The 41,742-nt window shown below is 47.1% G+C and carries 26 protein-coding genes and 5 pseudogenes; 7 read left to right on the top strand and 24 right to left on the bottom strand.

Going from position 1 to position 41,742, the window contains the following annotated elements; translation table 11 throughout:
* Positions 1 to 335 (top strand): annotated as a pseudogene (locus tag B5D35_RS13910) (transposase); the annotation flags it as partial.
* Here B5D35_RS13910 and B5D35_RS13905 read toward each other — a convergent pair.
* The 13 genes and pseudogenes from B5D35_RS13905 to B5D35_RS13845 form a co-directional block, all read right to left on the bottom strand.
* A pseudogene (locus B5D35_RS13905) lies at positions 300 to 971 on the bottom strand (GH92 family glycosyl hydrolase); the annotation flags it as partial. The pseudogenes B5D35_RS13910 and B5D35_RS13905 overlap by 36 nt on opposite strands.
* 72 nt (positions 972 to 1,043) lie before the next feature.
* A complete protein-coding gene (locus tag B5D35_RS13900) occupies positions 1,044 to 3,752 on the bottom strand; it encodes a GH92 family glycosyl hydrolase (RefSeq protein WP_078753160.1) in 2,709 nt (902 codons plus the stop codon).
* A 252-nt stretch (positions 3,753 to 4,004) separates the two neighbouring features.
* Positions 4,005 to 6,461: a GH92 family glycosyl hydrolase gene (locus B5D35_RS13895; protein WP_078753159.1), complete on the bottom strand. Its 2,457-nt coding sequence runs from the start codon at positions 6,459 to 6,461 to the stop codon at positions 4,005 to 4,007.
* Positions 6,462 to 6,530: 69 nt separating this feature from the next.
* Positions 6,531 to 9,011: a phosphoenolpyruvate--protein phosphotransferase gene (ptsP, locus tag B5D35_RS13890; protein ID WP_078753158.1), complete on the bottom strand. Its 2,481-nt coding sequence runs from the start codon at positions 9,009 to 9,011 to the stop codon at positions 6,531 to 6,533.
* 5 nt (positions 9,012 to 9,016) lie between these two features.
* Complete coding sequence (locus B5D35_RS13885) at positions 9,017 to 9,313, bottom strand: PTS fructose transporter subunit IIB (protein WP_078753157.1); 297 nt, start codon at positions 9,311 to 9,313, stop codon at positions 9,017 to 9,019.
* 240 nt (positions 9,314 to 9,553) lie between these two features.
* Positions 9,554 to 10,165 (bottom strand): CDP-alcohol phosphatidyltransferase family protein, encoded by a 612-nt coding sequence (locus B5D35_RS13880; RefSeq protein WP_078753156.1) that lies wholly within the window; start codon positions 10,163 to 10,165, stop codon positions 9,554 to 9,556.
* Positions 10,158 to 10,820 (bottom strand): ATP-binding cassette domain-containing protein, encoded by a 663-nt coding sequence (locus B5D35_RS13875; protein WP_078753155.1) that lies wholly within the window; start codon positions 10,818 to 10,820, stop codon positions 10,158 to 10,160. The genes B5D35_RS13880 and B5D35_RS13875 overlap by 8 nt, the downstream gene beginning before the upstream one ends.
* Entirely contained in the window at positions 10,786 to 12,495 is a 1,710-nt protein-coding gene (locus B5D35_RS13870; protein ID WP_078753162.1) for an ABC transporter permease, read from the bottom strand. The genes B5D35_RS13875 and B5D35_RS13870 overlap by 35 nt, the downstream gene beginning before the upstream one ends.
* A 6-nt stretch (positions 12,496 to 12,501) precedes the next feature.
* Entirely contained in the window at positions 12,502 to 13,650 is a 1,149-nt protein-coding gene (locus tag B5D35_RS13865; RefSeq protein ID WP_078753154.1) for an ABC transporter substrate-binding protein, read from the bottom strand.
* Between the two features lie 146 nt (positions 13,651 to 13,796).
* A complete protein-coding gene (locus B5D35_RS13860) occupies positions 13,797 to 14,474 on the bottom strand; it encodes a TVP38/TMEM64 family protein (protein ID WP_078753153.1) in 678 nt (225 codons plus the stop codon).
* 147 nt (positions 14,475 to 14,621) lie between these two features.
* Positions 14,622 to 15,392: a heterodisulfide reductase-related iron-sulfur binding cluster gene (locus B5D35_RS13855; RefSeq protein WP_078753152.1), complete on the bottom strand. Its 771-nt coding sequence runs from the start codon at positions 15,390 to 15,392 to the stop codon at positions 14,622 to 14,624.
* The gene (locus tag B5D35_RS13850; protein ID WP_078753151.1) at positions 15,389 to 17,182 is read right to left on the bottom strand and encodes an FAD-dependent oxidoreductase; all 1,794 of its coding nucleotides are present in this window, start codon (positions 17,180 to 17,182) and stop codon (positions 15,389 to 15,391) included. The genes B5D35_RS13855 and B5D35_RS13850 overlap by 4 nt, the downstream gene beginning before the upstream one ends.
* A gap of 117 nt (positions 17,183 to 17,299) precedes the next feature.
* Positions 17,300 to 18,286, bottom strand: a complete 987-nt coding sequence (locus tag B5D35_RS13845; RefSeq protein ID WP_078753150.1) for a sulfurtransferase — start codon at positions 18,284 to 18,286, stop codon at positions 17,300 to 17,302.
* A gap of 292 nt (positions 18,287 to 18,578) precedes the next feature.
* Between B5D35_RS13845 and B5D35_RS13840 the strand changes: the two genes are divergently transcribed.
* Positions 18,579 to 20,393 (top strand): sensor histidine kinase, encoded by a 1,815-nt coding sequence (locus B5D35_RS13840; RefSeq protein ID WP_244556606.1) that lies wholly within the window; start codon positions 18,579 to 18,581, stop codon positions 20,391 to 20,393.
* Positions 20,390 to 21,001 carry a response regulator transcription factor gene (locus B5D35_RS13835; RefSeq protein WP_078753148.1) on the top strand — a complete coding sequence of 204 codons (612 nt, stop codon included), beginning with the start codon at positions 20,390 to 20,392 and terminating at the stop codon, positions 20,999 to 21,001. Before B5D35_RS13840 ends, B5D35_RS13835 begins: the two co-directional genes overlap by 4 nt.
* A 106-nt stretch (positions 21,002 to 21,107) precedes the next feature.
* Here the strand turns inward: B5D35_RS13835 and B5D35_RS13830 are convergent, their stop codons facing one another.
* A complete protein-coding gene (locus tag B5D35_RS13830; RefSeq protein ID WP_078753147.1) occupies positions 21,108 to 22,664 on the bottom strand; it encodes an MFS transporter in 1,557 nt (518 codons plus the stop codon).
* Between the two features lie 177 nt (positions 22,665 to 22,841).
* Between B5D35_RS13830 and B5D35_RS13825 the strand changes: the two genes are divergently transcribed.
* Entirely contained in the window at positions 22,842 to 23,702 is an 861-nt protein-coding gene (locus B5D35_RS13825; RefSeq protein ID WP_078753146.1) for a LysR family transcriptional regulator, read from the top strand.
* A gap of 354 nt (positions 23,703 to 24,056) precedes the next feature.
* Positions 24,057 to 26,159: a TonB-dependent hemoglobin/transferrin/lactoferrin family receptor gene (locus tag B5D35_RS13820; protein ID WP_078753145.1), complete on the top strand. Its 2,103-nt coding sequence runs from the start codon at positions 24,057 to 24,059 to the stop codon at positions 26,157 to 26,159.
* A 49-nt stretch (positions 26,160 to 26,208) separates the two neighbouring features.
* Here B5D35_RS13820 and B5D35_RS13815 read toward each other — a convergent pair whose 3' ends face one another.
* From B5D35_RS13815 to B5D35_RS13800, 4 genes are all read right to left on the bottom strand, one after another.
* Positions 26,209 to 26,520, bottom strand: coding sequence for an antibiotic biosynthesis monooxygenase family protein (locus B5D35_RS13815; RefSeq protein ID WP_078753144.1), 312 nt, complete (start codon positions 26,518 to 26,520; stop codon positions 26,209 to 26,211).
* 92 nt (positions 26,521 to 26,612) lie between these two features.
* A complete protein-coding gene (locus B5D35_RS13810; protein WP_078753143.1) occupies positions 26,613 to 26,903 on the bottom strand; it encodes a hypothetical protein in 291 nt (96 codons plus the stop codon).
* 260 nt (positions 26,904 to 27,163) lie between these two features.
* A complete protein-coding gene (locus B5D35_RS13805; protein ID WP_170915181.1) occupies positions 27,164 to 28,324 on the bottom strand; it encodes an N-acetylneuraminate epimerase in 1,161 nt (386 codons plus the stop codon).
* 254 nt (positions 28,325 to 28,578) lie between these two features.
* Positions 28,579 to 30,912 carry an exo-alpha-sialidase gene (locus B5D35_RS13800; protein ID WP_078753142.1) on the bottom strand — a complete coding sequence of 778 codons (2,334 nt, stop codon included), beginning with the start codon at positions 30,910 to 30,912 and terminating at the stop codon, positions 28,579 to 28,581.
* Positions 30,913 to 31,567: 655 nt separating this feature from the next.
* Between B5D35_RS13800 and B5D35_RS13795 the strand changes: the two genes are divergently transcribed.
* Positions 31,568 to 32,566, top strand: a complete 999-nt coding sequence (locus B5D35_RS13795) for a substrate-binding domain-containing protein (protein ID WP_078753141.1) — start codon at positions 31,568 to 31,570, stop codon at positions 32,564 to 32,566.
* A 79-nt stretch (positions 32,567 to 32,645) separates the two neighbouring features.
* Here B5D35_RS13795 and B5D35_RS24065 read toward each other — a convergent pair.
* The 4 genes and pseudogenes from B5D35_RS24065 to B5D35_RS13780 all read right to left on the bottom strand — a co-directional run.
* Positions 32,646 to 32,765: pseudogene (locus B5D35_RS24065) on the bottom strand (IS6 family transposase); the annotation flags it as partial.
* A gap of 357 nt (positions 32,766 to 33,122) precedes the next feature.
* A complete protein-coding gene (locus tag B5D35_RS13790; RefSeq protein ID WP_078753140.1) occupies positions 33,123 to 34,553 on the bottom strand; it encodes a hypothetical protein in 1,431 nt (476 codons plus the stop codon).
* Between the two features lie 363 nt (positions 34,554 to 34,916).
* The gene (locus B5D35_RS13785) at positions 34,917 to 35,249 is read right to left on the bottom strand and encodes a hypothetical protein (RefSeq protein ID WP_078753139.1); all 333 of its coding nucleotides are present in this window, start codon (positions 35,247 to 35,249) and stop codon (positions 34,917 to 34,919) included.
* Positions 35,250 to 35,534: 285 nt separating this feature from the next.
* Complete coding sequence (locus B5D35_RS13780; protein WP_078753138.1) at positions 35,535 to 36,590, bottom strand: aspartate/glutamate racemase family protein; 1,056 nt, start codon at positions 36,588 to 36,590, stop codon at positions 35,535 to 35,537.
* Positions 36,591 to 37,405: 815 nt separating this feature from the next.
* Between B5D35_RS13780 and B5D35_RS13775 the strand changes: the two genes are divergently transcribed.
* Positions 37,406 to 40,945, top strand: coding sequence for a calcium-binding protein (locus B5D35_RS13775; RefSeq protein ID WP_078753137.1), 3,540 nt, complete (start codon positions 37,406 to 37,408; stop codon positions 40,943 to 40,945).
* A gap of 110 nt (positions 40,946 to 41,055) precedes the next feature.
* Here B5D35_RS13775 and B5D35_RS13770 read toward each other — a convergent pair.
* Positions 41,056 to 41,406, bottom strand: a pseudogene (locus tag B5D35_RS13770) (GNAT family N-acetyltransferase); the annotation flags it as partial.
* Positions 41,407 to 41,461: 55 nt separating this feature from the next.
* Positions 41,462 to 41,742 (bottom strand): annotated as a pseudogene (locus B5D35_RS13765) (IS5/IS1182 family transposase); the annotation flags it as partial.

Genomic DNA, 41,742 nt, shown 5'->3' with positions numbered 1-41,742 from the left:
TTTCATTTAAAACCAAAACCAGAGGAGCAATACAACACCTGGCAATTGATGCCACTGGCCTCAAGGTTTATGGCGAGGGTGAATGGAAGGTCAAGAAGCATGGTACTGATGGGAAGCGCAGAGTCTGGCGTAAACTGCATATTGCAGTAGATACAAGCACTCACGAAATAGTCGCAGCAGAGCTGAGTTTATCTGACGTAACTGGTGCCGAAGTGCTCCCCAACTTACTCAAGCAGACGCGTCGTAAAATCATTGAAATATCAGGTGATGGTGCTTATGACACAAGGAATTGTCATGATGCGATACGGATTAAGCGAGCGGTTGCGCTTATCCCACTCAAAGTGAGATTCAGCGGTGTAGTCCCAGTTAATGGTGAAGCCAAGGTTGACAATAATTTCAGATTTTTCGTCTTGCGGGAATGAATAGCGGTGAACGCCCACGCGATCAGAGGCGGTTAATTCCGCTTTGATGTCATAGTCGTCGAGGAAAACCGAATAGTAACCTGCTGTTGCTTGCTCGTTTTTATGTTTAAAGCGCGAGCCTTCCACATGCAAACGCGATGAACCTTCATTGAGCATGTAGTCTGAGCGGCTGTTAATAGGCATAACCAGAATGTCATTCAGGTCACCTGCGCCAGCACCAGAAAGGTGGGTGTGGGAAAAGCCGACGGTACGGTTGTCGTTGTAGTAATACCCCGAGGTATATTCCCAACCGTTAGAGCCATTATTTGGAGAAAGCTGCACCATGCCGTGTGGCGTTGTAGCACCCGGGTAGGTATTGCCTAGGTTACCGGTGCCGATAAACGGGTTAACGTAACGGGTCACGTCCATGTCATCAAACATGACAGGAACATTTAAACCCATTTCAATCATCGGCTGATCGGTTAAAGAAGCGGTCTGCGTTGTACAACCCACAGTCCCTAATATGCCTGAAATAACTGCTACATAAATCAAACTCTTTCTGAATTTCATGTTACACCTTCATTTCACTAAAAATACGAATAGAGAAACCCTATAAAAAGGGTTTCTCGTGTTTTTTTATTTTTACTTTAATGCGTCTTCTTTATTTCCGGTCATGACGAAATGTAGTTGTCCGCCCGGCTTAAGATCTGAGTGTTTAAATGAGAAGTTCTTATTTAGTGGCTGACCATTAATTGCCACGGATTTAACGTAAATATTTTCTTCGCTGTTATTTTCCGTCGTAATGGTGAATGAACCACCGTCGACAGGAATTTCAGCTTTGTCGAAAATTGGACGCGTAATGGTGTACGACGGATCAGCAGGTGTTACCTGATAGAAGCCCAGCGCGTTCATCACATACCATGCCGACATTTGGCCGACATCTTCGTTGCCAATCAGGCCTTCCAACGTTGGGTGGTAGAACTCATTCATTGCGCGATCAACGATTTCTTGGGTCTTCCAAGGCTCTGCCGTCCAGTTGTAAATCATCGGCACGTGGTGATCAGGCTCGTTACCCATCACGAACTGACCAATGTATCCCGACATATCGTGAGACTGGCTGGTGTCTGCGTTTGAGTTCGCATTGAACAAGGCATTAAGGTTCGCCAACAGTGCCGCTTTACCTGTCGCTGACATCGCTTCCGGCATGTCAAAGTCGGTACGCACATTGAATTCGCCACCCATGATATTTGCCAAACCGCTAATGCTGTGCGGGGCAAACCATGTCCACTGCCAGGTGTTACCTTCGGTAAAGTCTTCGCCGCGGTGCTCAGCACGGTATGGCCAGAACACATCGTTTTCTGTCAGGGTCTTACGGTCTTTACAGCCGTTGTAATCCAAGCCGTTAGGGATAGACAGTGCCAGGTTTGCGTCTACACAATCCGCTTTCAGGTTGTTAGCAAAAGTTTTGGTGCCATTCAGGTTGTACACAGGACGCATAAATCCTGTCGCACCCAGCGAGTTGCCTTTGCTGTCCAGCAGTTTTCCGTAGAAATCAGGGTTGTAGTCGAAGTAGTTCTTGAACGACTCTGAACGTGCCATGTAGCGTTCAAACGCAACGTCATCACCCGCTAACTTGGCAATCTGAGCCACGGTCCAGTCGTAGTAGGCATTCTCCAAACCGTAAGAGACAGACTCATTCACCAGTTCGTCGTACTTGTCGTTTTTCAGGCCGTTTACATAAGCAGGTTTGTCACCCGAGTCATCAGCCCATTTGGTGTTAGCAGGAATGTAACCGAGATCTTCTTGGTACGTATTGTGACGGGTCATGACCGTAAAGCGCTTGTCACCAGACCATGCATCACGATAAGGCACCCAGCTGTCGGTTTTCATCAGGTCAAAATCAAGCGTGTCATTAGCAGCCTGAATCGCAAGTTCAAAGTGTTCTTGCGTGAACGCTTCTGGGTGTTTCACCATGATATCTGCAATTACAGAAACGGCTGGGTGACCCACCATTTCACCGGTGTAATCAGAGTGAAGCTCCCATTTCGGCAGCACGCCACCGGTTTTGTATTTGTTCAGTAAGTCATGTGCATATTCAATGGCACGAGGCTTATCAATGATGGTTTTCAGCGGGTGGGCAGCACGGAAGGTATCCCACATAGAGTAAACCGAGTAGTTAACCAATCCGTCTTCTGCTTGGTGAACTTTGCCGTCCATGCCACGATATTTGCCGTCAACATCTTGGTAGACAAATGGCGCAATGTAGGTGCGATACAGCGAGGTAAAGAACATGGTCTTATCTGCTTCTTTACCGCCTTCCAGTTTGAATTTACCCAGCACGGTCGCCCATGCAGTGCGGTTTTTCTCAACCACTGCGTCGAAGTCGAAGCCGTTTGTATCCGCGTTTAGGTTGTTAATCGCGCCGTCGATGCTGGTGCCAGAAATGGCCACTTTCACCGTGATTGGGGCATCACCTTTACCAAAATTAAGGTGCGTCATCACGTCATTTGCACGTTGTGCCAGACGGTCAGCATCCGGATCTGGCTCGCCTGGCATCGGTTGATGTTCTGCGTAGCCGCGGTAATCAGCAAGGCCAATTTCCGTTGCATCGACCGGTCGTAACTGGCTTTCAGACGCCAGTTTGGCGTATAGGTTTTCTTCAACGATTGATTCAGAGAATTCAGCGACAAAGAAGACGGTTTGCCACTGTCCCCATTCGTTTGAGGTACGCGCGCCCACCACGGTGGTGTCATTCGAGCGCTTGTAGTAAATATTGCGCGAGTGGTTACCGTAGACTTCGAGCAGCTCGTGCTGAAGGTCGATACGTACTTTACGGTCTTCCCCGTCTTTGAAGTTGTAACGTTGAAACGCCACGCGGTCCGTTGCTGTCAGTTCTGCTCTAACGCCCGTTTCAACCAGATCAACCGCGTAGTAACCCACTTCTGCGGTTTCAGTCTTTTTGTTGATGGTTGGCGCATCGGTGTTAAAGCCCGTGTATGGCAGGAAGGCGAAATCATTTAAATCACCTTTACCTGCACCTGAAATGTGGGTCATGGTGAAGCCAGACAGAAGTGCATTTGAAGGGTCATACTCAGACGGAGAGCCCTTGCCGTTCCAGCCATTAGGATCAAAGTTATCAGGAGAAGGCTGGATCATGCCTTCTGGCATCACTGGCGACGGGTTTACGTTACCCAAACCCTTGGTGCCAATCATGGTATCGACGTGATTCAGTACAGACAGATCAGGTTGTGGCAAGGTACCCGTCAGATCGTCAGATTCATTTGAATCAGAGTGACACCCCGCCAACGCAAAAAAGATGGCCATAGCAAGTACAGACTTTTTGTTTATCATTTTCGACCTTAATGTATTAACGTTATTTGGAAATTTGGCGTGAGCGATCCCCTGCTGAATTCAGCATGTATATTCATTCCCCATATAAATAACTGCTTATATAAAGGGATTCATATAAGGTTCGACTGCCAATTATTTTATTGTTTTAAATATTTCAAAAAAACCGCCCAACACTTAAACATTCAATCTTTGCTTAAATAATTTGGGCGGTTCTCCTTTTCATTTAGTGAGATGTATTTATTTGTTCATCACTTACAGATTTGCTTTCATTGCCTCAGACTTGTCGGCAGTCATCTCAAATCGCAATTCGCCACCGGCTTTAAACTCTTCATGCTTGAAGGTATTAAACTGGTCCAGTGGCTTACCGTTGATGGTGACCGACTTCACGTACATATTGTCTGGGCCATTGTTCTCAGCGATGACTTTGAACGTACCTTCACCGATCGACATGGTCACTTCATCAAAAATCGGGCGACCGATACTGTACGTCGGATCGGTAGGTGCAATTTGGTAGAAACCAAGTGCAGACATCAAATACCAAGCGGACATCTGACCTACGTCTTCATTACCGATGATGCCGTCTGGCGTAGGCTTGTAGAAGTTATCGTAAACCTGATCCAAGTATTCCTGCGCCTTGTAAGACTCTTCAGTACGGTTGTACAAGTAAATCACGTGGTGTGAAGGCTCGTTACCGTGAATGTACTGACCAATGTAACCCGTCATGTCTTGGTGCTGGTCGCCTTGGTTTGAATCCGCATTGAACAGGTTATTGAGTTTCTGGTTCAGGCCGGCTGTGCCACCCATGATTTCGGTCAGCTTGTCCAAGTCTTGCATAAACGTCCACTGCCACTGCCATGCGTTACCTTCGGTGAATGCGCATGGGTTAGCGACATATGGGCTAAAACCATTCGGATACAGATCTTGTTCCCATGACGTGCCTGAACCCTCTAGCGGGGCACACTTATTGTCGCCCACTTGAACGGTTGGTACAAAGAAGCCTGATTCTTCATCCCAATGCGTTAACGAGTTATAAGAGCGTGCTTTAAACTCCTTATATGTACGCTTATCTCCAGCGGCCTTCGCCATTTCAGCGATGGTCCAATCGTAGAACGAGAATTCAAGTGAGTAAGATACTGAGTTCCAGTTTGGAACGCGCACACATTTCTCATTGATGTGGTAATTCAATTGACCCGCCATCAATGATGTCAAAATACCATCGTTGATTTGTGGGAAGTCATGCGGACGGTAATGTGCTGATTTAACAGACGCTTCTAGCGCTTCTTCTGCATCAATTAAACCTTTAGTCACCGCATCACCAAGAATTGCGGTTGATGGGTAGCCAATCATGGTGCCCGTTTCAGAGCCGTGACCTTCCCATTTGGGCAGCATGCCGAACTCGTCGTTTGATTTACGGATCAAATCTTCGGCGTAAAGGGTAGCTTGCTTCGGATCGATGATGGTCCAGAATGGGTGAACAGCACGAAACGTATCCCACGTTGAGTAGATGGAATAGTTTGGGATGTCGTCGTCTTCAAGAGTACGAATTGTGCCGAGCATGTCCACGTAGCGACCATCGACGTCATAGAACTCGATTGGCGCAATCATCATGTGATACATACCGGTGTAGAAGTTGGTTTTCTCTGCTCTCGTACCGCCTTTAACTTTTACTTTCGCCAGTTTTTTAGCCCATGCCTTCTCAGCGTTCTTCTTCACTTTATTGAAATTGAACTTAGGTGCTTCTGCTTCCAAGTTCTTCTGCGCACCGTGCCAGTTTACGGGAGAGATACCCACGCGAATTTCGATGTTTTCTTTTCCCTTACCAAAATTCAGGTATGCGGTGAGATCATCGCCCTGATATACCGCGTTGTGGCGCATTTCACGGGTCGGTTCGCTATCAGACTCACCTAGCAGTGCTTGCAATACTGGCTGATTGAATTTGGCATAGAAGAAGATGTCATGACCTTGATGGTCTTGCCCTTGGAACCAACCCGTCGAAGACTTGCGACCGCGAATGGTGTACTCATCGACCACTTCAATCTTGTTCTGAAGCGATTCACCATTGTTATTCAACAAAGTATGGCCCAAGTCGAATTTCACATTGCGGTCTGCACCTTTTTCAAAGGTGTATTTGTGCAAACCAACGCGTTTTGTTGTTGTCAATTCTACGTCGATATTGCCGTTGTTAAGCTTGGTTCTGTAATAGCCTGCAGTTGCTACTTCATTATCTTTGTCAAATGAGTTAATTAATTTGTCATTGAGATCTGTGTATGGCAGAACAAGAACATCACCTAGGTCTGTCGCACCCGTACCTGACAAATGGGTATGAGAAAAACCATAAAGAGGCACATCAGTAGCTACTATTTCACCCGTTTCATAGTTGGACGAATCCCAGTAACCCGATGCAGAGTGCCATGGATTTTGACCAGATTCGTGCTCAATGCTAGATCCAATGAACGTATCTGGGGACAGCTGAACCATGCCCGCAGGTACAACCGCACCCGGGAATGTGTGGCCCGATGCAGCGGTACCAATCATTGGGTCAACGTATTTCAATACCTTGGTATCAACCTGCTTTCGCTCTTCTATTTCACCAGCAAAGGTTGATTTATTCGAAGCAACTACCTGTGTCGAATTAGAATCTGAATTACAGCCAACAATAGACAAAGCGAGGGCTACAGCTAGTGCACAAGGCGCTATCTTGATGTTCATCTTATTTACCTTTAGGAAAAAGGGTGCCGCAGGGGGATGCAGCACCATGTTTTTATAATTTTTATTAAGTTAGAGAGACAGTTCTGACTTCAAGAAGGCGATAACTTCGTCTTCAGTAGGCATGCTCTTTAGGGTGTTTCTGAAGTTTTCGTGGATCAGTTTTCTTGCTAGACCAGAGAAGATGCGCATGTGCTGATCGCCCTGATCTTTGTTAAGGGTCAGCATGATAACGAACTCTGCATCACCATCTTCGTCTTCGCTCCAACGCACCGGTTTTTTCAGACGCGCGATAGAGATTGATGAGTGCGCGATGTTGTCTGATTTAGTGTGTGGGATGGCAAAGCCGTTACCCAAGCCCGTTGAGAACACAGCTTCACGCGCCCAAATGTCCGCTTCCAGCTCGCTCACTAAGTGAGTACGGCCGCGAATACCCAAGTTACCTACCAGTGTTTGAATCGCTTCTTCTTTGCTGTTGAATTCACAATCCAGCAGCACACATTCGGTTGCCAAAAATGGCTTGTCTTCTTGTGCTTTGCTGAACGCATCAAGCAGAGCTTCTACGTCGGCGATAGTCGCGCAATCGCACGCCTGTGCAAACAAGTCACGGCATTGCTCGCTGTCAAATTGACGCAACGCTGCTTTAGTAGGAGCAATGCTTGGTGCTGCCATGCTCAACTCGTCCAGACCTGCGCCAACTAGCAGTGGCAAGACTTTCTTATTTGCACCCAGTTCGCCACATAGGCCAACCCACTTACCGTGTTCATGTGCCCCCTCTACCACTGCCTTCAACAAGCGAAGGAAAGATGGCGCAAGGCTATTGTAAAGCTTGGCAACGTTGTCGTTGTCGCGGTCTACAGCCAGCAGGTATTGGGTCATGTCGTTCGAACCAATACTGAAGAAGTCTACTTCTTTGCAGAACTGATCCATGATGAATGCAACCGATGGGATTTCCACCATGATGCCCAGTTCGATGTCGCCGTAAGCAACGCCTTCGCTGTCCATCACTGCTTTTACTGTCGCGATTTGTTCTTTCACCCAGCGGATCTCTTCGATGCTTTGGATCATCGGGATCATCACTTTTGTGTGACCGAACGGTGCAGCACGCAAGATGGCACGAATTTGCGTGTGGAACAGCGCAATAAACTGCGGGTAAATACGTACCGCACGGTAACCCAAGAATGGGTTGTGCTCGTGTGGCAGGTTCAGGTAATCAATAGGTTTGTCACCGCCGATATCCATGGTGCGGATAATCACCGCCTTGCCTTCTGCTGCTTCCAATACCGCTTTATACGCATTGAACTGCTCGTCTTCATCCGGTGCAGTCGCGCGGTCCATGAACAGCATCTCAGTGCGGAAAAGGCCTACGCCTTCTGCACCTTTCGCAAACGCTGGCTCGGCTTCTACCGTACACGCAATGTTTGCAGCGATTTCAATGTGCTTGCCGTCTTTGGTTTGTGCTGCGTCGTTCACGAACTCGCTTTCTACTTGGGTTTTTTGCTCTGCCAACCAAATAGCGCGTTCGAAGTACGTGGCCACGTCTTGTGACGCTTCCAGTGCAACAACACCCAAACCGCCATCGACATAAACCAGCTCACCTTCTTGTGATGCACACTGGTCGATAGACACACCAGAAACCGCCGGAATGTTGAATGCACGCGCCAGAATCACGGTGTGCGAGGTTGAGCCCGCTTGTGTCAGGATCAAGCCTTGCAGGTGTGAACGATCCAAACCCAAGAATTGGCTTGGCGTCAGATCATTGGCGATCACGACTGATGGCTCAGTCAGTGTAAACTCGGTCGACACGTTCATGTGCGGGTGCGCAGTGATCAGCAACTGAAGCGCGATGTCTTTGATGTCCAGTACGCGCTCTTTCAAGTAGTCAGACGAAGACTGCAACAAGGTTTCAGTAATGCTTGCTACTGCAGTCAAAATGCCGCGTGCCAGCGTTTTACCCTGAGATACCTCGTCCATGACTTGGCTGTTCAACGCCTCGTCTTTCAAAATGCCCAAATGTGCATTAATGATTTCTTTTTCCTGGCCGTTAGCCGTTTCAGCCTGTGCCAAAAGCGTCTCAGTGACTGTCTGTTTTGCTTGCGCAAATGACATGTCTGATTCGGCGTCGTTGAACAGTGAAAGCTCAACCTCGGTGTAACGTACCAATTTGCCTTTTGCGATACCCGCAGACAAACGTTTTGCGTGTACCAGATTTGGGTTGTGATGCATCAGCGATTGAGGAAGAAGAACATCACCTTGCTCCATCACCTCTAATGCTTCGTCACAATGCGGAAACTCTTCCTGAATATATTTCGCGAGGGTTTCAAATGCGCTTTCTGCATCGTCACCTTCGATGATCAGTGAACACGGGTCATTCAACAACGTATCCGTACCAACCAGCGAAAGAACGCTTTTCGCAGAGCCTTGGTTTCCGTTACGCAGGTTTTTCAGCGTAATGTCACTGTTGAATTTGCTGCATACTGCTTCCAGATGGTTCGCAGGGCGAGCGTGAATACCGTTTGGCAATTCACAGGTAAATGCGACTTCTTTTTTCATTGTGTTCACTTAAATTTTTTTAATAATGCGATAGGTTGATTGAGTGCGTCTTGTACGGAGACGATTGTCAGGTTTTTACCTTCGTAACGGTCGCTCTCAGAGGGCGTGATTTCGGTTGCTAACAAGATGTGGTCTGCTTCATCAAACTCTTTTTTAGAGATTTTGTTTTCAATGCCCATGGCACCCTGCGTTTCTACTTTTATTTGAATAGAAAGCGCTTGCGCTGCTTCGACGAGGCGATCGGCGGCCATGTAGCAATGAGCGATACCAGTGTGGCAAGCGGTGATAGCAACAACTTTCATAAACACGACTTTTGTATGACTTGGATGGCCTTATGCTATTGCTTTCACAGCCTTTCAAACAGATGAAATAACTAGCATTTACTGGACAAAAGTCGCATACAAATCAATGTGTGAATTGGGTCACCGGAAATAAGGAGGGGAGTGGATAATTCTGTGACATTGCAGCAAAAAAAGAAAAAACCCGCATAAATAGCGGGTTTCAACTGGATTAATTTACAATTTGAGGCGGAATTTGAGCAGTTAACATCTCGCGAGCGTTTGAAACCCATTGTAAATTCGTGACGAGGTGGTAAACCAACACATCGCACCAAATACACAGGCAATCTCTACGAAATACTGAGGGAAAACGCACATAACAATAAAGCACAGAATGGTCTCCGAGCCTTCCGTCAATCCCGTCATGTAGTACAGCGACTTGTTTTTATAGACAGGGTCATCAATGCCCTGCTTACCCGCCATAATGGCAAATGCCAGAAAACTGCTTCCCGTACCGATAAACGCGAAGATCAGAAATGCACCCGCCACTGCATTCTGCTCAGGATTTGCAAGAATAAAACCGAACGGCACCAGCGAATAGAAAAGAAAGTCCAAACTGATATCAAGAAAACCGCCCGCGTCTGTCACGCCCTGAATACGGGCCAATGCACCGTCTAGGCCATCCAACATGCGGTTGAACAAAATGAACACTAATGCGAGTTCATATTGCTGGAAAATCAGTGACGGTAATGCCAGACAACCAATCAAGAAACCTGCCACGGTCGTTTGGTTAGCCGTCACGCCAAAACTGTCCACCAGTTTTGCCGTTTGTGACAGCGGCCAACGCACCACCTTTATTCCAAAACTATCAAGCATGAGTAACTTCCTCACGTACCGTATTCCACGGCCAGCTTAAAAGCTGACTGCCTGGGGGAATATCTTCCATATCGTGTGTGACCATCAACGCTGGGATATTCGCTTCTTTTAGCTGCTCTACCACCCAGTCACGAAATTGCGTGCGCAGGGTTTTATCCAGCTTGCTGAAAGGCTCGTCCAGCAACGCAACTTTCGGCTTTGCCAACAACATGCGAGTCAAGCTGATACGGGCGCGCTGCCCGCCCGAAATCTGATCGGGATACGACTCCGCCAACGAGGACAATGCGATGTTTTTCAACGCCTGCATCGCGCGGTCACGACGCTCTTCGCCTTTAATGTGGTTAGGTAAGGCAAATGCCAGGTTCTCCCAAACGCACAAGTGCGGAAACAAAAGGTCGTCTTGAAACAGAATGCCGACTTCACGCTTATGCGGCGGCACGCCATCCAATAGCACCTCATTCAAGCGAATACGCCCCGTGTAGGCAAATTCGCCAGATAAGTGCCCTGCCACTGCATCCAGCAATGTGGACTTTCCGCATCCGCTTGGTCCCATCAAGCAAAGAATTTTGCCTTTTTCAACACGCATATTGAAGGATGAAAAAAGCTCCTCTCCGGTTGATTTACGAATGGCGAGGTTTTCGAGACATAAGCTCATTGCGAATATTTCTCCGGGAAGAAAGCCGACGATATTTCAGCTGGATACGACTGGTTAATATCGCCAAAGAGAAGAACATAAATGGCAGAAGTGCCTGCCAAATGGCATAAATTGCCGTCACGCGACGGTCAAAGCCGCTCGACAGTGCGACCGCTTCCGTTGTGATGGTGCTAATGCGTCCCGCGCCCAATATCAGGGTTGGCAGGTATTGCGCCAAACTCACGCTGATACCAATTGCCCACGCAAACGCAATCGCAGGTAACAGAATGGGCATTTTCACACTAAACCAGACGCGAAGTGGGGACTTACCTAAGCTCAATGCCGCACGGGTTAAGCGTTCGTCATAACTGCGCCATGGGCCATCTAACGAAAGATACACATACGGAAAGGCGAAAAACACATGCGCCCAACACACCCAAAGATGGTGCGCGTCCGCATTCACGTACAAGGTCGCGACTTGCATTCCAAACAACACGGAAAGTTGTGGGATAAGCATAGGTACCGCAATGACGTACCCCGGGACTTGCAAGCGATAGCGAATACGGTATTCATGGGCGAGCAACGCCATAATTAGCGCGAGTGAAGCACAAAAGATCGCGATCGCGAGGCTTTGTTCAACGGTATTGAGAATAGAGGTCCACTCGTATTCCCAGAAACGCAAACTATAACGGCTGGGCAGCAAATCTGGGAAGCGCCAACGCTGTGCGACACTCCAGATAAACATGATGGGGACCATCAGAACCGAAAGCACCGCCAAGGTTGTAAAAACCGATTTACCGGGAAGCGCAACACTACAGCGGCCCGAGAACTGCCAACTTCGTGCGCCTTTAGTAATGCCCCATTCAACAAAACGCGCGACACCAATCAACAGCAGCGAAATCGCAAACAAGACAACCGCACCCGCCGCAGCTCGTGGCAATAGTGACAAGTCAGGATCGTTAAACCACTGCCAAACCAGTACAGCAAACGTCGGCGGATTCGTCGGTCCAATGATCAGTGCAACATCGACCACTGACAGGCCATACGCCATGACGGCCAACATTGGGAAACGCAGCTTTGCCAGCCATTGGGGGAATACGCACTTCCACCATGCTTGTGCACGGCTGTAGCCAAGGGACGCACTCACCTTTTCAATCTGGTTGACCTTTACCTGCTGCAGCACGGAAATGCTCATCAGCAACAGGAAAGGCACTTCTTTGAGCGCAAGCATCAAAATCATACCGAGTGCGTAGGGGTCTTTCACCAGCAAGGCAAGATCTTCAACGCCTTGGGCGGACGCATCATAACCCAGCGTCGAACTTAATAGCCGCGCACCGATGCCAGTCGGCGCGAACAGAAAAGCAAAACCAATCGCAAACGCGACATGAGGAACAGCCAACAGCGGCGACAATGCGACTTCAATATTGCGCCAGAAACGCGTTCCCCAGCTTGCCTGCAGAATCGCGAATGTGATCAAACAGGCAAGGTAGGTACTGGCTATCGCCGAACACACAGTCATACCGATGGATTGCCACACGCCTTCCCATGAAAAAACCATGGCAAAGCCACCTAGCGTCAGCGTGTGCATGTCGAGTGGGGGAATGTAGCCCAGCGACGACACAACCACACCCGTCAAACCAAACGCCGTCGGCAATACGCAGCAAAGAATAATGACGAAATAAAGCGCACGTAACATCAGCAATTAGCTTCCATAACGTTGCAGCCATTCTTTCTCAATGGCGCTCTGCCAACTTGGGTGCGTTTCCTGTACCGATTTAAACGGTTTATTTTCTTTCGCTGAACCTGAAAGGTGATCAGATTTCAACACGGAAGGATCACCCCAAATGTCGATATTGCCCTTGCGCGACTGTGCTTCCGGACTCAACAAAAAGTTAGCCGCAACCAATGCGCCTGCTTTTGCATTGGCATTCCAAGGCACTGCAAGGTAGTGGATGTTGGACAGCGCACCGGAGTCCATTGCATAAGCAACGGTAGATTCGGCTAAATTGCCTGAGGCATGAGCGGCATACACAGCGTTCGGGTTAAAGGTAATGGCTAAGTCGATTTGGCCATCATCCAACAATTGCAACGTTTCTGCTGTGCCGGATGGGAATTGTTTTCCACCACGCCATGCAACGGTGTGGAATTCATTCAGGTAATCCCAAAGCGGCTTGGTCAGCACTGCATAGTCAGCGTCTGATACAGGTTGTTGCAGACGTGGATCGTTTTGAGACAGTTCAATCAACAGCGATTTAAGGAAACTGGTGCCATGAAATTCCGGCGGACGCGGGTACGTCAGACGGTTTGGGTTCACTTTGGCATAGTTAAGCATGTCAGCATAACTGCGTGGTGGATTTGGCAACACGTCGGTGTCATGGATAAACACAAGTTGGCTCATGCCCCACGGTGCTTCTAAGCCATCTGTTGGCTCGGAAAAGTCGACCGTTACAGGTAAGTTAGTGTCCACAAACTGCCAGTTAGGTAGCGACTCAGCAAACGGGCCAAACAGCATCTTATTGTCTTTCAACGATTTAAAGTTTTCGCCGTTTACCCAAATCAGATCAACACTGCCACCCTCTTCTTTTCCTGCTGCTTTTTCTGCAATCAGTCGCGTGGTGGTTTCTGAAATGTCGGTGACTTTAACGTGATGAAGCGTGACATCGTAACGACGATGCAGTTCTTTCTTCGCCCAGTGGATGTAGCGGTTAATTTCCTGACTACCGCCCCAAGCATGAAAATAGACATGTTGACCTTCGGCATCGGCTTCAACCTGCTGCCATTGCGTTGGGTCCATTGCGAGTGCAGAAAACGATGCCAAGAGCATAGCAATTGCAGAAATCAGTTTTTTCATAGCGCGTTATTCTTCTGTTATCTCTACCAAGTCCATAACGGACTTACTGACTGATAGAACACATTTTTAAGTGCTCTGAAACGCGAAAATCGCCCCTTGCTTTCGGCAAGGAGCGATACAATATTCACTTCTGAAGCCAGCGCAAGTTATTTCGCCAGGTCGTCCATGTTGATGCCTTTTTTCTTGGCGATGTATTTCGGGATCAAAGACATGCCAAACAGCACCAGACCTGCACCTGCGAATTTCACCAGCAGCATTGCAGACACACCATTCGTTGCAATATCACCCGCCATGTAAGCGAAGATAAACGCACCTGGCGCCATGGTGACCAGAGAAACCAGCGCGTAAGTACCCAGGTTCAGACTGGTCAAACCGTACGCGTAGTTTTGCAAGCTGAATGGAAACACAGGAACCAGACGGGTCAGGATCAAGAAGCTAGTACCGTTTTGCGCTACACCGTCATCAATTTTCTTAAAGATTGGGTTGTCACCAAACTTCTTCATGATGGTATTGCGCAGCAGGAAGCGAGCGATCACGAATGCAACAACTGCGCCCAGAGTCGCTGAAAGCAGTGCAAGGATACCGCCTTTGATTGGGCCGAACACAATACCCGCCACAATGGTGAACGCACTGCCAGGCAGCAGGAACACACATGCAAACACGAATGCCGCAACGAAAACAACATAACCTAGTGCGCCGAAGCTTGCGATCCACTCTTGCAGGCTCTTGATGTCGGTGATGATTTCAAGAATACCCGTTTGCTTTGCCGCGAAAAGTGCTAACGCTACGACCAGCAGCGCGATACCGATTTTTAGAAATTTCATGATGATTTACCTGAAAATATTTTGAAACTCTTTATGCCCAAAGGTGTTATCCAAAGGGGGAAAGAAGCGCGCTGAGGAAGAGCCGAGGGAGACAACCTCGACCCTGTCATAGTGCGTATGAGTTTTCTGCTCAGCGACTTCTTTAAATCACACTGACATGCACTTAATCAGGCCAGCTTTTGACTTGTAGCGGTTGAACCACGCTTTCGCAGGGCTTGCCAGCACGTTCACTGGTGGCTCGCTGTTTTGCATAACAACTGGGCCGAAAACCAGATCCAGGATGTGCCAAGACTTGGTGCCAACACCCATCATTGACGCGCGACATGCAGAGCAGTAAACAACAACAAAGTCAGTTTCAAACTCATCGACGCGACGTTGAACAACGCGGGTTGCGACGCCTGGGTTAGCAGGAACAACCATGCCGCCGAAGCCACAACAACGCGTGTTTTCACGCGTGTGCTCAGGCTCAGCTGTTTTGTAGCCCAGTTCGTTCAGGATCCAACGGATACCGTCTTGCAGTTCGCGCTCGTAGCGGGTTGAGCAAGAGTCGTGAATGGTGAATACCACGTCACTGTCTTTTGCTTTGCCAACCAATTCTGGTGGAAGACCGATTTCTGGCAGCAGTTTCCACAGAGAAACAGGCTTTTGCGTACCGCCAGATTTCTTGATCATGCCGTAGCAGCTCTGACATGCCACGATCACTTCTTCAGCTTCCAGCTTGTCAAAGTCCGCTTGCAGCTGACCGTAACGCTCTTTAAATTTTTCGTATTGGCCTACTGCTGCCGTTGGTTTACCACAGCACTTTTGAACCGCACCCATTTCTGGAAATACGTTTTTCAGGTGCTGTGCAATCGCCGCTACACCCTCTGGCGAATAAGACGGCAGGCTACAGCCTGGCATAAATACTTTGCTCATTATTTGGTTACCGCGCGTTTAGCCATAGTGAAGAGTTTCGAGAAGCCCAGTTTCTGGTGCATATTGATTGCCTTGTGGCCTTTCATCGGTGATTCACCGTTGTTAGCGTTAACAAAGTCAATACGCGCACCCAGGAAGATTTCCTTCATCGGGTAATCTTTCGGACAAACGATGGTGCACTGGTCACAGGCATTACAGGAGTAAGCCAACAATGGATCCATCTCTTTCTTAGTGACGAAATCACCGAACAGAGTCTTCGGACAGTCGCCGAAGTCGTTCATCATGATGCACTCGCTCATACACAGCTTGCAGGTACACTGCAGGCAGCGCGCTGATTCTTGCTTGATTTGTTCTTGGGTAAAGCCAAGGTCTACCTGAGCGAAGTCACGCTTGCGTACTTCTGCGTCACGCAGTTCGCCGTGTAGACGAGGTACATCGGTCGTGCCTTTTGGCAATGGGATGTCTAGGCGAGACTTGTAGCTGTATTCTTCAACGAAGTCGCGACCTTCATCCAGAGGACGGCCTGCGAATTGACGTTCAATGCTCATCGCTGCTTTACGGCCAAGTGCCATTGCTTCGATAACAATGTTACCGCCTGCAGCATCACCAGCCACATAAACACCTTCCATCGATGTCGCTAGGGTATTTTTATCAACCACGTAACGACCACCACGTGCTTGCTCTAACGCGCCACCTGTGATGTCTGCCACGATCTGGCCGGTTGCGAACAGAACAGTGTCGACTTCGATAGTACGAGTTTCATCGCTGTAGCTTGGTGCGAAGTTTCCTTGCTCATCGAAAATAGACAGAACGCGCTTCAGGGTGATAGACACCACTTTGCCGTCTTGCTCTTCGATAGACACAGGGCCCCAACCCGCATTGAAAATAACGCCTTCTTCCAGCGATTCCTCAATTTCAATGTGGCTTGCTGGCAGTGCGTCCATCGCTTCCAGTGAACACTGGTAAACTTCGTCGCAACCGATACGCCAAGAAGAACGCGCACAGTCCATTGCAACGTCACCGCCGCCGATAACCATGACACGCTTACCAGAACGTGGGAATGCGCGAGTTTCAGACACTTCTTTCAGGTACTCAACCGCAGAGAAAACGCCTTCTGCTTTGTGACCTGGAAGTGGAATGATTGAACCTACGTGAGCACCGTGTGCAAGCACAACTGCATCGTGCGTGTTACGCAGTTCTTCGAAGCTAATGTCTTTGCCGATTTCAACGCCAAACTTGGTTTCAATACCCAGCAGGTTCAAGTAGCTGTATTCGAAATCGATAACATTGCGTGGCAGACGGTATTCAGGGATACCCACACGCATCATGCCGCCGTAAACGTCCAGTTTTTCGAAGATAGTGACTTCGTGGCCTTTACGACGCAATTCGATTGCTGCTTGTGCACCCGCAGGGCCAGCACCAACAATCGCAATTTTCTTACCGGTAGGGTTCAAGATAGCCAGATCCCAGTTTTCCTGGTTGTCCATCTTCTCAGCAACAAAACGTTTGATACCCGCTACGCTGATTGCTTGACCGTATTCTGTTTGACGACGACACGCCGCTTCACAAGGGTGCGCACAAATGCGGCCCAGTGTTTGAGGGAGGAAAAGTCGGCCGCGGATAACGTCCAACGCTTCCTGATATTTACCTTCACCAGCCAGACGCACGTACTGTTTAACATCAGTGTGCATTGGACAAGCTGTTTGACACGCCGGATCGGCATCGCCCATACAGCCATCGACAACGTTCTGCGCCGCGTCGTATAGCTTTTGGCTAAAAATGACATTGTTCATTATTTTTATAGTTCCAGTTTTTATAATTCTGTTGTGCGGGGCTTTATTTGCCCTCTTGAATAACCGAGCCCATTAATGTCGCAGTCATTGTTGCTGCGACATTAAATGAGGGGGTTATTAGCCTTTCGCGCCGTTCTGAACGTTTACGTCTTCGCGTTTTTGCTCGTAGTGCGCATAGCTATATTCAATCCAAGAACCGTCATAGTTGTAGACGTCTTGTGCACCCAGAACTTCTTCCAGAACCATCATGGTATGTGCAGAGCGAACGCCTGACTGACAGTAAGCAATGACTTTTTTGTCTTTGATTACATCGCCGTACAGGGCTTTAAGTTCTTCTGCTGATTTCAGCGTGGTGTCGGCGTTCAGTGCCTTCGTCCAGTTGATGTGAACGCTACCAGGAATGGTACCCGGGCCAAATGCGCCGCCCACGGTAGTGGTACCGTCAAACTCTTCCTGACCACGGGTATCGATGATGACCCAGTCTTGTGCGTTTTGCGCAGCCAGAACCATGTCCAGTGTTGCCAGAGTAGACGCTTCAACTTGCGGTGCTGGCGCATCGTAATCGGTTGCAGCAACTGTCGGATTCGCTTCACCAGTAGGGTAACCCGCGCCAATCCACGCATTCAGACCACCATCTAGGTAACGAACGTTGTCATGACCAAGGTTTTTAATTTGCCAGAACAGGCGAGCAGCATCGTGGTGCGCATTTGCAGCGTACACAACGATGGTGGTGTCGGTGTTTGCGCCAAACTTGCTCAGCAGTGCTTCCATGTCTTCCACAGAATTGCGCATACCGTCGTAAGCGTATTCGCCTTCTGCTGCAGAGTAATCACCACGCCACATAGAGAATGAACCCGAGATAGGTGCGTCTGGTTTCACTGGGTTCAGCGCACCGATCACAACCACGTTCTCGCCCTTGTCCATCAGGCTTTTCAGTTCTTGCGCAGACACAAAAGCTTCTGGGTTTGAGTATTCTGCGAATTTTTGGTCTAACGCTTCAGCACTTATTTGTACGGCTTCTGCACCAAACATTGTGTTGTAGGCAACATAGCCACTCGCCAACACAGCCGCAACCACACCGATTGCAACAGTCGATTTCTTCATTACTAACATCCAATTTTGTGTAAAATTTGCGCCATCAATAGGCAATTTGAAATCGGGGTGTGAGGTCGGCGTGTCGGCTTTATTGTTTATAGTTGGTGCCAGCGAAACATCACACTAAAACTCGCTATTAGGCTGCTCTGAGCCTGTGGCACGGATTGTGTGACAAGAGAAAAAGTGGGGATATTGTGGTTTACCACAATAAGTTCAAAAGTTTGATCTAAAGCACCATATTAATTATAGGTTTATCAGGTATTATGCGCGCCTGTCAGTTTCAGATGTTTAGCAGCCTCCTTTGTTTCAGTATTTCATGCGCCTTACCCCACTCGTTGCCATTAAAGGGGTGTTTTTATCCATCATCACGCTTTGTTGTATCTGCGTGTGCCCAGCACAAGCGGGCGCAATGCAGCACTACGATGTTGGTGTATTGGCATTACGTGGCGACGAACACGCAAAAAAAGCGTGGCAACCCACATTGGATTGGCTATCAACACAAATTCCTGATGTGTATTTTGACCTACACGCCTACGACTTTGACGAACTCGACGATGCATTCAAGCACAATCAACTCGACTTTCTGCTAACCAGTCCCGGACAGGCAACCCGCATTGCGCGCGAATATCAGCTCAATTGGCTGGCGACGCAACGGACGCCATACAGCTCTAACGCAACCCATTCCATTGCGTCCGTGGTGGTTGTGCACAAAGACTCACCGTATTTTTATTTGCGTGATATTAAACACGCGAAAATCGCCGCCGTTTCTGAAAAAGCGTTTGGCGGTTTCCTTGCCTTTCGTTACGAACTTGATAAGCGGCGCTATTTCAACGCTGATTTCTACGAGAACATCCAATTTACGGGGCCACCGACAGATAAGCTGCTTCATGATGTGGTCAGTGGCGAGCTCGATGTCGCCATTGTGCCGGCATGTACGCTAGAGAATATGACCAAAGAAGGGCTCATCAATCGCACAGATGTTCGCGTGCTAGAAAGACGAAACCCGTACGATTCTGTCTGTGATGTATCGACCGGGGTCTATCCAAACTGGACCTTTGCCAAAACAGAACGCGCCGCAAATGAGATAGGGAAAAAAGTCACACAAGCCTTACTCGCCATGCCTTCCGATTCTGCCGCTGCTTTCGCCGCGGGCAATGTGGGTTGGACGCTGCCAGCGAGCCCAGTCTCAGTTGACAAGGTATTCAAACATCTGGATATCCACCCGCTTCAAAAAAGCAAGCAAGAGATGATTTATCAGTGGTTAGAAAACAACAAGCTCATCGCATGTGCCAGCATATTGATACTGCTCTTGATGAGCATGTATCACATCTGGGTTGAGTACCATTTCAATCGAAGCAAACGTCAGCTTGAGCGCACCTTATTTGAGCTGAAAGAAAGAAACTCGATGTTGGAGCATGCCCAACGCACCATGATTGTTAGTGAACTGGGTAGCAGCATTGCACACGAAATCAATCAGCCACTTTCTACCATAAAGAACTATTCCGAAGGTGTGATTCGTCGCTTAGACCAAGGCATGAGCCCGGATGAACTCGCCCCTGTGTTAGGCAAAATTCAACATCAGGTCACCGTTGCCAGCGGCATCATTCAACGATTGCGTGGTTTGATAAAACAGACCCCGACGGACTATGTCACGTGTGACCCTGCTGATTTTGTGCGTGAGTCTATCGCGCTTATCGAATACGACTTCAAAGCGAAAAACATCAATCTAGAGTTATCTATCGACGGTGTTCCTCAGCAAGGACAGTTCGACATGATTGGCATGCAGCAGGTGATATTGAACTTACTGCGAAACGCTAAAGACGCGTGCCTCGAAAATGCGGGTCGTGACAACTCACCGACGGTGAACGTTGAACTGCTCTACGGACTCAATGAAGTGGTTATCCGCGTTCAAGACAATGGCGTGGGTTTGGCAGCAAGCGTCGCCGAAGTTAAGCGACCTTTCTATACCACGAAAGATGACGGATTAGGCTTAGGTCTGCCAATATGCCGAGAAGTCATAGAAGCCCATAAAGGGCACCTGATCATGCAGCCAATAAAACCACATGGCTGCGAAGTAACGGTTATCATACCTATTCACCGAGAAGAACAAGAATGAGCAACACGAACGGTTTGGTATACATCGTCGATGATGAAGATTCAGTGCGCGAGTCATTGGTATTTATGTTGGAAAGCTATAGCCTGAATATCAAAGATTTTGCATCAGCGACCTCCTTTCTTGAACATGTCGACACCACGCAACCCGGTTGTATTGTGCTTGATAGCCGTATGCCTGAGATGCGCGGTCAGGAACTGCAAGCGGTACTGAACGAAACGCGGAGTCCCCTTTCCATTATTTTTCTGACCGGACATGGTGATGTTCCGATGGCAGTCGATGCGCTGAAAGACGGGGCGGTCGATTTTTTTCAAAAACCCGTCGACGGTGATCAGCTGGTCAAAGCGATTGAAAAAGCGCTCACTTATTCATTTCAACGCGCAAACCATGTGGGCGTCGAAAACAAGTTTTATAGCCTGACAGAGCGTGAAAAGTCGGTTTTGAAAGAAATGCTGAAAGGCCAAACTAACCAACAAATGGCTAAAACCCTGTGCGTTTCACTGCGTACCATCGAAGTGCATCGCGCCAACATGATGAAGAAATTTGAGGCAACAAACGTAGCAGATTTAGTTTTACGTTTAAGCCATCTTATTCAACAAAATAAACTTTGAGTGTTTTCTATCCTGTAGCGCGATAGAAAACACTTTGGCCCTATAATTAATTGATTGAGTAATTTATTGATTGATAGGGCCAATGTTATTTTATGGCAAAGTATGATTAAACCGTTGTATAAGCATCTTTATTGCAGGGAGTATTATTTCCACAACTGTTTTCAGATGTTGTGTGTTTTTCGGACACGACCGCACAAATCCAACCAAGCATAAGAGGCGCAATGGCAGCGTAAAGCACAACCCAGCTAAATCCGCTAATTAAAGCGCTATGTGCTGCAGTTGATGTAATTCCGTAATACTCCCCAGACAACAAATTTCCAGCGGAAATCTCGTTAACAATTCTGCTTAATTCGAATAGTGGCACACTTTCTTTTATAACGTCAGATAATGCAATTTCCACACTTTTCGTCAACACATAGCCCATGATGGCAATATTCACAGCAAGTGAAATCATTCTCGCACTAAAATCCATACCTGAAGCCATTCCAACTCTTTCAGGAGGTAAAGATCCCGTTGCCGTATTTGTCACGGGTGTGTTTGTCAAACCTAGTCCCGTCCCCGCCAAAACACATCCTGGAATGAGCGTGATCCAACTTGCATATTCTGTTACCACGACTAACCAGATCAAAGCAAAACCTAGCGCTATTGTAAAAAGACCCGCAGGTATAACAAAACTGGGGCCGCGTTTAACAAGTAGCTTTTCTGCATGCGGTGGGACCACAATCGTTGGGAGAGTCAAAGCCAGTACGGTCAACCCAGTTGTAATGCTGTCATAACCCAGAACAGATTGCAGATATATCGGGAAATAAATAACGAATGGCCAGAAGCTAAAGTTCATTCCACATGCACCTATAAGTGCTGCAGAGAAATTTCGAATTTTAAAGGCATTGAAATCAAACATCGGGCGTTTAACGTTCTTTTCTATAAACACAAATAGACTAAAGCTCACTAAACCAACACCGATGAGTAGTAAGCCAGTTGTACTGGTCAAGCCATACTCATATCCTTGTGTGATCATATAGACCAAGATAAAGACAGATACTGATAGGGTAACCATTCCCCAAAAATCAATTTTCCCTGCATTTGGGTCTGATGACTCTTCGACACCAAATTTTGCAAGCATCACGGTGATACCTGAAATGAGCACGTGGATCAAGAATATCCACTCCCAACTCAGTACCAATAAAATTGCTCCCCCAACGATGGGCCCAAATCCTAACCCCAATCCAAAGATGACTCCCCACCAAGCGAAAGCCACTCCTCGCTCAGCACCTGACCTAAATTGCTGAGAAAGAATGGCGACTTGGCAAGAGAGCATTGCCGCTGCGCTTAAGCCTTGTAAAACACGCGCGGCAATGAGTACAGCTGCACTGGTTGCCAATCCGCAAATGAGTGAAGCGATACCAAAAACAATCACCCCAACAACAAAAACTCTCTTTCGCCCAAAGCGGTCAGCCAACGCCCCCATAGCCACTAACACTGTACACATCGCGATCGTATATGCGTTCATTATCCACTGTAGTTGTTTGAAATCTGCAGGAAGGACATTTTTAAGCGTCGGGAGTATCGATGGAACACTTGTTATTTCAAGCCCTAGCATTACTGCAGATAAACAAACAGTAGCGAGTGCTATTTTATTTTTAAATGAAATGGCCACATCCATTACGTATTAACCTCGTTTAAAGATTTTGACAGTTATATAACTAACCTAGCGCCTATAAATATCTCAATATTCACTCTCGTGAGATATCTATCCAACTTTCACATCAAGCAACGCTAACATTTCTTTAACCGAGCAAAAATATCGACTCTAATATATCTGCCATAACAAAAGGAAATAGTGACTGTGTTCGTATTGGATATTCAAACTGTAAAAGCCTTCATTTTAATCAGTGAATTAAAAAACTTTACCAAAGCAGCGGAAAAATTAGGAACGACTCAAGCAACGCTTAGCGTAAAGCTAAAACGCCTGGAGGATAGACTGGGACAGCGCTTAATCGAAAGGACGCCAAGGCAAGTCAAGCTTTCTGCACAAGGTGAACAGTTTATTCAGTCAGCGAGACATTTTGTCGAAGCTCACGATAAAGCCATCTTAAATTTGTCCGAGACAAAGCAAAAACTGAGGCTGGGAATTGCGTGTCATATCATGGGTGCTGATATCACTCGGCTTTTATACACGTTGAGCGTTAAACACAGTGATTTATCTTTGGAAGTTAGTCTGGATACATCAGAGGCATTGAAGAATTCACTGAATGACGGCTTATTGGATGCCATTATAATCCGAGGGGAGGATAAAGGTTATGCAGGAACTTTTCTTTGTGCGGAAAGAATGGGCTGGTATGCATCGAATCATTTCAAATATGATGTTGATTCTCCGCTTCCCATTGCAAATTTAAGCCCTCACTGTGGCGTACATAATTATGCCGAAGAAGCGTTACACAACTCATCAATAAAGTGGAAAGAAACCTTCATTGGTGGTGGTGTAGCCGCCGTGTCAGCAGCTATTTCAGCGGGAATAGCCATTGGCGTATACTCCGAACGCACCGCACCTCCTAACTTAGTGAACGTGGACAACGTTTTTGATCTACCACCTCTACCTGTCACCTGTCTAACGCTATATGTGTCGGATAGGAATCGTATTTTCAGCAATGAAATCAAAACCATCGAGGATAATTTCCTTGGAGTGGAAACCGATAATTGAAAGTACCCATCGGCATATGGATCAGGTTCAAACCAGATCTAAGACATCAACGTTTTCCCCTATTCGATTTTACTCCTCACCTTTTCACATACTGCATTAATGGGAGATTGTTCGCCTTTTCCGGCGATCAACTTGCCATCTATATGTGATAAGAATCACAAACCAGTAATGAAAACCCACCTACCCTTCGCAGATAAGACCTTTAACCTTTTGTAATAAAAGACATTTAAAAATAACACTGTCTATTGCCGGCTTTAATCACAATTGCGCACGATAATGATTGCGATTATCATTCGCAACTCTTGATGTAACATCCGTTTGATTACTTAACATGGATTAAAGGCGGTAAATTCAATGTGTAAAAAGTCTCTTCTCTCGGCATCCATTCTGTTAGCCCTTTCTTCGGGAGTAAACGCCGAAGAGTCAATCATTTTTGACGAAGTCGTTGTCTCAGCCACGCGCACCAACACTCAAATCCAGGACACTGCAGCGTCTGTGGCGGTGATTGGTGAACAACAAATTGAAGACGAAATGATCACGGGTTTGGAGGATCTCTTCAAATACACACCAGGGGTAACAGTTGAAACCAACTCGCGCCAAGGCGTGCAAAGTATCAACATTCGTGGCATCGAAGGTAACCGAATCAAAGTACTGGTTGATGGCGTTGCGCTGGGTAACCAGTTTGAATCTGGTAATAGTTTTATTAACTCCGCACGTGTTGACGTTGACACTGACCTGCTGAAAGCGGTCGAAGTCGTTAAAGGTGCAGCGTCTTCTTTGCACGGTTCTGACGCGATCGGCGGTATCGTTGCCTTCGAAACAAAAGACCCTGCAGATTTTCTTAAAGACGGTGATTTTGGTGGACACACCAAGTTCAACTATTCCTCTTCGGATGAGACCTTTAGCGAGTCTGTCGCCCTTGCCAATCGTACTGGTGATTTAGAATCCTTGGTGGCCTACACCCGTCGTGATGGCAAAGAGGTAGAAAATTTTGGCGAACCCGACCAGCAGGATAACAACGCAGACAATCTTCTGGTTAAATTGCAGTACCAACTTAACGATGCGCACCGCCTTGAATTTAACGGCAGCTATATCAACAAAAATAACGATATACAGTTACCCGACACCGTCATTCGTGGTCAACGATACGCCGATGTGATCGGCAGTGATGATACAAAGCAGTATCAACTCGGTATTAAGCACATCTGGGACGTGAACGTTGCTGCCGTCGACACGCTCACTTGGCAATTTGATTGGCTGAGTAAAGACGAAAACAGCATTACCAACCGAAACAACACCGCGACTGGCAACCAACAACGCAAAGACTACATCTATTCCGACGAGGGCTACCAGTTCGACCTTCAATTGGACAAATTCCTCACCATTGGCAGCGTTGAGCACTATATCGTGTACGGTGCATCCCTTACGGACAAAGACATTAAGAACACCAACAGTGAATACAACTCTGTGGGTTCTGATAAGGAGATTTTCTACATCCCATCAGCGACAGAACGCCGTTATGGCTTCTTTATTCAAGACGAAATGTCGTTTGGGAAATGGACGGTTACACCGGGCATTCGCTATGACAACTTCAAAACAAGCCCTGGCTCAACATCTGACAACCCAAGCCAGAATCCAGAAGATGAATACAGCGATTTTTCTGATTCAGCGTTTACGGCAAGGCTGGGCACAGTCTATGCGCTAAACGAAGAACACCGCCTCTTTGCGCAAGTAAGTCAGGGCTTCCGTGCGCCTGATTTCCAAGAGTTGTATTACTCTTTCGGTAATCCAACGCATGGTTACGTCAATAAGCCGAACCCGGAACTGGAAGCAGAAAAAAGTATTTCTTATGAGCTAGGCTGGCGTCACAACAACCGCACAGCAAGCAGCGAAGTGGCCATCTTCTACAGCGACTACGATAACTTCATTGAAAGACAGCAAGTATCGGGTAGCTTTATTCCTGTTGTTAACCCTGCAGTCTTCAAGTCCGTGAATATTGGTAAAGCGACAATCAAAGGTATTGAAGCGTCGAGCAGTCTGTCGTGGAATGGCTTTATGCCGGTGAAAGGCTTTAGCTCGCGCCTTGCTGCTGCTTACACCGAAGGTGAAGATGGCGAAGGTAACCCACTAAACAGTGTGAACCCATGGAACATTGTCGCTGGCGTAAGCTACGACTCTGAAAAGCACTGGGGCTCGACACTGAATGTCAGTTACACCGCCGCCAAATCAGGCAGCAAAATCAACGGTGACGACATTCTTCCCCTATCAAGCGCAACCGTGGTTGATCTAACGGCTTACTACAAGCCAATTGAAGATCTTACGCTTCGCGCTGGTATCTTTAACCTCACCGACGAAGAGTACTACCACTGGAACGATGTTCGCGGTGCCACCAGCGAGAACACTGACCTGACCCAGCCGAAGCGTAATTGGGCCGTTACGGCCAAGTACGACTTCTAAACGTAAAAGCCCAGCTTCATAGCTGGGCTTTTGGTTTTATCCGTAACAATTAAACCCAGCGGTTTTCTACAACTTCGTAATGGTTCACAAACCTGTCTGGGTCCAGTTCGTACTTGTCATCTTCCGGATATAGCTTTGCAACACCAATATCTTCCCCTGCGAACGCTTGAATACATTCAAGGGTTTTCCAATAGGAAATGAGGGTGATCTCAGCGTGACCATCAACATCTCGATTGAATATTTGCGCCCCGATAAATCCCTCTGTTTTTGAGGTTTCCTTAACGCCCGTCTTATAGAGATAGTCGATAAAACCTTGTTCATGTTGTTTGGGACAACGGGCCTTCCATTCCCTTGCAATCATGTGAATTCCTTTTCATCTAGATATAAACGTATTCAGGCCCTAATCAACCTGAATAGCGTCAATTTAACGTATCAAACTAAATATCGGATGGGTTAAGACATAAGGGAGTTGTCGCGATAAAGCACTTTCTTGCAAGAAACACAGATATGTTTAAAGCGCGGGTCTGACGCCACACCCGTCAAGGTTTGGAAGACGATCTTCTCCGAACCACAATGACGACATTTCGCCAACTGAGGGTCCTCTACCCTGCACTCTGGATTCGCCACTAAATACTCTTCCAATGTCGGGAGTTTCTTCCAGTCCTCATCCTGAGGCTTCGAATACAACACAAAGTAGTAAAACAGCGCACCACCACCGAGTAGCAATAAAGCCCAAATTTCCATATTTTCTTCGATCCCTTTGCTATTAAAACGGTGCTTGCGCGAAAAGGTAATAGCAAGCTCCCACCGTAGCAATGGAGACTCAAACAATAAAATCAAAAAGAGGAATTTGAGTTTCGCTCTGCAATTTAACGTGAACTAAATGCAAAACTATCAATTAAACATCAATCGCTTGACCCTTAACTTAGGTTCATAGAAAAAGCTCGGACATCCAGTGTCCGAGCTTTTGACGTGAAGAAGAAATTTATCCGTTAAAAAGCGTGTTAGTCCTGTTGCTCCACATGTTTACCATTCCACGCCAGTTTGGTGACTTTAGGACTCGCGGTACTGTCTGGGTTTTCGCCGCCAACCATTAGAATCCCATCATCAATGGAGAAAGACACACCATACGCCAATGGCTCTTTGAGGTTGACGTCTTGCTTCCACGCACCGTCTGCAAACACGTAGGTTTCTGCGTTAAAGGCTTTTGGTAGACCGCTATGCGCAAACATATTGCCCTTATCAAACGCAAGTTTTGCGCCATGGAAATTCGCACCGCCCGCAACAAATACAACCCCGTTACTGAAGCCAGCAAAGGCGCCTGCCACCCCTTCTTGCTGTGGCTGTGAGCTTGGCGTTGGCAATGGATGTTCGCTTAGCCAAGGTTGTGCTTCACCGAAATGATAAGATTTCACTTCCGCTGTGCGCAAACCGGGCTTAATTTCACCGCTGATCAATAACGCGTTTTCATCGTCAACGACTAATGCGGCACCGCAGTTTGGTAAGTACGGCGAAGAACCCAAATCTTGCCACTGGTTTGTTGAAGGGGTGTAACTGAGTACCTGACGGTTCCATTGGTAATCCGTCGGTTTCATACCCATGAAATCACTAACAATTTTCTGCCACTTTTCAGGCTCTGCTTTTGAGTCGGTCGTCAGTACGTCATGAAGGTATTGGTCAAACTTTCCTTTGTTGTAGCCGCCAAAAAAGAGAATTTGTTCGTTATCCGGAGAATAAGATGCCGCACCTAATAAACCTACAGGGGCTTTGGTCGCTACCTCAGACCATGAATTTGAATCTGCATCGAAGCGGTACACGCTATCAAACACGATCGGTGACTTGGCGTTACTGTCTGCTTTTCCAGACCCACCAAAAATGTAAATGTCATCGCCAATCACACTAGCGGTTGCACCATCGCGGGCTGGGCCAGAAAAGTCCGCTTGTTTTTGCCAGCCTTTATCAAGCTGTTCCAAATCAAGCATATAAAATTGTTTGCCCATTGAGCCGAGACCGACGTAAACTTTCGATTCTATTTGTGCGCCTACACCATTTTTTACGCCGTCAGGCAAGTCAGGCCACGCTTGGTTGGCGTATGCAGAAACCGAAAAAGCAGCAAGAAAAGGAAGCGTTAGAAGAGCAGAAGTTAATGGATTCACTTTATTCATTTCTATATTCCTTACTAAAAACAGATATTCCAACAAAATTAATGCCGTAATTGGCACCAGCAATAAAACGTATTACAACCACGCGCCAACAAGATTTACATTTTCTAATTATTAAAATGGTTATTTATAACGCGACTTTTCAACACCTATTCTCAACACGTATTGATGACATTGCTTTTTGACATGAAACGTACGTTCATAATTATCCCCACTCGCTGCCAAGTGGGGATAGGTGCCTAACTGTCGTTGTTATATTAATTAGGTTTGAAGAGTTGTTTTAGCTTGGTGACTGGAACCGTCAAGGTGCGAATTTCCGGACCGTTGTCTTCAACAATCACCATCGCATTTTCACTGTCTAACTGATAAATGTCAGAATAAGCAGAACCACCATTTACCAACTGAACAGGGCCTTGCCATGTAGCGCCTTCATCAAAGCTGAACCACAGACCGAGATTGTGGCGTCCGGTATTACCCGGAATTGACCCTATCGGGTTGGTGAAAAGTAGATAGCTGGTGTCATCATCTTCAACGAATCGCGTGATAGACGCATCCACGGCATCGTTACTGATATTTGAGAACTGAGATACACCGTAGTTTTCCGGCATATTCCACGTCATACCGCCGTCTTTACTGATAAATTGATGACGAGGGCCATAATTAACGCCATCGACCACGCGGTTCATATCAAGACGAGATGTCAGCAGTAGATCGCCATTAGTCAGTTCGACAATATCGGCTTCGCTCGGCTCTAGCGTTTCAAGGTAAGTTGGCATCCAGCGGTGAGGGATTGGCAAATACGCACCGGTTTCCCACGTTACGCCGTCATCATCAGAAAACACCGACGAGACGTTCAGGAAATACTTATCAAGCGTGATAGCGGGATAAATCAGGCGGTCGTTATTGTCACCCGTTTCATCGGTCTGATGCTCCAGTTGAATACCATGACCCGGGCCTGGGTTAACGCTCGCAACACCATAGAAATTGTAGGCACGTCCCGTGTGATGTTTCGCCCAGCCTATCGCCTCTGGCAAAGTGTTCTGCTCGGCGGGGTTAATCAGCGACAGTGCCTTCGCGTCAAAATCAATCACGGTTTCACCATTGCTGATGAAGGTAATATTGGAAACGTGCATACGCCCGTTAACGTCATGATCTGTTTGACCAAATAGCACCTGAGTTGTTGATGCAGCCGTGCCTGTCACTCCGGCGGTAAAGTCATCGTCGATATACAAGTTTGCATGCTTGCTTTCTGGATCGTAACGAAGCGAGACATCAATAAATCCAGAGACATTATCCGCCTTTTCACGCACAACAATCGGCGTATCGGAACCGTCTACAAAGGCGACAAGGTGGTTCTCTGCGTTGATAGCGAAAGACACCTTAAACAGTTTTTCACCGTTCGACACAGAGAGGTCATTCGCACTGCCGCCATGAATCCGTAACTGGGTGTTCAGGTCCCATTGGTCAGCCGCTGAGACGTTTACGTCCTGCGTGTAATATTCGCTACCAGACCAACCAATGATTTGGAATGTTCTCTCTTTTATTTCCTCAGTAACATCAAATGGGGCACTCCACTCACCATCTTCAACATCATACGTACTGTAGAAAACGCCACTGTCCATCCAGTACTTAATTTTGTCACCGTTTTGGGCAGCATCGGTCGGCCATCGCACGTACGAAAGAACGATTTCATCTTCATCAGGCAAATAGATAGGGCGAGGATCAGAGAAGTCATAATCATCATTTAGGTTGATTTGCTCAGTGAGGTTGAGCTCCTCACTCCACGTCTGACCATAGTCGAGGGATGTTCGCGTAATAATGTCATTCGTATTGTAAATCGAACCCGGATCGCTGCCCCCTTCGCGCTTCTCCGCGAAGATAACAACGGTTCCCGGCGTTTCTGAACTCACAACGAGAGAAGGAATGCGGTCTGGGCTTGAAAAGACGGAGTCGCCACTGATCGTGAAGTTCACAGAACGGTAGTAGGCTTCACCATCAACATGGCTCGACCCATTGCCCCACGTCACCATGTTCTGTGTAGAAGGTGTTGGTTCCCAGTTGGCCTTTATCAGCTGACCGTCAAAGAAAAAACTCGCAGTCGGATTGACCCCTGGGTGAAAGACGATGTCGTAGCTGTGGTATTTCCGCGCTTCACGGCCAGTTGCCAGTACTGTTTTCTCTTCTGAACCTTCAAACTCAACGACAAGTTGGTTACCGTCCAGCGAGACTATTGGCAGAAAACGATACTCACCGTTCGCGTAGTAGTTCGTTAAGTATCCCCCTTCTGTCACACGCATTTCGGTTGATAATGTCCAACCAAAATTCTCGGCTTGGGTGTTTATGTCCGACGTTGGCGTTATTTTCCAATTTGCTCTTCCGTCTTCGCCATTTACATACCATTCAACGCGCTTTTTCTTTTTAATTGCCTCACCATAAGCATCGCCAGTCAGGTCGTTTTCCCAACCTTGCTCTATAGGTTCATCATGATGTTTGTTTTTTGAAGGAACAAAGTCATATATTTCAGCGGTTGCTGAAAATGACAATGCAGAAAGGACACAGCAGCACAAATAACGCTTATTGAATAATCCCATTATATTTTCCTATTTTAATCTATAAACTTAACATCGGTTCAAGCACTTATTAAAACCGATGGTGATCTCAACAACCAAAAAAGCATTTTTAAAACAGATAACTAAATGGCAGTGCGAGATTGACTCTGCCAACGAGGGCATACGCACTGATACTTTATTTTTATTTTGGAATTTGATCTTCGTTCAAAACCCATAAATATACATTCTTCGCCATTACGCAAAAAATACATTTCTAGGTTCTAAAGCTGGCCGTATTCTATCGTGTTAATGAAGAATTAATTCAAACGTCTATCTCCTCTCCCCCCTGTCTATGCGATTAAATTAAACGCAGTGGAGTATTACTTCAAATGCATATTTTCACAATGGAGATCTGCGCCACGAAAAACACGCAAAAAACCGACCCGAATGTTGAGTAATCTGGTCAGCATCCGGTTTTTGCGAAAATGAGGACAAGTTAGGCAACTGCAAGAAAAGTTCGCATTCAAGCATAGAGCGCAATTCATACGGACATAGCCGTAACTTTGTAATCGTTATCACCTAACTTAAACCCAATTAAAACAAGGTTTAACCTACATTTATCACCACGAAAAACGGCAAACATTTGCGATGTTTACACACCCAGTGTTTAATGGGTCGTTCGTTTAAGGGGAGCCACATGGCCACAATCAAAGATGTCGCAAAGATAGCGGGGGTTTCCGTCGCAACGGTTTCACGCGTAATCAACAAATCACCCAAAGCCAGTCAGTCTTCCATTGATGCTGTCACTCTGGCGATGAAACAATTGGGTTACCGTCCAAATGCGGCTGCACGTGCACTGGTCAGCCAAAGCACCAACACGGTTGGTGTGTTAGTCTCAGATGTCTCTGACCCCTTTTTCGGCACCATGATTAAAGCGATTGATCAGGTTGCACGCGAAAACGGAAAGCACATTCTGATTGGTAATGGCTATCACAAAGCGGAAGACGAACGTCATGCGTTGGAACTTCTCATTAACGCCCGTTGTGAAGCTATTATTGTTCACGCTAAAGGCTTATCAGACGAAGAATTGATTGGCTATGCGCGGGAAGTCAAAGGCATGGTGATCATCAACCGCCATATCCCTGAAATATCGGAGCGATGCATTTCATTGGATAACCGTAAGGGCGCATATCTGGCCACTGATTTTTTGATTCGCCACGGACATCGAAATATCGCCTGTATCGCGTCAGCACAATACATCGAAGATACCGAGCAGCGACTCGACGGGTATCTGGCTGCGCTTGAAGATAACGGTATCTCACTCAGTAAAAGCTATATCGAATACGGCGAAGTCAGCAGTGACGGCGGCGAAATGGCAATGACCAACCTACTCAGTAAATCGTTAAACATTACCGCTGTGGTTGCGTATAACGATTACATGGCTGCAGGTGCGCTTGCTGCACTTGACCAAAATGGCATTACAGTACCGAGCCAAATGTCTATCGTGGGCTTTGATGATGGCTTGATTGCCCGATTTGTTCACCCAAGCCTGACTACTATTCGCTACCCGATTGAAATGATGGCAGAGCGTGCGGCGCGTCTGGCACTGGCCCTTTCAAAAAATCGGGATGTTGACGACAGTACGGCGATTTTCTCCCCGACGTTGGTACGCCGAAACTCCGTAGCATCACACTAATAGGCGCTTGATACACTTCTATCTGGACATAGAAAAAGCACCGCAAACTAGCGGTGCTTTTTCAACTCTGGCTCTCTACTCTTTCCGCCAACATATCACTGACGTTGGCATAACTCTTGGGTGTTGAGCCATACCGACGTAGGCACCAAAGGATGATTTCAGGCACGAAGTGTTTCCTTTTGAATTCATTGTTGGTCATTGACTACCTATCCACTAAAGAAACATGAGACTATCTTGGGTCTAGATGGATTTTTTGCAACAAGCCCGTAAAAACAGAAAAAATCCGAGTGTAGGAATACACTCGGATTCTAGCAGTTTCTATGGATTGTTCAACTGACCACTTTCGCTTAACCGATCGACATTAGGAACCAAAACCACCTTTTTGATATATTACAAACTCACACTATCAAAAGTTTTTTCGCTTGCTAAATATCTGAGGGTCTGTCTCAAAGCTTTTTCCAAACCAATATGTAGTATTAAATTGGTTTGTATTTCCAGTTTATATTATGGTGTTTTTAAAGTTTGCGACAAACCGCTCTACTCTCGCTTCTGTATATTATTTTAAGCTAATTTTGCTCCACTCACCACCAGAGTAGTAGAGTGTCAAGCTATCGTAACCTAGAGCTAATGTTTTTCCAGAAAACTGAATGGTTACTGGCTTGATAGTTGTTTTTCCGAATTCAACAAACTCACCGTTTTGCGCATCATCTGGCAGTGTCACCTGCGCCAGGTAACCATTATCACTAATCGTGATACCCAAATTTCCATATTGATCCAGCAGTGCTTTAATTTTCTCTGGGCTATCCACAGAGGAAATGTCTTCTGGTTTATACACTGAATATTGCGGGATAAGTGACCATCCATCAATAGACCCAGAGAAAAATGTTGTTTTCGTATTTTTTCTTGGCGCCAGTGTCACACCATTAGGAAACACAATATTGCTATGATATGTTGAGTTCCTGTATAAAGTGAAGGTTCTGTTTTTGCCCAAATCATTCGCAGCAGGTAAAGTAAACGTGGGTGTCCAATTACCATCTGATTCACTAACAATCAAGTTGCCATAGAGATCAATATTTTGCTTCAGTTTCGCTGGGTTGTTACCCAGTGCTCTAATCGTTCTGTTATCTGAAATGGTTTTACTGCTGTAAACCCACCAAATGCCAGAGTTGATGAAAACTGTTGTTGAACCACGTGGAGGAGTGATTTGTGCAGTTCCATATTCCACATTAACACCGTAGGTTGATTGGCGCTCCACTGTTAGCATTGAACCAAACGGCTTTTCTTTCACCGTTAAATTTCTCGCCCAGCGTCCATCCTGAAGAAGGATTTTTACGGATGTGTGCTTATCCAACAATGCAGCTAGTATAGAAGGATCTGCGGCAATTTCGCTTATCTCATGTTGAGAGCTGATAATATAATTTGGTTCAATGATCCACTTTTCACCGTCATATACGAAATCTAGTTGGTCTTGCAACTTAATCGGAGTGTACCCTGTGAGCGAACCATATTTGTAGCTGACCGTTGTACCCCAAGTGGCCTTTCTCTCCACAATGAGTCGCTGATTTTTAAATGCGTTAGAAGGTAGAGATAAAGCGGGTATCCAGTTGCCATCTGAAGTAATCAGTTTTACGGTTTTAAACTTGCTCAAAAGTCTTTCAAGAAAACTTCCATCTTGAGCTATTTTGGTAAGCGTAACTTGGTCATCAACGACATAGGTTTCTGGCACACAAAAAGAAGATCCTGCCTTGCCATGTTTTACTGCAAATCGATATCCCGACCCCATAATTACATTATCGTCGGAGATATTAGTGATTTGCCATCTGCCCATAGATCTTCGAAAGAAGTTCATATTGTCCTCTACATCTTCAAGAGGGAACAACATTCGTTCAGGACTACAACTCGCACCTTCGATGCTTATGTCATCATATACAAAGGCTCCTGCAGAGAAACTTGTCATTATTAAAATAGGTAATATAAGCTTTTTCATGGAATTTTCTTCCTTATATCGTTTCGTTATACAAATCGGGTTCTGTCGCAAAATTTTAAAGAACATTATGCAGTTTGTTTAACAAAAACTATTAACCTGCTAACACATAAACCGTTTACAGTGAATCCACTTGTTAGCGTCTACCAACACTAACTGACCTCTCCGTAAATATTCTAAAAGTTCACACCCGTAATGTCGCCTCTACCTAGGACCTAACTATGTTCGCATAAAAACAGCAGATTTTTTTGTACGATGTTTCTTACGCAATTCAAAACGGTGAATTATGGTTCAGTCGCAAAGTTTTCCTTCATAGCACTCGATAAGTAGTAAACTGCTATTTTTCCGCTCATCAAAATAATGTGATTATTCGCGCGACTGAACAAGTTCAACGCCAGTTTTAGTGCTTCCACTCGAGTAATGCGGGCTGCACCACTCTCTAACGACCTGACGTATACGATTGCGAGTTGGTAAGTTAAAAAGCAATGGAAACGAACTAAAAAAGGTAATCAAGATACAAATAGATGTAACTGCTGGCTTTAAAGTTTCAGATACATCAAAAGGAATAAGTGAAGTTGCATATACAGTGATCACACTCACCAGAACCAAAATAGCCAACTTGAAAGTAAAATCATACAAATCAGACTTAAACTGCTGCCAAACAAATTCTTTTGCTTCTTGATAATCTTTACCCTGCATTTGAATTCCCTTACTTCCTAACCAGCAGCCGAAGCAACGACAAATGGAAATTTGAGAACAAACACTTCTGCGTCCAGTTTGGACAATGATCAACCCAAACCCGTTTCTTTTTTCGTGTGATGCTCGTTTACCTCACTTGAGTTTTTGAAAACAGTAATGTCGCCATCGCCTATCGTGAAACTATCAAAATCACTGGTATCAAAAGGGCATTCGCTGAGTAATTTTTGATGCTGTTAAACCATGCTCTTTGTTGGTGTGTAAGTGTCGCCATAGCCAAAAATCCCCTTATTCCGAAAAATGCTGTGCCAGTGCATCTAACACACGCTGATCGGTCAACTGGTCTTCTGCAATAGGTTCAATGTCCAACTGGGTCAGCGTCTCTTTTACGTCTACCGCTTCTTTTGAATAGAATAGTGTCGGTAAATGCGCATAGCTGCCCGTAATGGCTTTGTTTTGAGATTTTGCAAATTGCGCAGTTAAATCGAAGATGCGGTTTTGAACGTCAGAAATCGAAGTTAATGAACTCACTTCCACCGCAAATGGCAAAAACCAGTCACAGTGCTCTCCACGATAAGACGCTAGTGGTGCTGGCAATTGCACGGCCTGACCGGTTGCTTGTGCTAACTTCGAAGCCAACACCATGGATGCGTCAATCACTTCAATATACTTAGGGATCATGCCGTTCGCTTTAAAGCGCACCACGTTTTCCGGTGTTAGCACCAATGGTAACTCTGTACAGCCGAGCACCACTTTCTTGAACGACGAACGCGATGCTTCATCGGTGATCACGTCACACAAAAGCTGCTCTGACTGTGGCGTAATTTGCGCCGTTTTCACGCCATACTCAGAGTTGTAGATAGCATCCATCACTTTCGGCTGATTGTCCGCACTTGGTGAGAAAGATGAAACACCAAAGTCTGCCAACGCCTGCTGGTACAGACCCGACGCCATCAAACTGGTCACGCCCATCACCAGAATGTCTTCCTTCTGACCTTCTTCGGTTGCTGCCGTTTCTTTCAGCATGTCGATAAACGGAACGGGGACATCAACAACAATTTTGCGGAAAAGCTCATGGGCACTGTTGCATGCCAGTCCCATTGAGGTGGCCCCGAGATGTTGCATAAAACGCAAGGTGTACAGCGCCGTATCATATTTACGTAGTTCCGGCGGATCCGTCGGTAGCCAATTTTGTGCGACTTCTTCGGGTTTGTAAGCAAGGCGTGAATTACCAAAAACCACATACTCATGGTTTTCGTGTTGTGGGAAGGTGGCGATTTTGTTCACGAGGTCGACCATGGCTTCATTACCCATGCCGCCAATAATCCCTATTCTTTGTTTCATTGTGATTCCTGACACTTTGTCTTTGCTACACAGACACACGCCGACGCCAATGATAAAAATCATTGGAGAAAATGCTGCACCGTGAGGTGCACGTCAAAAGAACGGCTGTAGATGTTAAGCATGTTGGTAAGTGATGCCGAGGACAGTCAGTGCGTTGAGGAAACGCATCTCTCTCGTACATCGTATGACGTCATATTACCTTCGATAAATCAATGTACTAAGCGGTATTGAGCCGATATTGTTGAGCAAGTTCAAAAAAATGACATTGCGAAATTCAAGGATTGAGCGAGCACTAAAAGCGCAGAATAAAAACAGGTTTCAGCCCCCACCAGCGAGCTCGCTTAGCCTTAATATTCCCCCACAAATAACCTTCAAGATGTACCTAACAAACAAAGCACCATTTAATGGTTTTATTCTTATCAAGAACCCCCCCACCATTAACACTACTTTCTCATGGCAATAGTCTTAATTAATGCTTCTTAACGCTTTGTTAAACGCAAAACAATACGCGCTTAAAGCATCAATTCATTCTTTTTTCATACCTCGATGATTCAGGGAGAAAAGGATATTTGAAAACAAATTTATATCCTTACAATTCATGTAATTAAACACATCATAAACACCCGCCGTCATCCCCATCATATATATGCGTTAATACTTATTTAGGAAAACAGATATGCAACATTTACATTTGTCTCACTAGCAACACAAGCCCCTATTTCCCGCATGGGTATCTCCTTTTATATTTCATTGAGAAAAACAAAAACAGCCAACAAAAACAATCAACAAAACTCGCTCAACAAGAGGGAAATAGTGTGACCAACATTATCAACGGGACAGAGGAAGACGATATCCTGCGCGGCACGGTAGGCGTGGATGTTATATACGGACATGGCGGCAATGATTACATTCAGGCGGACGGAGATACGGATACCGTGTACGGCGGCGACGGTGACGATACTGTTATCGGGGGCGATGACGAAGACATCGTACATGGGGATGCTGGTAATGACTGGGTTCGCGGTGGTTTTGGTGACGATATGCTCTACGGCGGTGACGGAGATGATCGCGTAGAAGGCGGACGAGGCAACGATTATCTCGAAGGTGGCGCTGGTAACGATTTACTGTTTGGCGACGACGGTGTAGACACCATTTACGGTGGAGCCGGTGACGATAAAGCACGCGGCGGCGATGGCAATGACACCGTGCACGGTGGTGATGGTAACGACATCTTATTTGGCAATGATGGCGACGACATTGTTAACGGCGACGCGGGTAACGACATTCTTTGGGGCGGTCAGGGTTCGGATACCCTTCGCGGCGGCGAAGATAACGACTCCCTTTGGGGCGAAGACGGGGCCGATTTCCTTTACGGAGACAATGGCGAGGATGCCTTACACGGTGGGGCTGGCAACGATTACCTCGACGGAGGCTATGACAATGACCGTCTTTTCGGGGGTGATGGCAATGACCATCTGATCGGCGATGACGGCACCGACCCAAACGCAGGCTCAGGTTCAAGCAGCGACGGCGGTGTGAGGCTGGAAGCCGACGGCCCTGCCGTTCATAGTGCAACAAATTCAGGCTGGACGACCACCACTGTGACCATTGACGGCGTTCCTTTTGTCGTCACCACACAATTTGGCTACAGCGGCACAACGATCATTTCGCGCGTGGAAACCGACGGCACCTTGACCGAAACAGATCGTCTAACCTACAACAACAGCACACAGACGGTTGTTTCAGCGTCGGCTGGCGACATCACCAGTCAAATTCAAGATGCTGGCCTCTCGGTCGGCGCCTTTGGTAACGGTTTACACCACTCGAACATATCCGTTGTAGATGGCACACCCACCCTGTTCCTCACTTCTCAGAACAGCGGTTCAATTACAACCCTGAACATATCGCCTGAAGGCACGCTGTCATTAGAGGGCGGTTTATCTTACTTCGGCGGATCACAGACGTGGCTACGTGATGGCATCATCCGAGAAAACGTGGTGTTTGAAGCCAACGATGGCAGCGAATACGTGTATGTGACTCGTCCTTTCCATGACCGCGTGGACATTCTGACCTACGACCCCACAACTGGCGCAATGGCAGAAACAGGGAAATCCGTCACAGCAGGCGATATTGCGTCCAGCATCGACATTATCGAGGCTCACGGTCAAACCTTCGCCGTGGCGAGCGGCAATGCCAGCGTACACCTTTATTCGGTCAATGAGGCGACGGGCGATCTTACTGCCATTGATACCGAAGCTGTCACCAACGGCTCGGGAAATTCCGTTAATTTTTACCAAACAGCGGATGGAACAACCTATGCCATTACCTCAAGCAGCGGTGGAGATTATGCGTCTGTTTTCGAGTTGAATGCCGATGGTTCGCTGACCCGTACCGATACGGTTGACGGTGGTGGCGCGTACATGTCGACAGCGGGCTATGTCGAAGGTCAACCCGTGTTTGTGATGCCAAATGCAACTGAAGGGGTTGACCTGTACACCATCGATGAAAACGGCCAACTTGTGCTTCGTACCACCATTACCGACCTGCAAAATGACTACACGCCCCCTGTGATTGTTCAGACCACTGATGGCAGCTACTTTCTCGTGGATGCCGATGGGCAATCAGCCTCTGTGAAGCTGGCGGTGGATGACTTCCTCAGTACTGCGGTGAATGACTTGCTTGTGGGTGGCAACGGGGATGATCTACTCGAAGGCGGTGCTGGCGATGACCTGCTGTTCGGCAATGCGGACAACGACAAACTGTACGGCGGAGACGGTAACGACGTCCTCAAAGGTGATGATGGTGTGGGCTCTGAAATGGGTCTATTTCAAGTCGGCGGTGCCGTCGACAATGGCACCAATTATGGTTGGACGACTACCGCCATAGAGATTGACGGTGTGCCTTATGTCCTCACGACATCCTTTGGCTATAGTGGTTCGGCAATTCTTTCTCGTGTCGAAAACGACGGCTCGCTGACGGAAACAGACCGCATGACGTTCAACAACAGCACTCAGACAGTGACGACCACGTCGAGCGGTGACATTACAGCACAAGTGCAAGATGCCGGTCTTTCTGTGGGAGCAATGGGCAACGGCCTAACGCAATCCAACATGGCGTACGTCGACGGTCAGGCAACGCTTTTTCTCACCTCCCAAAACAGTGGCTCTATCACGACCTGGCACATTTCGGACGATGGCAAGCTGTCGTTAGACGGTGGGCTGTCCTACTTTGGAGGCTCTCAAACTTGGCTTCGCGGCGGGATCGTACGCGAAAACGAGGTCTTTGAAGCCAATGACGGCACCGAGTACCTCTATGTCACACGCTCTCAAAACGACCGCATCGACATCCTGACATACGATTCCGACACCGGAAAAATCACTGAAACGGGCAAAACTGTTGCCGCAGGTGACCTTGTCTCTGGCCTTGATATTATCTCGATGGGTGCGCAGACCTTCCTCGCATCAAGTGCCAATGGCAGCCTGAACCTGTATGCCGTCAGTCGTGTGACTGGCGACCTAACGCTGGTCGACACGCAAACGGTCACCGCTGGCGGAGGGAACTCGGTAAACTTCTACCAAACTGCTGATGGCGCGGCGTACGCCATCACCTCTGGTAACGGCGCGGACTATGCCTCCATTTTTAAGGTAGGCGAAAATGGCACACTCACGCTCACAGACACCATTTCAGGTGGCGGTGCTTACATGTCTTCGGCAGGTTATGTTGACGGAGAGCCTGTGTTCGTGATGCCAAATGCCACCGAAGGTGTCGATCTCTATACCATCGACAATGACGGAAAGTTCGAGCATCAACTCCATGTTACAGGTATCGAAAATGATAAAACGCCACCTGTTATCGTGCAGACAAAAGACGGCAGTTACTTCCTTGTGGATGCTGATGGCAACGCGGCATCCGTTGAATTGGGCTTTGGTTACGACACAATGTCGATCGAAGGCTATACCAATGACGACGAACTCTATGGCGGTGCGGGTAACGATCAATTGGAAGGTAACCACGGTAACGACAAGCTGGATGGTGGTGAAGGCAATGACATCTTGCAGGGTAATGACGGTGCTGACTTCCTGACGGGCGGATCGGGTTTCGATACGCTCACTGGCGGCAAGCATGCGGACGTGTTCTTTTTCGACAGCGAATCCGGCTCTGACACCATTACGGATTTCAACCTGCGTGAAGACAGCATCCAAATTGACAGCTCACTGGCCAACAGTGCCGATGCACTAACCTACTGGCAAAGCGGTGCGAATACAGTCGTTTCTGTCAATGATGGTGCCGCGACCATTACGCTGGAAAACTTCGATGTTGACCGTGTAACCACTGACATGTTCGATTTTGTCTAAACCTCGCTCAATCACAGTGAACAAGTAGAAACAAAACGGCTCATCATGAGCCGTTTTTTCTGATTGCTTGGCAGGAAGGCGACAGCAGAAAACTGTCGTTGGATGCGTATTTACGCCATTGCTATATCTTCAGTGAGAGCTATTTGGTGTCGCATTTCAATAAGTTGATGCCCGCCAACAACTTCAACATCTTGAATAAACGTGAAACCAAACCGTTCGTAATAGTTTCTTAGATAACTATGAGCATGAATTTCAATCGAATCCACTCCGATACGCTTGGCGTGATCCATTAATGCTTGCACGACTTTGGATGCCACACCCAAACCTCGATAGGCCTTAGTGACGGCAACCCTCGCGATAATTGACGTTCCATCCTCGTTGACCGTTAAGCGGGCCGTCGCCACGGGTTCGCCCTGTTTTGTAACAAGCACATGAAAAGCGTTTTCGTCGAGGCCATCGACCGGCTTTGTTGCTTAATTCGGTTGGAAGACATGGCAGCCTAAAGTTGTTCGGTTCTTAAGCAATATACTGAGTTTCAGGCATACCCAGTCCTGTAAGCTTGTTCAGCGCTTTGATCATAGCGTAAGTCTCGCCAACCTGAGCATTGTAATTTCTTAGGCTTAATTTCCCACCTAGCAGCTGTTTTACTCGGTACATTGCTGTCTCTGATAGTGAGCGCTTGTGATAGCCATACCGCTTTTTCCACTTCTTGTTGGAGCCGTAGAGCTTTTGACAACCTACTGCTAAATTGCGAGGGTGTCCTTGTTCCCAGAATGCAGCCCCTTCTCGTGGTGGGA

The sequence above is a fragment of the Enterovibrio nigricans DSM 22720 genome (genome assembly GCF_900167155.1).
GTDB lineage: Bacteria > Pseudomonadota > Gammaproteobacteria > Enterobacterales > Vibrionaceae > Enterovibrio > Enterovibrio nigricans.
This window is presented reverse-complemented; position numbering and strand designations above follow the sequence as displayed.

Bases quoted from the DNA above. Each gene is read 5' to 3' on its own strand.
- B5D35_RS13900 (WP_078753160.1), bottom strand. From the start codon at position 3,752: ATGATAAACAAAAAGTCTGTACTTGCTATGGCCATCTTTTTTGCGTTG.
- B5D35_RS13895 (WP_078753159.1), bottom strand. From the start codon at position 6,461: ATGAACATCAAGATAGCGCCTTGTGCACTAGCTGTAGCCCTCGCTTTG.
- ptsP (WP_078753158.1), bottom strand. From the start codon at position 9,011: ATGAAAAAAGAAGTCGCATTTACCTGTGAATTGCCAAACGGTATTCAC.
- B5D35_RS13885 (WP_078753157.1), bottom strand. From the start codon at position 9,313: ATGAAAGTTGTTGCTATCACCGCTTGCCACACTGGTATCGCTCATTGC.
- B5D35_RS13880 (WP_078753156.1), bottom strand. From the start codon at position 10,165: ATGCTTGATAGTTTTGGAATAAAGGTGGTGCGTTGGCCGCTGTCACAA.
- B5D35_RS13875 (WP_078753155.1), bottom strand. From the start codon at position 10,820: ATGAGCTTATGTCTCGAAAACCTCGCCATTCGTAAATCAACCGGAGAG.
- B5D35_RS13870 (WP_078753162.1), bottom strand. From the start codon at position 12,495: ATGTTACGTGCGCTTTATTTCGTCATTATTCTTTGCTGCGTATTGCCG.
- B5D35_RS13865 (WP_078753154.1), bottom strand. From the start codon at position 13,650: ATGAAAAAACTGATTTCTGCAATTGCTATGCTCTTGGCATCGTTTTCT.
- B5D35_RS13860 (WP_078753153.1), bottom strand. From the start codon at position 14,474: ATGAAATTTCTAAAAATCGGTATCGCGCTGCTGGTCGTAGCGTTAGCA.
- B5D35_RS13850 (WP_078753151.1), bottom strand. From the start codon at position 17,182: ATGAACAATGTCATTTTTAGCCAAAAGCTATACGACGCGGCGCAGAAC.
- B5D35_RS13845 (WP_078753150.1), bottom strand. From the start codon at position 18,286: ATGAAGAAATCGACTGTTGCAATCGGTGTGGTTGCGGCTGTGTTGGCG.
- B5D35_RS13835 (WP_078753148.1), top strand. From the start codon at position 20,390: ATGAGCAACACGAACGGTTTGGTATACATCGTCGATGATGAAGATTCA.
- B5D35_RS13830 (WP_078753147.1), bottom strand. From the start codon at position 22,664: ATGGATGTGGCCATTTCATTTAAAAATAAAATAGCACTCGCTACTGTT.
- B5D35_RS13820 (WP_078753145.1), top strand. From the start codon at position 24,057: ATGTGTAAAAAGTCTCTTCTCTCGGCATCCATTCTGTTAGCCCTTTCT.
- B5D35_RS13815 (WP_078753144.1), bottom strand. From the start codon at position 26,520: ATGATTGCAAGGGAATGGAAGGCCCGTTGTCCCAAACAACATGAACAA.
- B5D35_RS13810 (WP_078753143.1), bottom strand. From the start codon at position 26,903: ATGGAAATTTGGGCTTTATTGCTACTCGGTGGTGGTGCGCTGTTTTAC.
- B5D35_RS13805 (WP_170915181.1), bottom strand. From the start codon at position 28,324: ATGAATAAAGTGAATCCATTAACTTCTGCTCTTCTAACGCTTCCTTTT.
- B5D35_RS13800 (WP_078753142.1), bottom strand. From the start codon at position 30,912: ATGGGATTATTCAATAAGCGTTATTTGTGCTGCTGTGTCCTTTCTGCA.
- B5D35_RS13795 (WP_078753141.1), top strand. From the start codon at position 31,568: ATGGCCACAATCAAAGATGTCGCAAAGATAGCGGGGGTTTCCGTCGCA.
- B5D35_RS13790 (WP_078753140.1), bottom strand. From the start codon at position 34,553: ATGAAAAAGCTTATATTACCTATTTTAATAATGACAAGTTTCTCTGCA.
- B5D35_RS13785 (WP_078753139.1), bottom strand. From the start codon at position 35,249: ATGCAGGGTAAAGATTATCAAGAAGCAAAAGAATTTGTTTGGCAGCAG.
- B5D35_RS13780 (WP_078753138.1), bottom strand. From the start codon at position 36,590: ATGAAACAAAGAATAGGGATTATTGGCGGCATGGGTAATGAAGCCATG.